Below are 57,671 nucleotides of genomic sequence, written 5' to 3'. Positions count from 1 at the left end.
GTCAAAGGCGGTCGCTGTGAAGCCTGTGAAGGTGACGGCATGATTAAAGTGGCAATGCATTTCTTACCGGATATGTATGTGCCGTGTGATGCTTGTCATGCCAAACGCTATAACCGCGAAACCTTGGAAGTGGGCTACAAAGGCAAAAACATTGCCGATGTCTTAGAAATGACCGTAGAAGATGCAATGCATTTCTTTGATGCGATTCCGGTGATTCATCGTCGTTTAGAAACCTTACATCAAGTCGGTTTGGGTTATATCCGTTTGGGTCAATCGGCAACCACCTTATCAGGTGGTGAAGCACAGCGTGTAAAACTTGCGCGTGAATTAGCTAAGCGTGATACAGGTAAAACTTTGTATGTGTTAGATGAGCCAACCACAGGTTTGCATTTCCATGATATTGCCAAGTTGCTAGATATTTTGCATCAACTGCGTAACAAGGGTAATACCATTGTGGTGATTGAGCATAATTTGGATGTGATTAAAACTGCAGATTGGATTGTAGACTTAGGTCCTGAGGGTGGTTCAGGTGGCGGTATGATTATTGCTAAAGGGACACCTGAAGAGATTGTAAATGTTGAGCTTTCACATACTGGTCGTTTCTTAAAACCGATGTTAAAGTGATTTAGAAAGGGCTCGTAAGAGCCCGTCTTTAATTGTCTAGTCGTGAAATTAAATAATTCATATAGTTTTTATAAAACTCTGATTCTTTTCCTTTTTCCTCATATATCTCTATAACTATTTGCCTAAATGAGTTTTTAAATTCTAAGCTGCTAGAGTCAGTTAAGATTTTTTTTACTACATAACTGCTATTCACATTATAAAACCTTTCGTCTTGAGGTATCTCATTAAAAAGCAACTCTTTCCAGTGAGCTTTACTTGCTGTTTCTAAGGTTAACTCATCCTCTGGACTAAAAGCACCTTGAATATATCTTTTAAAGATTGCATCTATTAAATTGGGTAAACAAACTGAATTCTCTTGAAAATTTTCTATAGAATTTTTAAAAATTTCTCTAATCTCCCCCCAATTTTCTGCACCATAAAATGCTCTCTTATCAGCAATTATTTTTTCTTTAATCCAATCTATAGTCAGTATTTCCAATTCTTTAATTTCTTTGTTTGGTTGGGTTAGCTCTATTAAATTGATTGCAAAACTAATGTTGCTTAAATTTTCTAAGCCAATAACCTTTTGGGTGCTTTTATAAAGGTTTTCCGCAAAATCTTCATCCGCTTGTAACCCCCAAAAACTTTGTATTAAGTTATGAAATTCATCTTTTACAGCATTGTTTTCATTAGAGATTAAATGTGATTTAGCTAGCTTACTTAGTAAATCAAAATCAGTCTGCCCCTCTTGCTGAAATTCTTTTTGAAATTCTAATGCCCATTCATCACTAGCGTTGCCTAAGCTAAAATTAATTTTTTCTAGTCTATTAAATATATTATTTTTATCTTTATCTTCTTTTACTCTGCGAGCAATACTATGAGACAGATTAAAATCTTCCCATTTGATATGTAGAAATGATCCAAAATCTTCAATTAAATATCCCTGTAAAACTCTAATTAAAATAATTTTTTTAGTTGAGAAAGCAACTTCATCAGGCAACTCTTCCCTAAATTTTTTATATAATTTAATGACTTTTTGAAAAAACCGAAAATTATGAATTTCTAACTCATCAGCAAATTTCATCATTAAATCAATCAATTCATCGTCTATATTTACTTCTTTTGCTTTAGCTCGAATTAAAGGCTCAACAGAAGTAATTTTTATGACTTCATCTATTAACTTTTCCTTATATTCAGCATATTTATTCTTACTTTCACCTTCTGTTTTATTTTCATCTAAAATTAAAACAACTTGGCAATTCTTTTCTAACTTCAACTGATTTGCCAAACCCATAACATCTTTAATGTCTAATTTATTCGACATCCTTTCAAAGTCATCAAAGCAAATAATTGCATCTTTGATTTGGGTAAATAACATAGCATCAAAAAATCGCATGGATGCCGAAAAGCCCCACTGTGAAAATTTTTCGTCCTTTAAACCCGAAGCAATAGCTTTCATCCAACGCGGTACTTCAAATTTAGGCTGATCTTTCGTTGAGAAATGATGTCCACTTAACTGCGTATAAATTTGGGTTTTTAAATCACCCAAACTTTCAACACCAAATAGAGAAACATAAGCATATTTCTTATTAAAAATCGCCTTATGGTCACTTAAACTGGCTAATCTATAGTGATAAGAATCCCTTGTATTTTTTTCTTCTTTTACTCTAGATTCTATGAATTTATTCCAAAAGAAAGACTTTCCAATTCCCCAACTTCCTGTAATAGCGATTGCTATCCCTGCATTGTTATTTTTCTTAAAAATTTCTTCTAAGCGTTGTGCTTTTTTATCCATTATCCCTCCACCCCATTTTTCCCACTCGCTTTAACCCTTAATAAACTTTGATCGGCTTTATCTAATAAAGCTTTCCAAGAATCTGCACCTACAGCCACACCAGCACTCACCGACACATATAAACTCGAGTGCCCTTCAACATTTACTGGGGTATGACTAATCGCACAGCGTATCTGATCGGCAATGTATAAAGCCGCACCAGAAGTACAGTTTTCTAAAATGACTAAAAACTCATCACCACCATAACGCACCACTTAAATCACTACTGCGTACATTGGCTTTAAGTTGCTCGGCAATATGCCGAATCACATCATCCCCTAGCAAATGTCCATACTGGTCATTCACCTGCTTAAAATTATCAATATCTAAAACAATTAAGGCAGTCTGAGCAAAAGCCTGCTCTTGGTAAGCTTTTAAATTTAAATATTCTTCTAAAGCGACTCGATTGGATACACCAGTTAAAGCATCGGTATTGGCTAAATTTTTTAATTGAAAGGCTAAGGCATCGCGCTGCTTAAGGGTTTCCTTCATCTTTTCAATGGCCTCAATCAAGGTTGGCGAATGATTTAAATCACGCTTAGATTCATTATCCATGAGCTCTAGCAACATATGACGCGCCAAAATTAACGGTAAAAATACTCGATGCCGTGCGTATAAGACCGTAAATAAAACTGCCAGTAAACAAATACCCACCACCAAACACGTAACCCAAAAGGCGTGTTGGGTCTGTTGCTGTTGTTGCTGAATCATATCTAAACGTTGGTTTAACACATAACGTTGCAAATCGAGCACTACGCTAAAGCTGTCTACTGCTATGGCTGTAATTTGTTTGGGCGTATAACTATAGGGCTGTTTTGCTGCACTTTGCGCCAATAAAGTTTGCAGCATTTTGTCACTTGCATCTAAAAAATCATGCTTAACTCGTTGTTGTAACTCTATAAATTTAGGATTACGTTCATTAAAGGGCTGAATATTACCAATCAAACCCCATAAATAAAGCGCATGATGATAAGTCTGCAGTGTGCTGTGTTTTTGTTGTTCTTGAATGGGCTGACCAAAGCTTACCGGGGCTTTAATGTAAGAAGCAATTCGGCTGGCATGTTCTTGCAAACTCGAGATCAGCAACATGGTATAGTGATGGCTACTTTCCATCCCATAACTTTTAGATTCAGTTAGAGTTTTTTTTAACAGGAGATGAACTTTACCCCATGCCTGAAAAATTTTCTGAATCTCATGGTTTAGCTGTTGTGGTTGGCGCTGTGCATAGGGCTGCTGCATATAATGGTCAATGGATTGTCTGGCCTGTGCCAATTCAGGCACAATCTGCTCACGCAATTGCAATGCAATATCGTAAAGACCTGCTTGTTGTAACATATCTGCAGTTTTTAGCAGTTTATGATTCACCTGCTTACGATGCTGCTGTAGCTGATTCAAATAAAACGCACGCTGATGGGCAGGACTATGATTCAGCAAATTCATAGGCATTCTTTCAGCTAACATCATCTCAGACAAATCCGACATTGCGATTAATGCCTGAATTTCTAATAAGTTATGTTGATCTTTTTGATATTGCTGATAGGTTTTAGAAATTAAGGGCACTGCCAAAATAATTAAACAGACAAAAATAACAATAATTGAAATCTGCAAATGCGTGCGAATACGCTCAGAACGTAGCTTATACATCAATCTATACGCCCTAAAGCCCAGTAAAATTTATAAAACGTTATCTATTCATGGCATGACTTCAAAGCAAAAGCATCCCAATGCCTAAGTACAAATGACCAAGTTATTTTATGATCTTCGCTTGTAACAATCAAAAAAACATAATGAAAAGCCTGAATTAAAAATTATATAAAAATTAAAAACTTAAAATTAGATACCCTTATTAATGCAAAAAAAGTGCTGAAAAATTTAGTCTTTTTTCAATATTTATCTTAAGAAAATATTTACACATGCCACAAACAAGTGCATAATGCACCGCATTAGGGCAGATTAAAATATTCCTCAGCAGATTTTTTAATTTTCCCGCAGATTTTGGCTAAAAAACCCACTTTTCTTTGAAAAGTGGGTTTTTTTTATGCCAATGAAAATCTATCTCATCCTAAAATTGCACCAATTTAGTGCAATAAATATAGAAAATTGATTAGATAAATTACAAATTTTAGCTAAAAAAAAGCCCAGCCTTGGGGAAAGCTGGGCGGATAAAAACGATATCAATATCGTGGAGAATCACAAGGTTTTAGAGCTTACGATTTGAATGATTCATAGAAAATCGAAAACCAACAAAAGCCGACTAAACTAGTCAACTTTGTGTAGAAAATTATGAAATAAAATATAGACGAAGTAAAGCCTGCTCTAACGATATGTATTTTTTTTAAACGTTTTTTCTCTTTAAAATGTGGTATATATCACATAATATCTGAAAAAATTTTAGCTCGAGATTTTCTAGCCATTCACAGCTACTTATATAGAGAATTTTTAAGTTTTAATTTCAATATCACATGAATTGAGTTACACGAATACAACACTATAAAAGTTTTTAACGATAAATTTACCGATTTTTATCGATTTTATCTTGGATATTTTTCACACTATTTTTCATATTTTTTGACTTTTCTTGTCACAAAATTTACTTATTCTTTTGTTCTGAAAAGTTTTTTCCGCGTTGACTGCTATTTTTCTATTTGCTTATTTTTCGCTCTATAGCATATTTTAGAGCAAATAACCAAAATACAATCTTCTTTTACTTCATTGACTTAATAAAATGTTACAATACAATTACTAGTGTAAATTTAATACATTTTTAAATATCGCTGGTATCTCTTATGAAAAAACTCGGTTTAGCCACTGCTCTACTTTTAGCCGTAACCGGTGCTCAAGCTTACCAATTCGAAGTACAAGGCCAAGCTGAATACGTAGACGCTACAGTAAATGACAAAGATTTTGTTGGTGGTGTTCAAGGTACTTACTACTTTAAAAATGTGGATGCGACTAAAGGTCCTTTAGCTGAAGCTGCATTCTTAAACCATGCTTCTAACGTTGCAGTTGCATACAACTATGCTGAATTAGGCAACGACGGTATCGACCTTGTAGCACACAACTTTGGTGCTAAAGGTGAAGCTTACATCCCAACTTCAGTTGTTCCTGTATATGCAAGCGCATCTTACAGCGCAACAATCGCTGATGCGAAAAACCAACTTACTAAAGCTGCTGGTTTAGAAGACAATGGCGACCGTTATGCATTAGAACTTGGTGCTTTAGCATTACCTAACTTCTTAGTTGCGGTAGGTTATACAAGTGCTGCTAACCAAACTGCTTATGACGCATTCAAAGTAGCCAACAACGGTGTTGTTGCAGGTTACGGCGAAGCTGAAACTTTAGGTGAAGACCAAGATGCAATCACTGCACGTACTAAATACGTAGGTGGTATTGACGGTACTAATATGTCAGTTGCATTTGAATCTGGCTTAGTTTATGGCGACGACACTGCATTTAACTTAGGTTCTACGCTTTATGTAACACCTAAATTAGGTTTAGGCGTGTCTTACTACGAGTCTAGCTTTGCTACTTCTCCCGACTCAGCTTTAGGTGCGAACGTAAACTACTTCATCACTCCAGCTGTTGCAGTAGGCGCATCATTTGTGAAAGCAAATGCAGAAGACAACTCTCGTCTTGATACAGAAACTGTTGGCTTAAATGCTAAATTCCGTTTCTAATATTTAGAAACTGAATCTAAAAAAGGACGCTAAGCGTCCTTTTTTTATTCTTGGCGAACCAAGTTTAAAAAATGCAAATGACGTTCATATTGATCAATAATATCTTGTAATAAGTCTTCTTCCGTCCATTCCATCACATCATAGTTTTGTCCACCCTCACGTAGAAAGACTTCCGCTTGGTAGTAACTACTTTGCTGATCTTGTGGCATAAAACTTGGGGGCAGTGTTTCACGAGCCACCACTTGATAGACAAAATTCATCTCATTTTGATGATTCACACGCAATTGTAAACCATGTTCTACATGCACAATTTTGACCTGTAAACCACGACGATGAAACTCTGCCTGTATATGTTTAAAGGCACGTAACACTTGGCGTTGAATATAAGCTTCAACTTCTGGCTGACTATGTGGATAATGCATAATCAAACCTAAACGTTGTTGCCAACTGCGTGGATTTTGAATAGCACGTGGCGTAATTCGTGCTGCTGCTAAGGCCTGCATTTTTATCGCATCTAAACGTAATGCCTTTAATAAGCCCCAACAGATCAACAGCATAATCAAAGTAAAGGGTAATGCACTCATAATGGTCGCTGATTGCAAAGCACTTAAGCCGCCCACTAAAAGTAAGCTAATGGCTAAAGTCGCCATGATCACAATCCAAAATAGGCGTTGCCATGTTGGAGAGTTTTCAGATTTAGCCGTTAAGTAGTCTGTCACTAAGGCACCCGAATCTGCCGAGGTCACAAAAAACAGCATAATCAGTAAGGTCGCTAAGATACTCATGCCTTGGCTAAATGGTAAATGTTGTAAAAATTCAAACAAAGCCATAGACGAATCACGCTGTACAGCTGCCATTAAAGCATTATTGCCGTCATGCAAAATGCTATATAAAGCCGCATTCCCCATAAAGCCCATCCAAATCAGGGTAAATCCAGTAGGAATCAGCATTACCCCTACAATAAATTCACGAATTTGACGTCCTTTCGACACGCGGGCAATAAACATCCCCACGAAAGGTGACCATGAAATCCACCAAGCCCAATACATAATGGTCCAGCCCCCAATCCAATCATCCGATTGATAAGCATATAGATTAAAGGTCATGGCAAATAAATTAGAGCTGTACTGTCCAATGTTTTGAATCGTTGTTTGTAGCAAGTAAATACTTGGTCCACTCAAAAATACAAATAGCAATAAAATAATGGCAAGTAACAAATTCAGTTCAGCTAAACGTTTTACTCCCTTATCTAGACCTAGACAGACTGATGTGGCTGCCATAGCACTGACCACGACAATTAACAGCACTTGCATCGTGTTGGACTGGGGTAAGCCAAATAAATAATTGAGACCTGAATTAATTTGTGTAACACCAAAACCTAAAGTGGTGGCAACCCCAAATACGGTACCAATTGTGGCAAAGGTATCGACACTATCGCCAATCGGTCCGTAAATTTTATTGCCAATTAAGGGATACAAGGCAGAACGGATTTTTAAAGGTAAATTATGTCGATAAGCAAAATAAGCCAATGCCAAAGCGACAATGGCGTAAATTGCCCAAGCATGTAAGCCCCAATGGAAGAACGTCACTCGCATGGCCTGTTGAGCAGCGGCAACTGTTTGCCCTTCGCCAATGGGTGGCGAGATATGATGCATCACAGGCTCTGCGACGCCAAAGAACATTAAGCCAATCCCCATCCCTGCAGTAAATAGCATGGCAAACCAAGAGGCATTGCTATATTCAGGTTGGCTATGGTCAGGACCTAATTTGATTTTGCCCATATTAGAGGCAGCAATATAAATCAGTAAGATCAGAAAAATCGCAACACTTAATACATAAAACCAGCTAAAGGAATGAGTAATCCATTGGTTTAAACGTTGCGTGACTAACTCAAACGCATTTGGGGCAAGAATAACGATTGCTAAAAAACTAACGATGATGGCAACCGTACTGAAAAAAACATTTGGCTTGATATTACTCGACCAAGATGTATTTTTTGAGGGCATAACTCCTCCAAATATTATTGTATAAAGACAGATCAAACGATCAAAAATAGCGTTCTAAAGAACAAGAGCGGAGTTCAAGATTAAAAAATAAACTCTAAATAAGACTAAGATAAACTACATAAAAAAACAGTAAGGTTACTGTAAGCTTTAAGATTTTGGCAGATGACGGATATATTGTAAGGCAATTAAACGCGACACGATGACCGCCAAATACATGACACCACAAAACATTTGTAGCATGGCCAATACCCGTGCCAAAGGACTGATGGGCATAACGTCCGACAAGCCTGTAGCAGACTGCAAGCTAAAACTTAAAAACAGTAAATCTAACCAGTTCTGCAGTTCTGCCGCGCTTGAATGACTAAAACTATTTGGAATCAGCAACTGGCAAGCACTATATAAAAAGGCAAAGCCCCATGCCAATAAGGTAAATACTGCCGCTGCGGCAAATAACTCATCTAAGGTTAAATAACGATCTTCAAACATATAACGTAATAGCCCATAAGCAGCACTAAAATAGGCAAATGCTTCAAATATGTGAGCAATAATTTGTATTAAACCTGAAGATGAACCCAGCAAAATTAAAAATGAAAATAACACTGCCACCCCGACAAAGGTCAGCCCTAAAATGGTAAATACGGGGGTCTGACGGATGACTTTAGCAATCACCAATAACACTAATACCCCAAGTAACCACGTTAAAGCACGATAGGACTGGCTATAATTACTAAACAGGGCCAACAGCAACATCAAGCACTGTAAAGCCAAAAGCCATGCTGAAGGTAAACGGCGAAAGGTGCGCCAGAAATCCACAAATGCTTGCATGTGATGTTCACTGTTGTCTTTTTATGCAATCTTAACTTAGCATGAAGCTCATCTGCCGATGAGCAAAAATTGTATGAAAATCACAGCTAAACTACGCCAAGAAATCACACAGATTGAATTACGGGATGATTTATCAAAAGAGAAGAAAATTTCTAATATTACACATATCGCCTGTGCGACGTGTGCGGGTGTCTCGATTCAGCCCTTACCCTTTGCCGACATTTTAGTGTTGACCCCATTACAGGGTTATTTTGCCAGTCGTATTGCGGCTATTCATGGCGTACCGCTCACTGAAAATGAAGCTTTAGATTGGGTTAAAGAAATGATTGGCTTGGTAGGTTTGGGCATGCTGGCGCAGCAATTGGCACTTGGGGTATGGAAAACGGTGACTTTTGGCTTTGGTGGCTTACTGTCTATTCCGCTGGTCTATGCCTTAACTTATGCCATTATGAAAGTCGCGGATCGATATTTTGCAGCTAAAGCGCGTCATGAAAGTGTCAGTGAAGCGCAAATTAAAGCCATTTGGCAAGAAGCCTTTCAGCAAGGTAAACAACAAGGCCAAGCACAACAACAGCAAAAGGATGACTAAGTGCCAAAACCATATTGTTATTTAGACACACAAATAAATCGCTTAAGCATCACACAATGCTTGGTCAGCGTCTTACAGCAACAGCGCTTAAATGAAAAAATTCATACGGTACTGTTGGCATTGCGCTTAAGTGAGCCGCAATTAAAATCTGCTGATCTGCCTGAAATTCAGGAATTTTTAAGCCATATTGATGCAGCGCAGATTGTCAACGTGGTAGCAAAAATTAAAGCACAGCTTGCTGTCATCCATGTTTTAAAATTACAGCATGAGCAAGATTACATCTTTGTCGCCTATTTAAAACATCAAACTCAACAGCTTGAAGTGTGTATGCAAACCCTGTGGGGCGATGGCCTTCTCTTAACGTTTGAAGTGAGTGTACACGCTGGTCAAAGCCATTGGCAGCTAAAAAACACTGAAGAAAGTTTAATTGCCGGACAGCAAATTTTAGCGTCTCTGCCAGATCAAAATAGCAGTGCGGATAAACTCCTGTTGCAAAGTGTTGAAGATGCAGTAGATCTTTGGGTCACTGCCAAAGATCCTAACGATGAGCATTTTTGGGATTATTTCCCTGCTATTTCTATTGTTAGCGTATCGTTGGCTATTTATGCATTATTTAAACGCTATCAACAACAAGAGATCAGTTGGCAAGAGTTTAAATGGATGGCAGCCAAAGTTTCTGGCTTAAAGGTGAGTAAAATTGCTGCCATTGGCTTAATGCTGGGTTTACCAGTGATTGGACAAGTCACAGGTGCGTATTTGGTGGCACGCTTATTACTGAATGCCAAAGCCACATGGTTTGATCAAGACAGTGCCTTATACCGTGATCTACAACAGAAATTTAAGCGCTAAATCAACTTTAAATCATCCGAATAGTTATGTAATAAATCGCCTGTATTTGTATTTTTCGCTTAAATTTTATTCAATATACGCTAAACAATAATAATTTAAGGACAATAACTATGTCGAAGCTCCTTTGTCTGAGTTTAGCTTTAAGTACTGTGTTTGTGGCAGGTTGCGGCTCAGACAGTAAAAAAAATGCTTCAACCTTACCTAAGGATGGTCCCGAACGAATCAGCGCTGACTTTTTGCGTAATGTGATTAGCAATGAAAGCCTCAATCGGGGCTTTTTAGACCGTGGTTTATATACCTACGATGAACTGGCTGAGCGCTGTCCTGATAGTGTACTTTATTACGCATCGGCCACAGTAGATGGACCAGCGGTTGAGGGTATAGAGGTCGACCCTGAAGCAGCAGTTTGCCGTATTGCTTATGACCACGGCGATGATTTTATTGTCCGTTCAGGCTCTATTGCCAAGACTTCATATTTTGGCATTCATAGCGTGGATAATGTGGTGTATTACCAAGATGGCTATGAACTCGACTTCTACGATCTGGTATTAGATCTTAATGGTCAAAAATTTACTTTAAACGGTCGAATTCATCAGCCGCATGCCTATGAAGCGCAGTACATCACCAGTCAAGATTTTAGTATTGCTGATTCACAAGGGACGCAGTATCTTTTTACAGATTTAAAACGGGCTTTACCTGAGGATGAATTTGCCACCACCCAACGTTATGCTATGAGTGGTGAGCTCAAAGTCACAACAGCCTCTACTCCTTATCATGTGAAATTTAGCACCCCGACTGCATGGCAAATTAAAGCACCTAATACCCTGCCTAACGCAGGTGAGCTGAGAATTCAGGATGTCGCAGATTCAAGAACATATTCTAGTTTAAAGGCTACCAATCAGCCTGAACAGACGCTTTATTCTGCCTATTTACCCAATAAAATTGTGGCACAAAATCTAACTGTCTATTGGCGTAATATTTTGATTGAGCCAAGCCAATATCGTGTACCTGAATAAAAAAAAGACCCAATAGGGTCTTTTTTTTAGGTTTAACATCTCTTAGTGATCAGATGCACCCGAGATACCAATACCTGTTTGTGAACGTACAAACTGCGCATCAAAAGCACGGCGTTCTTCTTGTGCTTGTGGCGAATTATCGGTAACAGAGAATAACCAGCAGCAAAGGAAAGCCAATGGCATTGCAAAGATGGCTGGGCCATTAAATGGATTCACTGCTGTATCCGAAATACCTAAAGTATCTACCCAAACGGCTTTAGATAAGATAATTAACAATACTGCAAGCAGAAGACCCACTAAACCACCCACCACTGCACCGCGTGTGGTTAAGCCTTTCCAGAACATGGATAGCACTAAAACTGGGAAGTTGGCACATGCTGCTACAGAGAAAGCCAAGCCCACCATAAAGGCCACGTTTTGTTTTTCAAACAAAATACCCAAAATCATGGCAAAGATCGCTAAACCTAAAGTTGCGATTTTTGACATACGCAGCTCAGATTCAGGGGTGGTTTGACCTTTCTTAAATACATTGGCATATAAGTCATGCGAGATTGCTGAAGCGCCAGACAGGGTTAAACCTGCAACCACCGCCAAAATCGTGGCAAAGGCAACCGCAGAAATAAAGCCCATAAACAAGTCGCCGCCCACAGCATCAGATAGATGCACCGCAGCCATGTTATTACCACCCACCAACTCTAACTTACCTGTAACAGCCATTTTAGCTACATCAAGGAACTGTGGGTTGTTTGATACGTAAAGGATCGCACCGAAACCAATAATAAAGGTGAGTAGGTAGAAGTAACCAATAAAGCCTGTTGCCACTACCACTGATTTACGTGCTTCTTTGGCATCTTTAACGGTAAAGAAACGCATTAAGATATGTGGTAAACCAGCTGTACCAAACATCAGCGCCAAGCCTAAAGAAATCGCATCAATTGGGTTAGACGCTAAACTGCCCGGCCCCATAATTTTTGCTGCATCATCTAAATTAAGATCATGTACTTTAGAGAACACTTGGATTGATTGTTCAAACATGCCAGTAAAGCTAAAGCCCACGCCCTTCATTACCATAAAGGCCATAAACGTTGCACCAGACAATAGCATGACTGCTTTAATGATCTGTACCCATGTGGTTGCCAGCATGCCGCCAAACATCACATACGCCATCATCAATAGACCGACAATCACTACTGCAATATTGTAGTTTAAGCCAAACAGTAGTTTGATGAGCTGACCTGCGCCGACCATCTGTGCAATGAGGTAAAACGCAACCACCACCAGCGAGCTAAAAGCCGCCAAAGTACGTACTGGCTTTTCTTGTAAACGGAAAGACACCACGTCAGAAAGGTTAAATTTACCTAAGTTACGTAAGCGTTCAGCCACTAAAAACAGGACGATTGGCCAGCCAACCATGAAGCCGAGTGAATACAGCAAGCCATCAAAGCCTGACATAAACACCATCGCTGAAATACCTAAAAACGATGCAGCAGACATGTAGTCACCCGCAATCGCTAAGCCATTTTGGAAACCTGAAATACCACCACCTGCAGTATAGAAATCATTGGTATTGGTGGTTTGTTTTGCGGCCCATTTGGTAATAAATAAGGTTGCGCCAACAAAGATCATAAACATGATAATTGCAGGCCAGTTGGTCGGTTGCTTCTCGGCGGCACCCAAATCAGGGCCCGCAAATGCGAGACCTGACGTCAGCAGCAAGCTTGCTGCAGCAAAAACTTTAGCTTTAATCATACCTGCGGTCCTTTTTCCTGAGCAATGGCTTCAACTTCGCGAATCGCGTCGTCATTTAAACTATCGAGCTTGTTGTTGGCGATATACGAATACACGCCGCATAGCACAAACGACAGCACAATAATGCCAAGACCCAAGGGAATACCTATAGTCGTGACACCGCCATTTAAGGACTGCAATAAGAATTCTTTGTTATAGCCCACAAGGAGCATAAAACCGACATAAACAAAAAGCATGATTGCCGTGAGCGTCCAGCTCAAGCGACTTTTTCGTGCCACCATTTCTTTGAATTTTGGATTTTGTAGAATACGTTCTACTTGTACCTGATCCATGTTGTACTCCCTGCGCGAAAACCATTCAGCGCGATTTTTTAATTCGAATTATCTATGCTGCCAAAGTAGCAATCTGCGCTGGGCTTGTAATTTAGACTTTGGTCGTTAAAAATTAAGCAATTCTGACTGAGCAGTTCAGCAATCGGTTATCATAGCTGCATAATTTGTACCCTGTAGGCAATATGAACAGTTGGCTTATCATGGGGGTGCTGGCCCTCTATATCGCACTTCTCTTTATCTGTGCATTCTTTGGTGAAAAACACGCCAGTCGCTTAAGCACGCGCGGTCGCATGTTATTGTTTAGTTTAACTTTAGGTGTGTACTGTTCATCTTGGACTTTTTATGGCGCAACAGGGGCTGCGGTACGTGAAGGGATTATCTTTTTACCTATTTATTTAGGTCCACTCTTGTTTGTGGCTTTAGGCTACGATATCTGGCGCCGTCTAGGACGCGTCCGTCAGCATCATGCTATTTCGTCAATTGCTGACTTTGTGGCAGCGCGTTATGGCAAAAGTGGCTCTTTAGCTTCACTGGTGACCATTTTGGCAGTAATTGCCATTATTCCCTATTTGGCCTTACAGCTACGTGCCATTGCCTTAAGTGCAACGGTGATTATGGATCAGAACACCAGTTTAGCTGCTACCAGCAATGGCGTGCTGTTACTCACTGCGATTTTAGCCATCTTAGCCATGATTTTTGGGACTCGGCAAATTGCCAATACCGAACAGCATGGTGGTTTAATGCTGGCAGTGGCATTTGAGTCTTTTGTTAAATTATTTGCGCTGCTTGCTGTAGCGATCTTTTTTATTTGCGCTGACCCTGGAAATTTACAACAAATTTCTCGTGATGCTGCACATACTTTTCATCAAGTACAGTTGTTTGGGGTGCCAGATACCTTCTGGATTCAAACCCTCCTTGCTGCACTGGCGATTATTTGTTTACCGCGTCAATTTCATGTTGCTGTGGTGGAATTGCGTGATGAAAAACATATTCGCGGGGCGCGGCGTTGGTTTGCGACTTATTTAATTTTAACCACCATTGCCATTATTCCGATTGCCAGTTGGGCTCTACATGCAGCGCCTGAATATCTGGCGATTCCAGATGTTGCAGTGTTATCTCTACCTTTAAGCTATAACCAAGATTGGCTCAGCATCTTGGCCTTTTTGGGCGGTTTCTCTGCCTCTACAGGGATGTTATTGGTGTCTTCGGTGGCATTATCCATTATGCTCAGTAACGACCTGATTATGCCAGGGCTTTGGCGTTTAGGCTTGTTGTCACGTCATGATAAGCACTTACCTTTAGTGCTTAAATTTACGCGCCGTGTCTGTATTTTGGCAGTCATGCTACTGGGCTTTTTATTCTTCCATTTCTTTAATGATATTGATCAACTTTCGGTATTTGGTTTACTCGCATTTAGTGCTGTGGCGCAGTTTGCTCCTGCATTAATTGGCGGTTTGTATTGGCGTGGTGGCAGTAAGCAAGGGGTGTATGCCGGTCTGATTGTAGGCTTTGCGATGTGGGCCTATACCCTATTTTTACCTACTGTATTACGCAGTCTACCAATTGATTATTTGGTCATGAGCGAAGCCTTTTTAAACCAAGGTCCATTTGGTTTAGCATGGTTGCGTCCTGAAGCTTTATTTGGTTTTCAATCTTTTGCTCCACTGACCCATGGCGTGATTTGGGCCTTAGGTTTAAATGTTTTATTGTATATTTGGGTCTCTAAAATTTTCCGCCCGAGTATTGCTGAACAAATCCAAGCAGAAAGTTTCTTCTATTACGAAACCAAACCTTTACCTGCACAAAGTAGCTCAACTGAAATGAGCTATTTGCAGCATGATGTAGCACGCCTAAAGGTCGGGGATTTAATTGCCTTAGCCAAGCGTATTACCGGTGATGGTCCAACCATTCAAGCCTTCCAGCAATTTTGCGCGCAAAACAACGTTATTCTGAATGAAAATAGCAGTGCCAATGGCATGTGGTGGCGTTTTACCGAACAATACTTAGCTGGCACCATTGGTGCAGCCTCAGCACGAACCTTACTCACCACCGCCATGGTGAATAATGGTCTCGCTTTAGGTCAGGTGGCCAATATTTTAGACCAAGCTTCTCAATGGCAACGCTTTAACCAAAACCTCATTATGACCATGATTGACCATATGACCCAAGGGGTCAGTGTGGTCGATGAGAATATGTGTTTAGTGGCATGGAACAATCAATATTTAAAACTATTTGATTATCCAAAAGATATTGTTTATGTCGGTTGCCCAATTGCCGATTTAATTCGTTATAACGCCGAACGCGGCGAATGTGGTCCAGGCTCAATCGAAGAACATGTGCGTAAACGTATTCATTGGATGAAAGTGGGTAGTGCACATGAATTTGAACGCGTGCGTAAAGATGGCCGCGTGATTCAAATGCGTGGTAATCCGATTGAAGGTGGGGGGTTTGTAACAACTTTTGCCGATATTACCGCTTTCCGTGAAAATGAAGCCCTGCTCGAAGGACGGGTACAAGATCGGACGCAACAGCTTGCTGATGCTTTAGCCGAACAACAATTGGCACGTGAACAAGCTGATAAAGCCAACATGTCCAAGAGTCGTTTTATTGCCGCGGCAAGTCACGATTTATTACAGCCAATGCATGCGGCACGTTTATTTAGTACTGCACTTGAACAAAGCGTACAGTCTGAAGAAGACCGTAAGACACTGCAACAGCTTGACCGTTCTTTACACGGTGCAGAAAGCATGCTCTCTGCCCTACTCGATATCGCGCGTTTAGAGGGCGGAACCATTCAACCGAATCGTCAGCCTTATCCCTTACATGATTTACTTAGCGATTTAGAGCTGCAATTTAAATCGATTGCAGCCCAACGCGGCATTGAGTTTAATGTACACGATGTACAGTTCTGGATTGATACTGATCCACAATGGATTCGTCGTATTATTCAAAACTTTGTCAGTAATGCATTACGTTATACGGCTAAAGGGCGTGTAGTGGTTGGGGTATTACGCTCCGCTGAACGTGCCCATCATATTCGAATTGGGGTATGGGATACAGGACCTGGTATTGCTGAAGCACAGCGCATTAAACTGTTCCAAGAATTTGAACGCTGTGGACATACCTCACCTTGGGGTGAGCAAGGTCTAGGACTGGGCTTGGCCATCGTACAACGCATGACCAGCATGTTGGACTATCCTGTGCATGTTTACTCAGAGCAAGGACGTGGCTCTTGCTTTATGATCGAAGTACCTATTGTGGCAGCACCTAGAGTGGTGGCACAACCGGTGCAAGCTGTTCCACTGAAAACCAAAGCGTACAAAATTTTATGTTTAGATAATGATGAAACCATTTTAGAGGGCATGAGCACGCTACTGACCAAATGGGGTTATCAAGTGTTTAAAGCCACTGAACCTGAACAAGCAGCAGAGATTATTCAGCGCGAAAATATTCAGGTTTGGTTGGTTGACCAGCATTTGAATCATGAAAAAATAGGCTTGGATTTCATTTTAGCGCATCGTCAAGAGCAAGTGCCTGTAGCACTCATCACTGCTGATTCTGATCCGGAGTTACCACAGCGCCTCAAGGACTTAAGTATTATGCTACTGCGTAAACCGCTTAAACCAGCAGGCTTACGTGCTTGGCTGTCAGGTTTGAAAATCTCTAACACCTAAAATAAAAAAGACCGCAGTTGCGGTCTTTTTTTTAAATATTTTTAAACTTTACGTTCTTCAATATTTAAAGCGTTAATGGCAAGCACCGCTTGAGTACGGTTTTGCACGCCTAATTTACGGAAAATTGCCGTCACATGCGCTTTAATCGTAGCTTCTGACACATCGAGCTCATAGGCAATTTGCTTATTAAGCAAGCCTTCTGCCACCATCATTAGTACGCGAAATTGCTGTGGCGTGAGCGATTGAATACGTTCAGCCAGTGCCGTCTCGTCAGCCGCACGCGGATCAAAGTTCATATTGGCAGGTAAATTTGGTGGTAGCCAAATTTCGCCCTCTAAGACTTGACGAATCGCTTCACCAATATGGCTTGGATGGGCTGATTTTGGAATATAGCCCATCGCACCGTGCGCGATTGAACGTTGAATAATAGAAACTTCTTCATGCGCTGAAACGACAATAATCGGCAGTGCCGGATACTGCGCACGTACATGCACCAGCGCCGAAAAGCCTGATGCACCGGGTAGGTTTAAGTCTAATAAAACAAGATCAGGTTCAGGGCCATTTTCTAAGCGTTCGTAAAATTCATTTACAGCAGCAGTCTCATGAATTTGGGCTTGCGGTAAGCTATAACGTACGGCTTGAATCAGCGCATGACGAAATAACGGATGGTCATCAACGATTAAAATATTCATAAGTAGTGACGCGAAAGATCTGGTGCACATTAGGCTCTATTCTAACCACACATCGAGCCGAAGCGATACGCAAGAATTGATTATTTTTTACTAAAGCTGCATTTTTGTTAAAGAAAAGCCGCTTTTTGCAGCGTTTCCGAATAATCTAAGCAGATTTTGATATAAATTTTATTCAGAACAGCGCAAACCTTATACATATGAAATATAAATTTATTATTCAAATACTTATATTTATTTTAATTCATAAAATCTAAAAAAAAAGCTTATATCTTAAAAACAGATAACCTATTTTTTTTTCATTATTTTACACATTAGGGGATGTATTGATTAATAAACAGCAATCCGAGATTGAACCTATTGGGCAGTTTATTATGACAACTTCAACACAAAAACCATTAAACATTGTCGCTGTTTCTGGCGGTCTAAATAATCCATCAAAAACTGAAGCACTGGTACAAGAAATTTTAAATGAACTAGGTGATGCCACACCAATCAACGTGCATTTTATCAAGTTTAGTGAAATTGGACACTTACTTGGTGGAGCGATTTACCGCAACCAATTACCACAACGTGTACAAAATGATTTAGCTGCGGTTGAAGCTGCCGATGCCTTAATTGTGGGTACCCCAGTGTATCGTGCATCATTTACAGGTCTTTTTAAGCATTTCTTTGATTTTGTAGAACAAACTGCCTTAGTTGATGTACCGGTTTTATTAGCAGCTTCTGGCGGTTCTGAGCGTCATGCTTTAGTTCTTGAGCACCAATTACGCCCATTGTTTAGCTTCTTCCAAGCACAAACTTTACCAATTGGCGTCTATGCCACAGATAAAGACTTCACGCCTGAATATACCGTTAAAAGCGAATTACTGCGTGCCCGTATTACCTTAGCTGTTGCACGTGCTTTACCAATTTTAGAGTGGGCTCCTGCTAAAGGCCAACGTGCTGCAGTGGTGAAAGAGAAAACTGTTCAAGCCAGCCAAAACCTAGGCATTAACAAACAGATTGAACAAGAAGAAGTGCTCCCTTCTGCCGCGGTCCCTAGCCTAGATGCAGCCGAAGCACGCCTACATGGCAAAAAAGCGACATCTGAAGTGGCTTAATCTTCATATTTTTATCAGAGGGTCAGCATATGTCTCAGCCAATTACTTTTGCATATTGGGTACCTAACGTCAGTGGCGGTTTAGTGGTCAGCACCATTGAGCAACGCACCGATTGGAGCTATGACTACAATGTGCGTTTAGCACAAACTGCGGAAAAAGCAGGCTTTGACTATGCCCTCACCCAAATTCGTTTTACTGCCGGTTATAATGCAGAAAATCAGCATGAATCAGTGAGCTTTAGTCACGGTTTATTAGCCAAAACTGAACGCTTAAAAGTGATTGCAGCAATTTTACCGGGACCTTGGAAACCTGCCCTTGCAGCCAAACAATTGGCTACCATTGACCATCTGAGCAACGGACGCATTGCCATTAATGTGGTGAGTGGTTGGTTCCGCGGTGAATTTGATGCGATTGGTGAACAATGGCCTGAGCATGACGTGCGTTATCAGCGCTCAGAAGAATTTATTCGCACATTAAAAGGCGTTTGGACACAAGATAATTACAGCTTTGACGGTAAATTCTATCAGTTTAAAAACTACACCTTAAGTCCAAAACCTGTGCAAAAGCCGCATATTGAAATTTTCCAAGGCGGCAGTTCGCGTGCTGCGCGTGATATGGCATCCCGTGTATCCGATTGGTATTTTACCAATGGCAATACAGTCACTGAACTCAAAAAACAAATTGATGATCTTCGTGAAAAAGCTGCAGCCAATCAGCATCAGATTAAGATTGGCGTGAATGCTTTTATTATCGCCCGTGATACCGAAGCAGAAGCGCAAGCTGTATTGCAAGAGATTATCGATAAAGCACATGTAGACGCAGTGAAGTCTTTTGGCGATGCTACGCGTGAAGCCGGTGCTGCAACCCTTGAAGGCGAAGGTAACTGGGCCAAATCAACTTTTGAAGACCTGGTGCAGTATAACGATGGTTTTAAAACCAATTTAATTGGCACGCCACAGCAAATTGCTGAGCGAATTGTTGAACTGAAAAGTATTGGTGTTGATCTGATTTTATCTGGCTTCTTACATTTTATTGAAGAAGTGGAATATTTTGGTGCCAAGGTCTTGCCTTTAGTGCGCGAGCTTGAGCAACAACAGCAACAAAAATCTGCTTAAAAATTCTAATAATAATAAATGCACCAAGATTTATCCCTTAAGGCTCGGCTTAAGGGATTTTTTTATGCCATATTTTTTATATTTATTAATTACATCTTTCATACTACCTAAATGAGCTGACAACTTATCTACAACTTTGAGCTAAATTGCTTATTTTTCTGGCATAAATTGTGCATTTTTTTAGCATTCGATTACAATACCCTCGCAACAGCATAATTAAGAGAATAACAGCGTGAAAAATCAAAAGACAGGATTTGTCAGTGGTACTGTGGTGCATACACCATGCGGTTTACAACCTATTCAAGCCTTACAAGTTGGCGATTTAGTTTTGACACGTTCACCTCAAGGTACAACCAGTTATCAACCTATTCTGAAAATTGATAAAACTGTGCAGGCAATTTATCGCTGCACTTTGTTAGAACATCAACAAGACCAACCTTGCACTGTACATTATCTATTTACCACTGCCGAACAGCAAATTTTCACTGACAGTGAGTGGATTAAAGTGCTAGAAAGTGAAGAACATCGTTGTAGTACTTATAATTTAAGCCAGCAGCCTTTGAGTCTATGGCAGCCCAAACCGGTGTTTGCTGCCAGCAATCGTAAACAACAAACCTTTGGTTTAAATGCCTCAACCTTTAGTCAAGAGCTGCAACCCAATGGTCAAGATGATGAATTTATTTATATTTCACCAGAAGGCTTAGTGCATCATCAACCTTTAAGTGACCACTATTCCTTTGCTAAGGTCACAGCGCCCTTTTCACGCAATAGCGTGAACTGGAATCACATTAATAAAAAAACTTTGGTACTTCCGGTCTATCAACTGCATCTATCTAACAGTGACAATTATTTTGTGGGGCAAGTAGGCATTCTGGCTCGTGCAGCCTAATAAAAAAGCCCGCAGATGCGGGCTTTTTGTTTAAGAATAGAAACTTGGATCAGGGACTTTATCAGTGAGCACCCATTCGCCAATTTCTTGATATTTATAATCGACTGGGTCATGTAAAGTTTGTGTGCGTACATTGCGCCAAAAACGATCTAAATTGAGTTTTGCTGTAGTGGCCCGCGCGCCCATGACTTGGAAAATATTTTGGGTAATGTTGAGTGAGGTATTCGTGGCGGCTATCTTAGCTGTAGCAATGGCAATTGAGACCTCACCACGTTGTTCTGCGGTTAAGTTCTCACCGATCTCCCACGCCTGCTGTAAGGTTGCTACGGCTTTGGCTGCCAATAAACGTACGCTTTCAAGTTGTACATAAAAGTCAGCAAAATGACGCTGGGTATAAGGATCATTGACTGCATTTTCAGCTAAAGATTTAGACCATGCTTTTTGGTTGTGCACTGTCTCTTTGGCAATATTAAATGCACCTTCTGCTACGCCTAAGAACATATGCACAAAAATCAATTGAGCAATTAAAGGACGTAAACTCGAATAAGGAGTACTTAACGGGCCAGGATTGAGCAGTAATTCATGTTGATGAATTTTAACCTGTTCAAAATGACTGGTGCCGCTGTCTGTTTGGCGTTGCCCCATATTGTTCCAATCGCCTAAAAAGCTCACCCCTTCGCGCTGGGTTGGAATGACACCAATCACTAATTGACCTTCAGGGGTATAACCCGAACACAACAACATATCCGAATCGATTGAGCCTGAGCAAAAGCTTTTATCCCCATGGAAAATGTACTCATGTTCAGAAATTTTGGTTGCGCTAGTCCGACGATCTAGGGGATTTAAACTATTGCCCCAAAATAAATTTTCTTTAACGGTTCGCTCAAACCAAGCTGCATATTGTTGTTTTTGAGAAAATAATTCTACGGTAGCAATCAGTAAATGATGGAAACCATATACATGGGCTAATGAGCTATCCGCACGGGCAATTATTTGAATAGTCTTAAAAATAGTGGCCCAATCTGCCTCCTGCCCAGCAAATTCCTTTGGAATCGACAAACTCAGTAAGCCACTTGCACGGATTAAATCACGTTCGTATTTAGGATTACCGCCTTGCTTATCACGCTCGGCTGCAGTTTGGGCAAATTGTTGGGCTAAATCTTCGGCAATTTTGAATGGATCAGTGATTTTGTTGTGTGCAATATTCATAATAATACTGGATTCTTCGAGTGATTTTAGCTTAGCAGAACTGTTGTAAAGCCTTTAGCTAAATGCCTGCTGTGCTTATTGAAAAAAATACAATGCCGCTGTAAGCAAGCGGCATGTTGTTCTTAATCGGGCTTTGGATAAACTGTTTGAATTAAATTGTCTACCACTTGAGGCTCGGCTAAGGTTGAGGTATCGCCTAGGCTGTCGAGTTCATTGGCAGCAATTTTTCTTAAAATACGTCGCATGATTTTACCAGAGCGGGTTTTGGGTAAAGCAGGCGCAAAGTACAATGCATCAGGTGTGGCTACAGGGCCTAAAATTTTCCGTACCCATTGAATCAATTCATCATGCAATTGATCGGTGGCTTCTACGTCGGCTTGCAAAGTCACAAAGGTACAAATACCTTGACCTTTAATCTCATGTGGCATACCGACGACCGCAGCTTCTGCCACAGCATCATGTGCCACCAAAGCACTTTCAACTTCTGCTGTACCTAAACGATGACCGGAAATATTCAGCACATCGTCGACCCGCCCAGTAATCCAATAATAGCCATCTTTATCACGGCGCGCGCCATCACCAGTAAAGTAACTGTTGGCATAGGTACTAAAATAGGCGTCAAAAAAACGCGCTGGGTCACCCCAAATGCCACGCATTTGCCCTGGCCAAGAGTCTTTAATAATTAAGTTACCCTCTGCTTCACCCTCAAGCTCACGTCCTTCTGCATCAACAATCGCAGGTTGCACACCAAAAAATGGGCGCGTAGCTGAGCCCGGTTTAAGTGCTGTAGCACCAGGGATTGGGCTAATCATAAAACCACCAGTTTCGGTCTGCCACCACGTATCAACAATCGGACAACGCCCTTCTCCAACAACGTTGTAATACCAATTCCACGCTTCAGGGTTAATCGGTTCGCCTACAGAACCTAACAGACGTAATGAGCTACGATCACTTTCTCGTACAAAAGCATCACCCTCACGCATCATGGAGCGAATCGCAGTAGGTGCAGTATATAAAATGGTAATATCATGCTTATCTACAATATGACCTGTACGCGCCCATGATGGGTATTGCGGCACACCTTCGTACATCACGGTTGAAGTACCATTGGATAAAGGGCCATATAAAACATAAGAATGACCTGTAATCCAACCCACATCTGCGGTACACCAAAACACATCATCTTGTTTAATATCAAACACTTCACGGAAGGTACAATTGACATAGGTCAAATAGCCCCCTGTGCTATGCAATACACCTTTAGGCTTACCCGTTGAACCTGAGGTATATAAAATAAATAAAGGATCTTCCGCGTTCATCGGTTCAGGCGGGCAATCATCTGTGACTTGCATGATTTCAATGTGGTACCACACATCACGCCCCATTTGCATATGAATGGCGTTGCCCGTACGATGCACCACAATCACCTGTTCAATGGAGTGGGTATTGGGCTGCTCAAGGGCTAAATCAACATTGGCTTTTAAATAAATGGGCTTGCCACCGCGCATGGCTGAATCTGCGGTAATTACCATTTTAGCTTGGCAGTCTTCAATACGACTGGCTAAAGCCTCTGGTGAAAAGCCGCCAAACACTACGCAATGCACTGCACCAATACGCGTACAAGCTAACATGGCAATGGCCGCCTCTGGCACCATCGGCATATATAGCATGACCCGATCACCTTTTTGAATACCATTTTTTTTCAATACATTGGCAAAGCGACAGACTTCATCATGCAGTGACACAAAAGAAATCACTTTATGCCGCGAAGGATGATCACCTTCCCAAATAATGGCAGGTTTATGCGGATGTTCTTTTAAATGTCGATCTAAACAGTTATAAGACACATTGAGCTCACCATCACTAAACCACTCAATCTTAAAATCATCTTTATTAAAACTGCTGTTTTTGACTTGAGTAAAAGGCTTAGTCCAATCGAGTTTTAGGGCTTGTTCACGCCAAAAATCCTCTGGGTTGGTGATGGAATGTTGATAGCGCGCAAAATATTGTTCTTCATTGGTGCGCGCCGTTTTTTTAAGATGTTCAGGAACAGGATAAATTTCTTGCATAGCGAACTTCCTTGATCGAATGGCAACATCGCGTCGCCCTGAATTTTTACTTGTTTAACATTTACTCTTATAATTTTGCTGTGTTATGCCGCTAGATGCTGCAGCATCTTTGATTCCTTTACGATAAAAATGGTCTGTTATGAGTCCTCTTGATACACCTCCCTTACCATCTACGCCACGTTTAAAAAGCTATCAAGGTCGTTTTGGGCGTTTAAGCTTTATTGCATGGCATGCTGTGCTGTGGTGGGCGAGTTGTTGTATTGGTTTTGGCTTATTGCTTAGTTTAGGTTTATTTAACTTTGCCACATTTAGTTTAGATTCGGCCGCCTACCTTTTACCTACTATTAATCATATTTTTAGCTTACTCTTTTTTGGGCTATATACCTATTTTGCTTTTGTAATCACTATTCGGCGTTTACATGATATTAATGCCAGTGGCTGGTGGTCACTGTTAAGCTTTGTGCCCATGATTAATTTGTTTTTCTCTGTTTATTTATTAGTCAAAAAAGGCCATCCGACCAGTAACATGTACGCCCCAGCGCGAATCACCCCATTTTGGGAAAAATTCGTTGCATGGTCATGTATTGTGCTGATGCTAGTGTTGATTATTAGTATGCTGCTGTTATTAAGTAGTTATGAACAAAGCATTGACTTTTTACCTGCCGAACGGATCGTAGAAAAAGGCAGCGAGTTCTTCTAACAACTTCACGAAGCTGCGGCATAATTACACAGTTAAGCTCGAACTATTCTTAAGTTCTCAGCGTTTTTCAGGCAAAATACTAACAAAATAACTTTGACTGGAATACGTGTGGCTGAACAAGAAAGTACCTTAAAAGAGGTGACTCAGGGCACCTCTGAGCTGTTACAAGAAGCAAGCGCAAAAACCGCTCAAACTGTGGCTGAGTATACCGATAAATCACTCGAAGCTTACTCGACCATTGACCATTTCATTAATCTATTTTGGGAACGCTTACCGTATATCTGTATCGCCATTTTTGTGTTTACAGTGTTCTACATGCTCTCAAAACTGTTTAAGTTATTTATTCGTAAAGCTTTATCTGACCGTAGCTATACCAAGCAAAACTTAGTTTTGGTCTTAAACCGTGTCGGTAGTTCAGCCATTATCTTCTTTGGCTTTTTAATTGCCATGGTGATTGCTATTCCCGGCTTTACACCAGGGCAATTAATGAGTGCGCTAGGGATTGGTTCGGTCGCGATTGGTTTTGCGTTTAAAGATATTTTCCAAAACTTATTATCTGGTATTTTAATTCTACTTGGCGAACCGTTTAAAATTGGTGATGACATTATTGTTTCAGGCATGGAAGGTACGGTTGAAGATATTCAGATTCGTGCGACTTTCTTACGCTCACCAGATGGTCGTCGTATTGTGATTCCAAATGCCACCGTTTATACCAGCCCTGTCACAGTAAACACCGCGTATTCACGTCGTCGTTGTCAGTTTGTGGTGGGTATTGGTTATGAAGATGATGTCCAAAAAGCCAAGGATGTGATCACAACCATCTTAGATCAAGATCAAGCAATTTTAAGTCAGCCAGGCTTTAGCGTAAACGTCAATGCGTTGGCAGATTTCTCAGTCAACTTAACGGTGACGTGGTGGGTCAATACTACCGAAACCACCATGTCAGCTTCCATTAGTGATGTACAACAACGTGTCATTCATGCCTTTGCTGAACACGGGATTTCGATTCCTTATCCTGTACAGGAAGTTAAAGTTTATCGCGGTGAACAGACAGCAGCATCAACTGCTAAATAAGCGTCCAATTAAATACGGAATCACAGTTTCAGTCCGGATAATACGGTTGCCTAAGCTTGCGGCTTGGCAGCCGTTTTTTACAAGTAATTCAATTTCATAAGGAATAAAACCACCCTCTGGCCCAATTACAATAGTACAGGTTTGGTTGATTGCATGTGGCATGACCTGCTCTACATAAGGATGCGCTAAAAAAGCAGGTTGCTGTTGGCTGATCAGGGTTGGTAATACATCTTCAACAAAAGGTTTAAAGCGTTTATACATGGCTACTTTTGGGGCAATGGTATCACCGGCTTGCTCAAGCCCAAGGGTGACATAATGCTCAACCTGCTGTAAGAGAGGCGTTTGCCAATAACTTTTATCTACTCGATAACTATGAATCAGGATAATTTGTTCAACCCCTAAGGTCACTGCATCCATAATTAAACGGCGTAAAACCTTGGGGCGCGGTAACGCTACAATTAAGGTTACCGGCAGCTTTTGTGGCACACTTTCTTCATGTAAGGGTTTGATGCGAATTTGCTGTTCATTTACTGCAACCACTTCAGTTAAGTAACGCTTTCCCTCAGCAATACCTACTTTTAAGGTATCACCCACTTGCACATCAACATGGGTTTTTAAATGCTCTAATTGACGTTTGGCTGTAATTGACCAAGTATCGCTACTGGTTTGACGAGGATCAAGTAGGACAATATTCATTGGCTTTCCTTATACATATTGATCAATGATCTGAATATGTTTATGTAAAGCCCCTTGATTATTGTGCATCACCTGCTGCGCAGCCACATTAAGTGCTTGGGCTTGCCTAGGATCCTGTACTAAAGCCAATAATGCCTGACTTGCCGCACTAAAATCATTCACCACTTTAACGCCATCTACAGCAACAAACTCATCCACAATAGTTTGAAAATTAAAATAATTCTTTCCTAAAACCGTTGGCACATTTAAAGCAATTGGCTCTAGAATATTATGCCCACCACCGGGTTGATTCAGTGAACCCCCTACATAGCAGGCTTGACTTAAGGCATACCAGAGCCACATTTCACCCATAGAGTCAGCCAAATAGACTTGAGTATCGTGTTGAATTTTTTCGCCCAAACTACGCCGTTGCGTAGTTAAATTTAAAGCGCGACTGGCAGCAAAAACCTCATCAAAACGCTCAGGATGACGCGGTACGACAATACAGGTTAACTGAGGGTCTGCCATTAAAGCCGGTTTAAGCTGTGCCAACAACTCTGCTTCTTCAGGCGCATGCGTGCTGGCAAGGGTCAGCATTTTTCGACCTTGTAATTGCCAGTCCTGCTTTAGTTTTTGAGCCTGCTGTATAAAGTGTGTGGGTGGGCTGATATCAAATTTTACATTACCTAAAACTTGGCTGTTCTGCGCTGCTATACCCAATTCAATATAGCGTTTTTGGGTGGCTTGATCTTGTGCTAATAACGCATTTAAGCCATTGAGCATCCCTTGAGTTAAACGCTTAACTTTGGCATAACCTTGCGCTGATTTTGCCGATAAACGTGCATTGAGCAAGATGCACGGCACTTTAAACTCTTGCGCAATATCAATCAAATTGGGCCATAGCTCAGTTTCCATGAGTGCCAACATTTTAGGTTGATATTTTTGGTAAAAATCACGTACTAAGTCACGTTGATCTGCGGGTAAGTACACCGCTTGAAATAAGTGTTCAAATTCTGGTTTTACAAATAAAGCTTTGGCACGCGCCTGACCAGTTTTGGTGGTATTCGTCACCAAAACTGCATGACCTTGCTTTAAATAATGTTCGATCATTGGCTGCGCGGCATTGGTCTCACCGACCGAAACCACATGAAACCATAGCGCCTGTTGATTCTTAGGCTTTTGAAAAGGGCCAAAGCGTTCTGTGAGTTCTTGGGCAAGTTGTTCTGGGCTAGTGGCACGTTTTTTAATACGGGCACGATAGATCGGCTTAATCAAAGTGAGCGCTGCGTTATACCAAAACGGAGTAGCCAAGAATTCGCCTCAAATAACAAGAAAGGAAAGCGCAGAATATAGCAGAGAAGCAGCCAGAAGAATAGAAAGCCTAATCTCTCCTAAGCATAAAAGCGCCAAGCGATTGCTTGACGCTTGAGTATCAATTTAAGCTTCAGCGTGTTGTAAGGTTGGATAGTCGATATAACCTTCTGCTACATCTGTACCAATCATTTTATCGAGCTGCACCTCATTTAACTGTGCATCTGCAACCAAACGCTCATACAAATCAGGATTGGCAATGTAAGCTTTACCAAATGCCACTGCATCGGCTTTATTGGAAGCCAGTAAATCAATCGCATCTTGACGGGTTAAGCGCATATTGGCGATATACGGCACACCGTTGGCACGCGATTTCATATAACCCGAGATGCTATCATCTGCCAAATATTCACGGGTAAAGAAAAAGGCAATCTTACGTTGCGCAAGCGCTTCTACTGCATAGCCAAAAGTTTCTTTGGGATCAGCATCGCCCATGTCATTTTCATCACAACGTGGTGCTAAATGTACACCTACACGACCCGCACCCCAAACCTCAATTAAAGCATCGATGACTTCGAGTAAAAAACGCACACGATTTTCAACAGAGCCACCATATTCATCGTCGCGCAAGTTAGTGCTACTTTGTAAGAACTGATCAACCAAATAACCATTGGCCGCATGTAACTCTACCCCATCAAAACCCGCTGCTTTGGCATGGATTGCAGCTTGTTTAAAGTCAGCAATGGTGGTTTTAATTTCAGCAAGCGTGAGTGGACGCGGTGCGACATAATCTTGTTTAGGTCGTAACAGACTTAACTGACCTGCAGGTTTTACATCACTTGCCGACACAGGCAGATTACCATTTTGAAAATGCGGATGTGAAATACGACCAACATGCCAGAGCTGCGCCATAATTAAGCCGCCTTTATCATGTACAGCCTTGGTTACACGCTGCCAGCCCGCAATCTGCTCAGGGGTAAACAAGGCAGGAGTGTTGGCATAACCAATCGCCTGCTGCGAGACAATAATCGCCTCAGAGATAATCAAGCCAGCACTGGCACGCTGCGCATAGTACTCTGCCATCATTGGCGTTGGGATTAAATCATCCGCCACTCGAGTACGTGTTAATGGTGCCATAACCACGCGGTTTTTAAGATGCAATTCACCAAAAGTGATTGCAGAAGAAAGCTCAGCCATGCTGCCCCCATAAAAGATTTTAAAGTTAAAAGTCATCAAGTGTTTAAACAAAGAAATCTGTCTAAATATTAAGATTTAACGCAAATTAATGCTGGATGATATCTGCTCGATGAACAACCGATATCAACTCAAATGGATTAAAATCATCTGCGGGTGTTCGGACATAGCATCTAGCAACAGGCCAACAGTTTAGAGGATAAATCTATGCAACATCATGAAAATTAGGCATAAAAAAAGCGCCAAGCGATTGCTTGACGCTGAAATAAGCAATTTAGGCTTAAATCTGTTCGAGTGTTGGATAGTCGATATAACCTTCTGCTACATCTGTTCCAATCATATTTTCAAGCTTTAATTCATTTAAAGGCGCATCTACTAATAAACGCTCGTATAAATCTGGATTAGCAATATACGCCTTACCAAAAGACACTGCATCGGCTTGACCTGAAGCTAATAGCTCAACGGCATCCTCACGGCTTAAACGCATATTGGCAATATACGGTACGCCATTAGAACGTGCTTTCATGTCTTGTGAAATGCTGTCGTCAGCCAAATATTCTCGAGTAAAGAAGAAGGCAATCTGACGTTTGCCCAATTCTTGCATCACATAGCCAAATGTTTCACGTGGAGTCGCATCACCCATATCATGCTCATCACCACGCGGGGCCAAATGGACACCAACACGTCCCGCACCCCAGACTTCAATTAAGGCATCAACCACTTCGAGTAGGAAACGGGCACGGTTTTCAATCGAACCACCATATTCATCTTCACGTTGGTTGGTACTACTTTGTAAAAACTGGTCAATTAAATAACCATTGGCCGCATGCAATTCAACGCCATCAAAACCTGCATCTTTGGCATAAATTGCCGCTTGTTTATATTGCTCGGTAATCGCATGAATTTCTGCAATTTCCAAAGGACGTGGCAACACATAAGGACGTTTTGGACGCAATAAGCTGACATGCCCTGCTTGTTGTACAGAACTTGCCGAAACTGGGGTTTCACCGCCGAGTAAATCAGGATGTGAAACACGGCCTACATGCCATAACTGCGATACGATTAAACCACCTTTAGCATGCACTGCATCAGTGACTAACTTCCAACCTTCAACCTGTGCTTGGTTAAATAGGCCTGGGGTATTTAAATAGCCGTTGGCTTGTTCTGAAATGACAGTTGCTTCTGCAATAATTAAACCCGCGCTGGCACGCTGTGCATAGTATTCTGCCATCATCGCTGTAGGCACACGCTCAGCTGTCGCACGGCTACGCGTTAAAGGTGCCATTACCACACGGTTTTTAAGTTTTAATTCGCCCAAGCTTAAGGGAGTATTGAGTTCAGCCATAATTACCTCATCACTCGAATTACAGCGAGTGTTGTAAATGATCAATATATTGCTGAATTAAGGCTTCGTTGCGTGAGAAGTAAGACCATTGACCGTGTTTTTGCGCTTGGATGAGTCCTGCTTGCTGTAACACAGACAAATGATTAGACATGGTAGATTGCGACACATTACCTAAACGTTCAATTTGTCCAGCACATACGCCACGTTCAAAGTTGCCGCACTCTTCAGCAGCTAAATACGCTGCAGGATCTTTGAGCCACATCAAAATCTGCCGACGCGTAGGATTCGCTAAGGCTTTAAAGATTAAATCAATATCCATAGACATAGACACTCTTCAAATTGCACAAAGGCCTGATTCAGCATTTAGCTTAATATATCGTATTTTTTAGATATTAATATCTATTTTTTACGATAAACAACCAAAACCCGAATCAAGGCCCTTATTAAAACTTATAAACCTTGCTTTAAGCTGGCTTCAATAAATTTATCTAGATCACCATCAAGTACCGCACCTGTGTTTGAGCTTTCAACACTAGTACGTAGGTCTTTAATACGTGAGTCATCCAACACATAAGAACGGATTTGGCTACCCCAACCAATATCAGATTTAGTATCTTCTAAGGCTTGTGCGGCTTCATTACGTTTCTTCATCTCTAATTCATAGAGTTTGGCACGTAATTGTTTCCATGCATGGTCACGGTTGGCGTGTTGTGAACGTTGGTTCTGACATGCCACTACAATCCCGGTTGGTGCGTGGGTTAAACGTACCGCAGAGTCAGTTTTGTTAATGTGCTGACCACCCGCGCCTGAGGCACGGTAAGTATCGGTACGCACATCTGCTGGGTTAATATCAATTTCGATATTGTCATCCACTTCAGGTGACACAAACACCGCAGAGAATGAGGTATGACGACGGTTACCTGAGTCAAATGGAGATTTACGGACTAAACGATGCACACCAGATTCGGTACGTAACCAACCGTAGGCATACTCACCTTCGACACGAATGGTTGCAGATTTAATCCCTGCAACATCACCGTCTGATTCTTCCATCACTTCAGCTTTAAAGCCATGACGTTCGATCCAACGTAAGTACATACGCAGTAACATCGATGCCCAGTCTTGCGCCTCTGTACCACCAGAACCCGCTTGAATTTCCACATAGCATGGATTTGGATCCATTGGATTGCTGAACATACGACGAAATTCAAGTTTAGCCAATTCTGCTTCTGCTGAATCAAGCTCAGCTTGCACATCCGCTAACATTTCTTCTTCTTCAGCTTCAACTGCTAAATCAAGCATCGCTTGGGCATCTTCAAGCTGCGTGGCAAGACCATCTAATACGTTTAATACGTTTTCAAGTTCGCCTTTTTCTTTGGCCATCGCTTGGGCACGGCTTTGATCATTCCAAATCGCAGGATCTTCTAACTCGCGTAGAACCTCTTCTAAACGCTCTTTCTTTAGATCGTAGTCAAAGATACCCCCGTAGTGTTTGACCACGGTCGTTTAAGTCTTTTAGCTGTAATAGATAAGGATTAATTTCCACGTTCGTCTCTCAAACAAATGTAAGCTTTAAATAGCCCAATATTATATCACAGTGCTTATTTAGATTCTGAATGCCAATTTTAAGCCTTTAAAATCACTCACTCTATGCAGTTGAAATTCCAACCCAATAGATGACTATGCATACAAAATAGACTTCATTTTGACTTTTATATGCTAAATTTACATATCTAAATAAAAAGCCTCACAAAAAAACTGTCATTTATAATCAATCACTTATAAAAATTACTTTACATAACATTACCAAAGTCACAAAACGGTAACTTTGCAGTGATTGACCAAAGTTGAAATTACTCTAGACTGAAAGTTGTAACAAGAAATGTATTATTTTAAGACAGTTTATAGGGGGAGGAATTCCATGAAAAAATTAGCAATTGCATCTGCGCTTCTAACGACCGTGGCACTAACAGGTACCGCAGCACATGCATACCAAGCTGAAGTTGGCGGTTCATTCGCCTATACAGATCCAGATCGTGGCAGTTCAGGCGAAGCTTACGGTTTAAATGGTACGTACTACTTTAATCCAGTACAAACTCGTAATGCCCCACTGGCTGAAGCTGCTTATTTAGACCGTGCGAGTAATGTCAATGCAAACGTCGGTTTTGAAGATACTGGCGCAACTGAATATACCAGCTATGGTATTGGTGGTGAGTACTTTGTACCTAACTCTGACTTCTATGTAAGTGCGAATGTCGGTCGTACCGAAGCTGAACTTAAGACCCCAATTGGTACATTTGACAATGAAACCACAACTTATGGTGCAGAAGTCGGTTATTTCTTTGCCCCAGGCTTATTGGTTGCCGCAGGTCTTAAAGGCTACGACAATGACAATAACGATGGTACAGACCCAACTTTACGCGCTAAATATGTAACGACTTTAAGTAATGGTAAAGACATTAACGTAGAAGCAGGTGCTGCATTTGGTGATCTAGATGAATACAACATTGCTGGTGATTACTACATCGATAAAACCTTAAGTATTGGTGCAGATTACTACGACAATGATCTAGAAGAGAAAAGCGAGTTTGGTATCAATGCACGTAAATTCTTCAATCCACAACTAAGTGTTGAAGGTCGTATTGGCTTTGGTGAACATTTCACCAATGATTACAACAAATTTGGTATTGCAGCGAAATATCGTTTCTAAGCACTAAGCCAAATACTGAAAATAAAAACCGCGCGACTGCGCGGTTTTTTTTATTGGCTTAAATAATTAACTTTAAGTTGTAGACTGACATTACCATTAAATTCATTGCGGTCTAGTTCATAAACTAAATCAACATAATCTAGCATTGGATTAAAATCATATTTACTGGCTGCATTAAAAGCGATAGCCTCCACGACTTGAGCATTATCTAAGGCTAAACGCAATTTCAGGTGCACATCTTTAAGCCAGCGAAAATCCACAATTTTAAAACGTCCCTCAAATACAGGACTTGGGAATTTTTGGCCCCAAGGACTTAAATCTTTAAGCAGTGCAACCGTATTTAGATTTAATTCATCGGCAGCCAATTCACCATCCGTCCATAAAACTGCCTGGAATAAATCTGGATCCATTGTGGCAATCAATTGCTCAAATTTAGTTTTAAACTCAGCAAAATGTTGTTTTTTAATGGTTAGACCTGCGGCGGCGGCATGTCCGCCAAAATGACTCACTAAATGTGGATATTGCTCGGCCAGCATTTCAATCGCATCACGAATATGAATGCCATCAATAGAACGTGCTGAACCTTTAATATGAATGCCATCTTCATCACGCGCGAAAACAATACTTGGGCGATGGAATTGTTCTTTTAAGCGCCCTGCCACAATTCCAATAACGCCTTGATGCCAATGTGGTTCAAATAATACTAATGCATGTGGTAAGTTATTCTGATCAAGTTGAATTTTCTCTAACTCATTTAAAGCATCTTGTTTAATTTGGCCTTCGACTTGGCGACGTTCGGCATTGAGTTGGGTCAATTGTTCAGCAATTGGGTAAGCGTGTTCTAAACTTTCAGCCAATAGACATTCAATGCCAATATCCATGGTTTCCATGCGTCCTGCAGCGTTGATGCGTGGCCCAAGCACAAAACCTAAATCAGAGGCTGTAAGGCTTGCTGTATCGCGCTTTGCAATATCGAGTAAGGCAAGTATACCGGGGCGACATTGCTGCTGACGAATGCGCTGCAAACCTGCATCAATTAAAATTCGGTTGTTGTAATCAAGACTGGCCACATCGGCATAGGTACCTAGAGCCACTAAATCTAGATATTGCACCATATTGACATGGCTTTTACCGTGTTTTTTGCGTTGACTCGATACATTGGCCAGCACATAAAATGCCACCCCAACGCCAGCCAAGGCTTTACTTGGAAACGGACAACCGAGTTGATTGGGATTGACCACCGCTTCAGCTTTGGGTGTAGGCTTGGTGGTCAAGTGATGATCAGTGATAATCACTTGCATACCATGGTCTTGCGCTTGTTGAACCCCTTCATGGCTCGAAATACCGTTATCTACCGTAATCAGTAAATCAGGGGTAAATTGTGCAAAAGCTAAATCTGCAATCGCTGGAGTTAGACCGTAACCATATTTAAAACGATCTGGTACCAGATAATCGACATCTGCACCCATAGCGCGTAGAGCGAGCAGCATTAAGCTGGTACTGGTTGCGCCATCAGCATCATAATCACCAACAATCACGATTTTTTTGTCCTGATCAATGGCTTGATCAATGAGTTCAATCGCTTGAGGCAAGCCCAGCATATTAGGTGCGAGTAGATGCTTAAGTTTGAGTTCTAATTCTTGTATCGATTGCACGCCACGACGCGCGAGGATGTTGGCGAGCAAAGGTGACACGCCCTGAAAATTTTCAGGGCGTGTGATAAAGGGACGTTGTTGAACAATGATCTTGGTCATTTAAGGCATCAGACGTTGTAGCTTCCAGTGAGCTTCAATTCTTTCATAAATGAGCCGATCATGTAAGCGATTTGGTCGGCCTTGCCAAAACTCGTAATGCTCTGGCACAAGGCGGTAGCCGCCCCAAAACTCTGGCTTAGCTAAGTCATCTTGACTGGCTACTTGATCCTGTAAAGCTTGGAAACGACTTTGCAATTCTTCACGACTAGCAATCACACCACTTTGCGGGGTACTAATATGCGCTGCAATTTGGCTCTCACGTGGGCGCTTATGATAGTAGTCGGTCGACTCTTGCTCAGAAATTTTATCGACACGGCCAAAGATCCGCACTTGGCGTTCAAGCTCTGGCCAATAAAATAAAATTTCTGCATACGGATTAGCGGCTAAATCTAGGCCTTTTTGACTGTCATAATTGGTATAAAAATCATAACCCGTTGCTTGAGCACCACGTAACAAGACCGTACGCACATGTGGACGACCTTTGCCATCTGCAGTAGCAATCGACATGGCATAGGGTTCATGTAAACGCGCCTCTAAGGCGTGGTTAAACCAATTTAAAAACTGTTCATGCGGATCAGCATTGACTTGATCTTCATGTAACTCACCTTTTTGATACGTTAAACGCAGTTCGCTTAAATCTTTAACAACATCTGTCATGCTTGCTCCTTAAACGGCGTTGGCACGTACCGCATCAGCCAAGTGATGAGCTAACGCAGTCACTTCTGCTAAGTCATTACCTTCGACCATCACGCGAATCACAGGCTCAGTGCCTGATTTACGAATGAGTAAACGACCACGACCTTTGAGCTGTGCTTCAGCTTTTTCAAATTCAGTCACCAATGCAGGTACTGCGTATGGATCAAACATAGCCTCTAAACGCACATTGACCAAGACATTTGGTAGTAATTTAAAATCTGCAACCAATTCAGCTAAGCTTTGATTACGCTCAACCATCACGGTTAACACTTGCAATGCCGCAATAATGGCATCACCTGTGGTGCTCTTATCTAAAGTTAAGATATGACCCGATGGCTCACCACCGGTTACCCAACCGTTTTGCTCTAAACCTTGTAGAACATAACGATCACCCACTTTGGCACGGAAAAACGGCACATCCGCTTGTTGTAGCGCTAATTCAAGCGCCATATTGCTCATCAATGTCCCCACAATCCCTGCAGGTTTTTGTGCAGCTTTCGTAGCTAAAATATACAGAATATGATCGCCTGTGATTTCTTGACCATGTTGATCAATCATAATCACTCGGTCTGCATCACCATCAAAAGCAATCCCTAAATCGGCTTGATGCTCAAGCACAGCTTGTTTCAGGTTTTCCGGGTGGGTTGAGCCACAACCTTCATTAATATTTAAACCATCTGGCTCATTAAAGATGGCAATGACTTTGGCACCCAATTCACGGAAAACTGCAGGACCAACGCTGTAGGCTGAACCATTAGCACAATCCACCACAATTTTTAAATCATTAAGATCTAAATGGTATGGGAAGGTTGATTTACAGAATTCGATATAACGACCATTGGCATCATTTACACGAACGCTTTTACCCAAGTTCGCTGTGTCTTCAATGACTAAGTCATTTTCAAGTTCTTGGTTGATTTCATCTTGTAAGCTATCCGGAAGTTTTTTACCTTCAGCAGAGAAGAATTTAATGCCGTTATCAAAGTATGGGTTATGGGATGCTGAAATCACAATCCCAAGGCTAGCATGCAAAGCACGGGTTAAATGGGCAATTGCAGGGGTTGGTAGTGGCCCTAATAAATGCACATACACCCCTGCTGCATTTAAACCTGCTTGTAAAGCAGATTCTAAAATGTAGCCAGATAAACGTGTATCTTTCCCCATCACCACAATTGGCTTTTTCTTTTTGCTATTGCGTTTTAATACCTTACCCGCGGCGAACCCTAATTTTAATGCGAACTCTGGTGTGATTGGCAACACACCAAACTTGCCACGAATACCGTCGGTACCAAAATAACTCATACTTTGCTCACTGTATTTTTATTGCTGCCTTGTAAACAGCGCATTGTTTTAAACCGCAAATACTTTATCACCAAACCACAAAAAAGCCGTCATTTTATGACGGCTTTTTTGAGTAACTCTTAAGAATTAACCAACGCGATAGTTTGGTGCTTCTTTGGTAATCGTTACATCATGTACGTGTGATTCAGACATACCTGCTGCAGTAATTTTCACGAATTTCGCGTTTTGACGAAGATCGTTAATTGTTGCAGAACCGGTATAACCCATAGATGAACGTAAACCACCCATCATTTGATGCACGATGTTACCCATTGGGCCTTTGTATGGTACGCGACCTTCAATCCCTTCTGGTACTAGTTTTTCCGCGCCCGCTTTTGCGTCTTGGAAATAACGGTCCGCAGAACCTGTAGAACCAGCCATCGCACCTAATGAACCCATACCGCGGTATGCTTTGTAGTAACGACCTTGGAAGAATTCAACTTCGCCTGGTGCTTCTTCAGTACCTGCCATAAGTGAACCCACCATAATGGTGCTTGCACCTGCGCCAATGGCTTTAGCCATGTCACCAGAGAAACGAATACCACCATCTGCGATTAATGGAATTTGCTCTTTTAGTGCATTGGCAACAGCATCAATGGCCGAGATTTGTGGCATACCAATACCCGCAACAATACGCGTAGTACAAATAGAACCAGGACCAATACCTACTTTCACCGCATCTGCACCAGCATCAAGGAGTGCAAGCGCTGCATCACCAGTGGCAATGTTACCGCCAATCACTTGAACTTGTGGATAGTTGGCTTTAACCCAACGTACACGTTCAATGACACCTGCTGAGTGACCATGTGCTGTATCTACAACAATCGCATCTACACCAGCTTCAACCAGTGCTTCTACACGGCTTGGAGTTTCTGCACCTGTACCAACCGCTGCACCCACACGCAGACGACCTAAGTCATCTTTACAGCTATTTGGATACAATTCCGCTTTGCGGAAGTCAGTCACGGTAATTAAACCTTTCAGTTCGTTGTTTTCACCAACAACGATGACTTTTTCAATACGGTGCTGTTGCAATAACGCTTGGATGTTTTCTTTTGATTCACCCTCACGTACTGTCACAAGACGATCTTGACCAGTCATGATGTTACTCACTGGTTGCTCAAGATTGGTCTCAAAACGTGTATCACGACCGGTTACAATACCCACCACTTTGCCATCTTTGACAACAGGTACACCACTGATATTGTTGGCTTGAGTCAATGCCATCAATTCACGTACAGTTGTTTCAGGGCTGACCGTAATAGGGTCTTTCACCATACCCGCTTCAAATTTTTTCACACGGCGTACTTCTGCAGCTTGTGCAGCAATATCCATGTTTTTATGCAAAATACCGATACCGCCATTTTGCGCCATTGCAATCGCCATACGAGATTCAGTAACAGTATCCATCGCTGCTGAAACAAGTGGGATATTTAATTCAATGCCGCGAGTTAAACGTGTCTTTAAAGAGACATCTTTTGGGAGGACAGTAGAGTAGGCAGGGAGTAATAGGACATCATCGAAGGTTAACGCGTCTTGAACGATGGTCAACATAACAGTCTCACTGGTAATTTCCGTGCGCCATTATAAACAAAATTTTAAGTTTTATTCATTTAAATTTAAGCAAACACCACAAAAATAAAGCTATCTTGCTGAATATTTTATAAGTTTAGTTAAAACCAAGATCTTATTTATAATAAATTTTTTTTAATTTTTATAAAAAATTCATCTTTTTCTTATAGATTTGGGCAAAGCGAACTTTGCCCAAGATTTAACTGACGCGATCAAAGTCCTCGTCATTGTCGGCAGTGACAGGTTCAATTTGCACCAAAGGAATCATGTTGTAGCGAGCACGGGCTTTATTGCATTGAGTGTCACCGGCTTGCACTTCTTTACAACTCGTACTCCGTGCTGCGTAGACTGAACAACTGACATTTACCCCCACTTCACCTTCTAAGGCAATGCAACGTGGATTGGCCTGATTGGTACCTGTCATACAACTATAAACCGCAGTGACAGGCTCAGTATAATGTTCCGGCAGATGTAAACCCTCTGCCCAGTAAAAGGATACCCGAAAGTGGGCACAGCACGCGCCACAGGTTAAACACGAATCTTGAGTCACCAACTGCGATAACATTTTTTAGCTCTTTTCATCAGCATTTTTTGGAGCGAAAATTCTAAAAAAACTGTTTTTTTCACGCAAGATTCTTGTGACTAATGGCGAATATTAATGTGGGTAACTAAAAATGCTTTCATCCATTAAATCAGTACCGCACTGCAAGGTTTCAATCCAATCTAAGAATTGTTTAATTTTGGCTTTGCCCACAAATGGTAAGCCATGTTGCGGCACAATCATGTCTACATCCATGGTGCGTACCATATTAACCCACAGCCGAATCACTTTATTATTACACATATAACGCTGATGAAAGCCTTTCATCTTACGCGTATGTAACTCAAAGTCATCGACGATTTGATTGGCATCTTCCACAATAGAAGCGCCCATATCACCTGAAAATAAGATTTTGGCAATCGGGTCATAAAATTGAAAATTACCTACCGAATGTAAGAAGTGTGCTGGCACGGCCACAATTGAAGATTGACCTAAAGGAATCACTTGACCTGGGTCTGGCAACTCAATCAGACGATCAAGCCAACTGCCCTTCATACGTTCACTGGTAAATGATGAATTCAGATGCGGTAGAAAACGCGCCCATAGTTTGGACGCGACAATTTTGGCATCGGTATATACTAACCAGCGTGGCATAGAAGTAATAATATCTGGGTCTTGGTGTGAAGCCATGACATAATCTAAATGACTCAGCTTGGTATATTTACTCAGTTCCATGGTGAGTGGTACATAAGTGAGATCACCACCCGGATCAAGTACTGCAGCACGTCCATGGTCGATAATTAAAAATTGATTGGCTTGAATCCCCTCGCCCTTTACCAAACTGGTAAAGCTGATGCATTTATGTGTACCGTTATCAAATAACACTTGTGATGTGGTGCGGTCTAACGCCATACCATGCCCCTTAGCCAATATTTTTTTCAATAAAGTGTTCAATTCCTTACAAAATATATGGTTTTATTGCAACTTACAACAATTACACCTATAAAGTGACTTATCACACAATTTAATGGACATAAAAAAACCCAATCACGGATTGGGCCTTTTTAACTTAAATTTTAAAAAAAGTAATGCTGCGCTAAGGTCCATACCCCAATGCTTAAGAAAATAATTGCGCTAATTTTATGAATGAGTGCGATGGGCAACTTATCCGCCAGTTTATTACCAACAAATACCGCTGGGGCATTGGCAATCATCATTCCTAGGGTGGTTCCGGCAGTGACCCAAATTAAGCTATCAAAACGTGCTGCTAAAGCCACTGTTGCAATTTGGGTTTTATCACCAATTTCAGCCAAGAAAAATAAGATGAATGTTGCACCAAAAACACCATAGCGTTGCCACTTGTTAATGCTTTCACTTTCATCGTCTAATTCATCTGGCACTAGCATCCATAATGCCATAGCAATAAAACCAATCGACACAATCCAAAGTAGAATTTCAGGTCCAATAACAGTTGTCACCCATTGCCCTAAAGCTGCGGATAGACCGTGATTAATGATGGTAGCCAGTAAGATGGCAATTAAAATAGGTACAGGTTTTTGATAACGCGCGGCCAGTAATAAAGCTAAGAGTTGGGTCTTATCGCCCATTTCAGCCAAGGCAACAATGGCAGTTGAGAGTAGGAACTCATGCATGATGTGTTTCTCTGGCTAGCATATATATACCAATGACTTATCCCTCCTGCTAGCCAAAATCTGCAGAGTGATAAATCAAAGGTCTTGCCAACAAAACAAAGCTCATTTGAGCTCATTTGGTTCTTTGCTATGATGACCATGCTCAATTTAGAGCAAATATGTTGACCATCACCTTTTTACCTTGCGTAAAAAGCGGCTACTCCCCAATGAAGTAAGCTCATTATAGTCAACTCAAAATTTATTTACAAACCAAAATAAAAACCCTGCCGTAGCAGGGTCTTTAATCACCTTAATTCATCTGATTAGATGAGCAAGGTACGAATGTCTTTTAGCAGTTTAGTCAGCTTATTGGTAAAGCGCGCTGCGTCTGCACCATTAATCACACGGTGATCGTATGACAATGAAAGCGGAAGCATTAGGCGTGGATCAAAGCCTTCACCATTCCAAACAGGCTGCATGGTGGCAGGTGAGATCCCTAAGATTGCTACTTGTGGCCAGTTGACCAGTGGCGTAAACGCTGTACCACCAATCGCACCAAGGCTAGAAATGGTGAAGTTCGCACCTTGTAGGTCTTTAGGTGACAATTTCTTATCACGTGCTTTTTGACCTAACTCACCGAGTTCAACTGCAATTTGCTTAATTGATTTTTGGTCTGGGTTACGCAGTACAGGTACGGTTAAGCCATCTGGAGTTGCGACCGCGATCCCCATATGGATTTCGTTACGTAACAATACCGATTTACCATCATCCGCCAAGTGACCAGCAAACTCACGCTCTTCTTTAAGAAGGTGTGCCACTGCTTTGATAATGAATGCCATAATGGTCAGGCTGATACCTTCTTTCTTAAAGTTGCCTTTAAGATCATTACGCCATGCTTCAAGCTCAGTGATGTCAGCTAAATCAAACTGTGTGACTTGTGGAATATAGTTGTTTAAAGACAACTGCGGAATTGACACTTGCTGTAAACGTGTTAATGCTTTTTCTTCCACACCACCAAAGGCATCAAAACTTGGAAGTTTTGGTAAACCTGCAGCAACCGCAGCCGCTACTGGAGCAGCAACAGGTGCTGGCGCAGTTAAGCGTGTTTTCACGTAAGCAAATAAGTCTTCTTTCATTAAACGTGCATGAGGACCAGATGCTTTGACTTCTGCCAAGACCACACCTAATTCACGTGCAAGCTTACGAACCGCAGGACCTGCATAGACTTTCGCGTTTGCCGCATTTTGCTCTTTGGTCAGTTTATCTGCCGAAGGTGCTGCCGCTTGTACAGGTGCAGCTGCTGCTTTCGGCACTTCAGCTTTTGCTGGTGCTTGTACAGGCGCAGCAGCAACTGGTGCCGCTTGACCTTCAGCTTCGATTGTAACTAAAGCCACGCCCTCAGAGACGTTTTGACCCAGTTCAACATGAATCGCGGTAATTACACCCGCTGTGGTGCTTGGCACTTCAACTGTTGCTTTGTCAGATTCAACCACAATGATGCTTTGGTCTTTTTCAACTTTGTCGCCTACAGCCACTAAAATTTCAGCTACAGCCGCCTTATCTACACCTAAATCAGGTACAGCAATTTCAATTTTGCCAGCTGGTGCAGCGGTAACAGGTGCTGCTTCGGCTTTTGCTGTCTCTACAGCAGGTTTAGTTGCCACAGGTGCTTGTTCTGCTGCCGCAGGTGCTGCTGCGCCTGCAGTTTTTACTTTCAGAATCACAACGCCTTCTTTGACATTGTCACCCACTGCAATTTCAATTGCTTCAACTGTACCCGATACCGTACTTGGCACTTCTACAGTGGCTTTATCTGATTCAACCACAACAATGCTTTGATCGACATCAATTTCATCGCCTACGGCAACCAAAATTTCACCCACAAGGGCTTTTTCTACGCCAATGTCAGGTACTTGCACATCAACCACTTGTGATGCTGCTGCAGCTACAGGCGCAGCTTGTTCTGCAACAGGAGCTGCCGCTTGAGCTTCTGCCTTTGGCGCTTCAGCTTTTGGTGCTTCAGCAGCAGGTGCAGGCGCTGCCTGACCTTCTGCTTCAAGTTCAACCAAAACCGCACCTTCAGCAACTTCATCACCAAGGCTGACTAAAATGCTTTTTACCATACCCGCCGAAGTGCTTGGCACTTCGACAGAGGCTTTATCAGATTCAAGCAATACAATGCTGTCATCTACAGCAATGGTATCGCCCACTTTCACTAAAATTTCAGCGACTGTTGCTTTGTCTACACCAATATCGGGAGTCGTAATTTGCATGCTTATTTCTCCTCTTTGTAGTCTGCAACAGCGTGTACTGATGGTGTTGCTTGTGGTGCCCAAGCCACTGGACGGTCTGTATCTAATTCAAAGCTAGAGATGGCATCTTTGACTAAACGTGCATCTACTTCGCCTTCATCAGCAAGTTTTTTAAGCGTTGCTACAACGATGTGTGCTGCATCTACACCAAAGTAGCTACGTAATTTGGCACGTGTATCTGAACGACCATAACCATCAGTACCAAGCGCTACAAATGGACGGTTGTCTGGAAGATAGGCACGAATTTGTTCGCTGTATGCACGCATATGGTCGGTTGCTGAAACCACGATCCCTTTAGTGCCACGTAATTGCTGAGATACCCAAGCTTCTTTCACTTCTTCTGCAAGTGGGTGTAGGCGGTTGTATTCTTCACACGCCATACCATCACGCGCAAGTTCGTTGAAGCTGGTTACGCTAAATACGTTGGAATGGATTTGGTATTCATCACGTAGGATTTGCGCCGCTTTAATCACTTCACGCAGAATCACCCCTGAACCCATCAGCTGAACAGTGGCTTTTTCATCTTCTTCAAGTAAATACATACCACGTTTGATGCCTTCTTCAACACCTTGTGGCATTGCAGGATGCTCGTAGTTTTCGTTCATGACTGTTAAGTAGTAGAACACGCGCTCTTGGTTCACATACATACGTTTTAAACCGTCATGCACAATTACAGCAAGCTCATAGCCGAAACATGGATCATAAGAGATACAGTTTGGAATGGTGTTGGCTAAGATGTGTGAGTGACCGTCTTGATGCTGTAAACCTTCACCGTTGAGGGTTGTACGACCTGCAGTTGCACCCAATAAGAAGCCTTGTGCTTGTGCGTCGCCTGCTGCCCATGCAATGTCACCAATACGTTGGAAACCAAACATCGAGTAGTACATGTACATTGGAATCATTGGCAAGTTATTGGTTGAATAACTGGTCGCCAACGCAGCCCACGCGCTCATCGCACCTGCTTCGTTAATTCCTTCTTGTAGCATGTGACCGTCTTTGGCTTCACGGTAATGCATCAATTGTTCTTGGTCTTCTGGGGTGTACTTTTGACCGTGCGCGGCATAAATACCCAACTGACGGAACATCCCCTCTAAACCAAATGTACGTGCTTCATCTGGAACAATTGGCACAACACGGTCTTTGATGGCTTTTTCTTTCAATAAAGAAGAAATTAAACGCACCATCACCATCGTTGTAGATTGTTGCTTACCGTTAGAACCTGCAAGTACCGCATCAAATACAGATAATTCTGGAATCGCAAGTAATTCGCTTTCTTTACGACGTGCAGGTAAGTAACCACCTAACGCTTCACGACGTGCCTTCATATATTTAATTTCAGGCGAGTTTTCGCTTGGACGGTAGAACGGAACTTCTTCTAATTGCTCATCGGTAAATGGCAAGTTAAAACGGTTACGTACATATTTAAGCGATTCAAGCTGCATTTTCTTGATTTGATGCGTTTTGTTCACCGCTTCGATTTCTTCAGATAAACCATAACCTTTCACAGTTTTTGCTAAGATGACTGTTGGTTGACCTGTCGATTTCATCGCTTCTGCATAGGCAGCATAAACCTTGTACGGGTCATGACCACCACGGTTTAAGTTATCGATGTCTTCGTCGCTTAAGTTTTTAACTAACTCTTCAGCTTCTGGATATTTACCAAAGAAGTGCGCACGAGTATAAGCACCACCTTTTACTTGGTAACGTTGGTAGTCGCCATCTACAGCTTCTTCCATAATCGCTTTTAAAGCGCCAGATTTATCTTTATCAAGTAGCGGATCCCAATGACGACCCCATACCACTTTAATCACACGCCAGCCTGCACCACGGAATAGAGATTCTAATTCTTGAATAATTTTGCCGTTACCACGTACCGGACCATCGAGACGCTGTAAGTTACAGTTGACCACCCACACAAGGTTATCTAGCTTTTCACGACCAGCAAGGGCAATCGCACCTGTACTTTCTGGTTCGTCCATCTCGCCATCACCAAGATAAGCCCAAACTTTACGGTCTTCTTCTTTGATTAAGCCACGGTTCATTAAGTATTTTTGAATGTGTGCTTGGTAAATCGACATGATTGGACCAAGACCCATCGATACTGTTGGGAACTGCCAGTAATCTGGCATTAAGTATGGGTGTGGATATGACGGTAAGCCAACACCGTCTACTTCACGACGGAAGTTGTTTAAGTGATCTTCAGTTAAACGACCTTCTAAGAACGAACGTGCATAAATACCTGGGGCACAGTGACCTTGGTAGTAAATCATGTCGCCGCCAAAGTTATCGCTATTGGCACGGAAGAAGTGGTTAAAACCAACATCATATAAAGTTGCAGAAGACGCGAAGCTGGCTAAGTGACCACCTAGGTCATCACCTGTTTTATTGGCACGCAGTACCATCGCCAAAGCATTCCAACGGATTAAAGCACGAATACGGCGCTCCATGTCTGGATCACCCGGCAACGCTGGCTGTTCTGCTACAGAAATCGTATTTAAGTAAGGTGTATTTAAGCGCTGAATGGGAACATGCTTTGCAATCGCGCGTTGATACAATTTTTCTAATAAAAAGGCTGCACGTTCTGTGCCCATGTGTTCAACCACAGAGTCGAACGCTTCTTGCCATTCTTGGGTTTCTTGCGCGTCAGTATCACCATAAAACGCCATAATCTACCATTCCATATACCTATATTAGGATGTATATGTATCATACTTTAGACGTATTAAGTTATCGTTGCAGCTGAATATAGTTACAGAGGTGTATTTCATAGCTAAATACTGGCCGCTTTATAGCACCTTAAAACAACAAAAAACCGCCCAAATAGGCGGTTTATCATACAACAAAGCTACTTTTTTAAATAATAGCCCTGTTTAAAATAAAGTCAGTCGTTTAAAGCATCTCTGATCGTACTAAATCGTTTGCTGACAATTCATACATTAAATGTATAAATCTACCCCAAATTAGCGCAACATGGCCAAATAAGGTGATGGGTTCTTACGCTGACCGTTTTTAACCACTTCATAGTGTAAATGTGGTCCAGTACAACGACCTGTACAGCCTACATTAGCAATATGCTGACCTGCTTTCACACGCTCACCGACACGGGCAATTAAACGTGAAGCATGTGCATAACGGGTGACATAGCCATTACCGTGGTTAATTTCAACGTATTGACCATAACCTGTACCCCAACCTGATTTAGTGACTACACCAGGACCTGTAGCATAAATTGGTGTACCTGTAGGTGCAGCGAGATCTAAACCTGAATGGTTTTCAGCACGCCCTCCCATAGTACGACCACCGTAATTTGAGCTTACGCGTCCATTGGGTAAGGGATGGGCTAATAACCAAGAATATGGGCTACTTGATACAGAAGATGCTGAATAATCAGTTGACTTAGTGCTTGGATATTTTTTCTCAAGCGACTCGTTATTTAATACAGTGGTTTTTTCTGCACCACGAATTGTAACGTTGATTTCAGTCGGTTTAAGTGCTGCAACTTCTGTTGCTGTTTTAAACTCTGAATAAGACCCTTGTGCTAAAGTTTTGGTGAGTTGTTCAAGACGGTCTGGATTAGAATCCGCTTTTAAATCTAAAACTTGTGCCTGATTGGCTTTTAGATCAACTAACTCAGCTAAAGCTACGGTTGAAGCTGAAGCTGCTAAAGTACACGCTACAAAAATACGTCGCAAATGCATAAAAAAACCTCTTTAAACTGTTTTTAGCAAAGTTCCCTTGTCTGAATCTCGTCCTTGATATCTACCAAAAGAAGCGCATAAGATTAGGACATAAACATGAAGGAATGATGTATGTCTGAACCTGTAAACGTTTTTGGGCAAACAAGTAAACATCTAAAAACAGGAAACTTAACGTTTCTCTCAACGCAAGTTGCTGCATGGCAGAAACTTAGCAAACTTATCCAACCGCTCCTGCCCCAACCGGAGCAATGGCAAGTTGTGTGTTATCAAAATGGCGTTTTGACAATTACCGGTGAAAATCAGGCCATGATTAGCCAACTCGGTTATCTTCAAAAGCAATACATACAACAATTGTCACAAATTAGTGGTCTAGAAAATTTACAGAAAATCCAAGTGCGCCTGAGAATCAAAGCTCAAACACCTGTAAAAAATGAAAATTGTTCTAGGCAATTACAAGCTGAAACACAAGATTTGTTACGTGATGCCGCTTGCTTTGTGAACGACCCTAAGCTTAGCCAAGCGATGCTACGTTTGGCAAGCAAAAAAAAGTAATTCTCATTTCTCTGTATTAGAAATGATGAATTAAATTCGTGACTTAAATCACAAATGCAGGTGTTACATTATAACATTTACACGAAAAGACAATAACTTATGCAATTGTTACATAACTAATCGGACATTTTGCAACGTCATCAAATGTTACAATTTCATAGCTACTTGGATCACTTTGCACATTGCGTAGCAGTTGATTGTTGAGCGCATGACCTGATTTGTAACCATCGAATTTTGCAATAATTTGATGACCCATGAGGTATAAGTCACCCACTGCATCTAAGATTTTATGTCTTACAAATTCGTCTGAAAAACGTAAACCTTCTTCATTGACCACGCCAGTGTCATCCACGCCAATGGCGTTTTCAAGACTCGCACCGAGCGCTAAATTATTGGCTTTAAGATAGTCCAAATCTTTCATAAAGCCAAAAGTTCGCGCTTCACTCACTTCATAGACAAATGTTTCTGTGGAAAAGTCGATGGTGGCTGACTGATATTCTTTTTGAAAGGCTGGATGATCAAAGTCGATAGTGAAATTGAGTTGAAAACCATCATGCGGGGTAAAAATGGCTTTTTTGTCTTGAATCAGCGCTTCGACAGGTTTTAAAATTTTAATAAATTTTTTCGGCGCGTCTTGCTCAAGCAAACCACCTTGCATTAATAGGTAAATAAATGGACCCGCACTGCCATCCATAATCGGTAACTCTGAAGCAGAGACTTCGACAATAAGATTATCAATACCTAATCCCGCAATAGCACTCATCACATGTTCAATGGTGCCGACTTTGGCATTTTCTTGGACCAAGTTGGAGCACATAAACGCTTCTTGAATCAACATTGCATCGGCTGGAATGTCGACCACTGGATCAAGATCAATACGACGAAACACAATCCCTCCATCCGCATGGTGGGGTACAAAGTTCATAAATACTTTTTGACCACTGTGCAGACCAATCCCGCTCGCTTTCACGACACGTTTTAGGGTTCGTTGTTTCAACATATCAGTTCAATCATTTCGCTTAAACCGCTATACGTTAGCATATTTCGCCATTGTACCAAAACAAAAAGGTAGCCCTTGAGCTACCTTTTACGTTGTAACAATGTAAACATATTTTGTTACATATTACTTACGCTGTTGATTTTTAAGATAATCTTGAATACTCATTGGCGTTGGACGACCACTTGCTGTAGGCGCAACTGGTGTACTCGCTGCATCCGTATTCTGACGTTGAATAGCAGGAACATCATCATCATCAACTGCCGTTTGCTGTGCAGCAGATGCATTAGGTACCTGTGCATTAGCAGCTGGACGTTTGACTACATCAGCAGAATCCGCAGAGTTACGTGTTAAACCTGTTGCAATAACGGTGACGCTAATTTCATCACGCGCATCTGGATCAAATACTGTACCGTAGAATACTTGACCTTCGTCTAGATCAACAATTTGGTTAACAACATCGGTAATTTCTTCGATTTCACCGAAAGTCACATCGTCACCACCGGTCACGTTAATTAAGATACCTTTGGCATTCATAATGGTCACGTTATCAAGCAGTGGACTACGAATCGCTTGCTCTGCTGCTTGACGCGCACGATTTTCACCACGACCAAGACCCGCACCCATCATCGCGTAACCGCGTGTACTCATAGCAGTTTTTAGATCGGCGAAGTCAAGGTTGATATGACCTGGACGTACCACAAGATCAAAGATACTGCGTACCGCATTTAACAATACATCATCGGCTTTCTTGTAAGCATCTTTCATTGAGATGTCACGGAAAACTTTAAGTAAGCGTTGGTTTGGAATAATGATTAACGAATCAACATGTTGCTCTAAAGCTTCAATGCCTTTTTCTGCAGACAGTAGACGACGTTTACCTTCAAAGTTAAACGGTGTCGTTACAACGCCAACGGTTAAGATGCCCATTTCTTTAGCAATTTCAGCAACCACTGGTGCAGCACCTGTACCTGTACCACCACCCATACCAGCAGTAACAAACACCATATCGGTGCCTTCTAAATGCTGACGAATGATTTCACGGCTTTCTTCAGCCGCTGCTTGACCCACTTGTGGATTAGCACCAGCGCCAAGTCCACGTGTACTTTGCTCGCCCAATTGGATTTTAAACTGCGCATTCATACGGTCTAAAGCTTGACGGTCTGTATTTGCACAGACAAATTTTACGCCTTGAATGTCAGATTCCAACATGTGTTGCACAGCGTTACCACCAGCACCACCTACACCAAACACAGTAAAACGGGCTTGACCGTTGCTATCGGTTTGATCATCTTCAAAAAATTCAAATGAGGCCATGACCTTGAGATTTCCTAATTCATAATTGGCAGCCACTTAAGCCCGTACACTGCCTTATATTTAATAAACAAAAATTGCTTTAAAGCATGCTGTTCAAGTTCGGGCTTGTCAAGTCTAAGCTTGACTTCTACCCTTATTGTTAACGCTTTTACCGCAGATTCACCATTAAAAGAATGATTTCAACTTATCGTTCAAACCAGACCAAGCGCGGCCAGCACGCTTCCAAATAGAAACCTCGTGGGTTTCTTCTTCCTCAGCAATCGCCTCTGGCAATTCACTTTGGCTAAACATCAGTAGACCAGCTGCTGTTGCGTACTGTGAACGATGTAAGGCTGCTTGATGTTCTTCATCGCTATATACTGCAGTTGGCGGATTGGCTAAATGTGCAGACACCCCCAACATGCGACGTACAAAGGTCACCATACCTTCAATTTGGCAAGCATCACCTGCTAACACCACACCATGATACAAACCTTGTAAAGCACCTGTCTCTTCAAGTTGTTGGCGAATTTGCCCAAAAATCTCTTCATAACGTGCAATAATGATATCAGTCAATTCAATACGACTAATGGTTTGTGGACCATCAATCCCTTGAATTTGAATCATATGATCGGGTTTGACCACTTTTTGGTCCACACAGCCATAACGCAATTTAATACGCTCAGCTTCTTCAGTGGTGGTCTGTAACACGGCTGCGATATCACGCGTTACATGTTCACCACCACGTTGTAGGGTATGGGTCAGTGCTAAACGACCTTCAATATACATAGCAATATTGGTGGTCCCTGCGCCAATATCAATTAAGCATACCCCATACTCTTTTTCATCTTTTAACAGGCAAGCTTCTGATGTGGCAAGGGTCGAAATCACCATTTTTTCGACGCCAATATTGGCGCCTTTCATGGCTCGATCCAAATTTTGCATGGTGCTGATTGGCAACTGCATGAGCTGATAATGCCCAGTCATATTGGTAGCCGACATACGAATTGGATTGTGTACCCACTCACCTGACTCATCCAGGTCAAATCCTAAAGGTACGGCACTGACCAAGTAATGATCAGGCGTCACTTGACTGGCTTTGGCAAGTTCGAGTGCCCGTACCACTTCGCTAGTGGTAATGGTTTTATCAGCACTGGTAATTGCAGTTGAACCAAAGGCGTAGCAACTTTTTAGCTCTGCACTTGGAATAGATACCCAAGCCGAATGCACACGACATTCAGCCATATCTTCTGCTTCTTGCACAGCATTTTTGATTGCAGTGATAACTTTATCGAGACTAACAATTTTCCCTTTATTCATGCCTCGGTTACGAGCTGTTGCCATACCAATGACTTGGATTTTATCTGGCGCGTGTACCTTACCAATCAAAACCGAAACTTTGTGCGTCCCAATGTCAATCGCAACAACCGAGGGAACAGCTTCACTCATTATTCACTACTACCATTATGTTGGTTTAATTTCTGGCCTTAAGCCTCTATTTATAAAGCCAAATTATGGCTTTGCCTGTATTTCTGTTGCAATGCTTGTGTCATTTTTGCTTACAACAAAGTGACCATTAGCAATTGCAGGTGCAGCTGAATGTATCCATTGAATGGCTAACCCATTGCGGTAGCGTAAATCAATTGATGACATTTTATTCCACACCGGTTTAAAGTCAGTTTGTGCTAAGTGACTTAAGCGTTGCAGCTTACTCATGGTTTGATCTTGATCTACGATAACACGCAGACCCGAATCAAACTGCATAAACCAGGTCATTCGGTCAGTTAAATATAATTCTTTGAGACGCAAATTCACTGGTAAAAATAGTTGGTTGATTTCATTGTAACGGCGCATCATCATTTCAGATTGATGTACAGGGCCATGCAATAGTGGTAAATGCTGATAATTTTTGGCATCCACTTCGCTAAACACCACGCCATTGTCACTTAACAGACGTCCTGTACCCCAACGTGCAATTGGATGACGCGGCATAACACGTACACGAATCGCATTGGGCCATGCACGTGAAACCACCACGCGATCCACCCAAGAAAGTTCAAGTGTACGATCGCGTATAACTTCTAAATCTGAAGTGAAGTAATTTTCTTTAATCACAGGTGCTACATGCTGCACGACTTTAGCGCTTTCGGTACTAGAACGTGTCCCGACTACGTCAAGTTCAGCAACATGTGCATCTGTCATGAGTTTATACAGTGCATAAATTCCTACTGCCAATACAGCACAGGCAATTACCAAAAGCAGCCATCCACCCGCATTAGCCAGTTTTTCTTGCTTGGTCGGTGGTTTTTCATGAATCGAGGTAATCGCTTTGCGTTTACGCCGCATTGTAGCAGGAAGTTGTACCATGACTTAGTAAGCCGCATCCGTTAAGGTTTGCTCTAAGATGGCAACACATAACTGCTCAAAGCTATAGCCAACTGCTGCTGCAGCTTTGGGCACTAAAGAATGACTGGTCATTCCCGGCACAGTATTGACTTCTAGTAACCAAAAATTACCTTGCTCATCCTGCATGGCATCAATACGTCCCCACCCACTCGCACCTACTGCTTGAAAAGCACGTAAGCAAAGCGCTTGTAAGCGTTTTTCTTCATCTTCAGTTAAACCGCATGGAATACCGTATTGCACATCATTACGATTATACTTGGCTTCAAAGTCATAGAATGCGACGTCAGCCGGCGGCTGTAAACGAATCACAGGCAGTGCCTGACCATTTAAAATCACAATGGTAAATTCACGACCGCTAATCCATTTTTCTGCCATAACCACTGCATCATGTTCGGTTGCTTTGGCAATAGCTTCAGCAAAGTCTTCAATCTTTTCGACTTTACTCATGCCAATGCTTGAGCCTTCATGCACAGGTTTGATAATAAACGGCAGACCAATGGATGCAACAATTTCTTCTAAATCAGAATCTTTTGTTACGATTCGATAGGGTGCAGTTGGCAACTCAGAACCTTGCCATACTTGCTTGGTTTTGACCTTATCCATACCAATCGCTGAACCCTGTACACCGGTACCGGTATACGGGATATTTAACCATTCTAATGTGCCTTGAATTTGACCATCTTCACCACCACGACCATGCAACACAATAAAGGCACGGTCGTAGCCAACTAGCTCAGTGACACTACGTTCTTGCGGATCAAAAGCTTCGGCATTTACCCCTGAACGTACTAATGCTTCAAGTACTGCTGTCCCGCTATCGAGAGACACCTGACGCTCTGCTGACTTACCACCTAATAACACGGCAACTTTGCCGAATTTTGAAACATCTGACACGCTAATATCCTTAAAAGTTGTTATGATTTTCAATCAAATTCACAATCACATGCTTATTTTAAATATAAATGATTTTGTGCTAATTCAACTGAGATTCCACCCACATTACCTGCGCCTTGCGTTAATAACAAGTCATTCGCTTGTAACACTTTTTGCATAGCATTTTGCAGATTGCCTTCTACTGGATCGATCAAAATCGGTTCGACGTCACCACGTAAACGGATACTGCGTGCAAGCGCACGACTATCTGCACCGACAATTGGTTTTTCACCTGCAGGATACACTTCTAATAACAATAATTGATCGACTTGTGACAATACATCTACGAAGTCATCAAAGCAGTCACGGGTACGGCTAAAACGGTGTGGTTGGAACATCATCACTAAACGACGATCAGGATGGCTCTGACGCGCAGCCTTAATGGTGGCTTCCACTTCTTTTGGATGGTGGCCGTAGTCATCCACTAATTTTACGTCACCACCTTCCACTTCAAATTGACCTTGAATTTGGAAACGACGACCAACACCACTAAAGCTCTCTAAAGCACGGCAAATTGCACCGTCGGATACACCTTCATCGGTTGCAATACCAATTGCAGCCAATGCATTTAAAATGTTGTGCGCGCCCGGCATATTAATGGTCACGCGTAGTGGCTCACGGTCTTTACGCAACACGGTAAAGTGTGATTGCATACCATCTTGTGCCACATCTACTGCACGAATGTCGTTATCTTCATTAAAACCATAGGTTAACAATGGACGACCAATACGCGGCATAATTTCGCGGATATTGGCATCGTCACCACACACCACAGCTAAACCATAGAATGGAAGTTTTTGTAAGAACTGAACAAAAGTATCTTTGAGCACATCAAAGCTACCGCCATAGGTATCCATATGGTCAGCATCAATGTTGGTCACAATGGTTGCCATCGGCTGTAAATGCAAGAAGGATGCATCTGATTCGTCTGCTTCAGCCACGATATAACGGCTTGCACCTAGTGCTGCATTGACACCGGTGCGATTGAGCAAACCACCAATGACATAAGTTGGATCAAGATTTTCTTCTGCCAACATACAAGTTACAAGACTTGTGGTTGTCGTTTTACCATGCGTACCTGCAACCGCAATACCGTGACGGTAACGCATCAATTCGCCTAACATTTCGGCACGGCGCACCACAGGAATACGGTTTTCTAAAGCTGCTTTTACTTCTGGGTTTTCAGGGTCAATCGCGGTAGACACCACCAACACATCAGCATTGACAATATTTTCAGCCGCGTGACCTAAATACACCTGAATGCCATTTTCTTCAAGCTGAGCCGTGGTTTTAGAGGCTTTAATATCTGAGCCTGAAACTTGATAACCTTGGTTTTTAAGTACTTCGGCAATACCACACATTCCGGCCCCACCAATACCCACAAAGTGAATGTGTTTGATACGGCGCATTTCTGGCACTTTAATTAACTTTTTCGCTTGTTCAGCAGGTGTAGATGGAGACATAAATTACTCGGATTACAATTCTTGAATTAAACGAACCACATGTTGGGTTGCATCAGGTTGGGCATGTTGACGGGCTTTCACTGCCATTTTCGACAGGGTTTGGCGATTCATCAACGGTGCTAAGAGTTCTGTTAAACTTTCAGAGGTCATCGTGCCTTGTGGACAAATTTTAGCTGCACCGGCATTGGCCAAAAATTTAGCATTTGCAGTTTGGTGATCATCCACCGCACTTGGGAGTGGCACAAAAATCGCAGCCACACCTGCTGTGGCAATTTCGGTAACTGTTAAAGCACCCGCGCGGCAAATAATTAAATCGGCATCGCTATAGGCTTTGGCCATATCTTCAATAAAGGCTTGTACCTCTACTTTGACATGACTTGGTGCATTGGCATAACGTGCAGCAGTGCTGTCTTGGTTTTTTTGACCACATTGATGATAAATATCTAAAGGCACACCCAGTTGCATTAATGCCGCTGGCACACGTTCATTTAAGGCTTGCGCACCGAGCGAACCACCTACAATTAACACACGTAGTGCTAAACCTGCTTTTTCACGCTGCTCATAACGCCAAGCTGGACTTAAAATCTCGGTAATTTCTTTACGTACCGGATTACCTGTTGCTACAACTTTAGTGCTTTTAGCAAAGGTATTTGGAAATGCTTCGCAGACGGTTTTTGCTACACGCGATAATTGGGTATTGGTAAAGCCTGCTACCGCATTTTGCTCATGAATAATCACAGGAATACCTAAAGCACGTGCAGCTAAGCCACCGGGGCCTGCCACATAACCACCAAAGCCTGCTACAGCGTCTACATTCAGCTGCTTCATATATTTCATGGCGCTTAACGTGGCTTTTAAAATTTTAAATGGTGCCAGTAGCTTACGCACTACCCCATTACCACGTACACCTTGGATATCAATTTGATAAATTGGAATATTTTGGTTTTGTAATAAGCGATTTTCCATACCTGATGGCGTTGCCAACCAAGATACTTCAACCCCTTGTTGTTTTAATTCTTTAGCCACGGCTAAGGCGGGGAACACATGTCCACCTGTACCTGCGGCCATCATCATGACATGTTTAGGTTGTTGTTTCTGCACTTGGCTCACGGTCTATTTCTTCAATTCAGATATGGCTAATGAAAGATCTTAATAAGCGGACAATTGTAATCACAAAAATGCAGGCTTGAAAGTTTATTTACTTTTTTTCACTCGGCATTTTATTGGTTTTTTTCCTTAGATTGATAACTTTAAACTAGTTTTATTATTAACAGCAAATAAGTTCATAAATTATATACATATTATACCAACTTGCTTTGCTGTAACTTAGATTTTTATTTTATCGTGTTTTTTAAATTTGTGAAACACATCACAATAATAAGCAAAAAAAAGAGCCAGCAAATGGCTCTTTTTTGAATTTATGGTCAATTCTTTAAGCTTTTAGACCTTGCTCTAATACATCAAAAAGATCGTCAGCAATTGAAGTTGCAAATTGCGCGTCAATCTCACGAATACAGGTTGGGCTGGTGACATTAATTTCTGTCACATAGTTTCCAATCACATCTAAACCGACAAAGACTAAACCTTTTTCTTTTAAGAAAGGTCCAACTTTTGCAGCAATCGCTTTGTCATTTTCAGTCAATGGGCGCGCTTCACCACGACCACCCGCAGCTAAATTACCGCGTGTTTCACCATTTTGTGGAATACGTGCTAAGCAATAAGGTACAGCTTCACCATTAATCATCAGGATACGCTTATCACCATCGACAATTTCTGGAATATAACGCTGTGCCATAATAGGCTGCTGCCCCATTTGAGTGAGCATTTCTAGTGTAGAACCAATATTGGCACCATCGGCAGTTAAACGGAAAATGCCCATACCCCCCATACCATCAAGTGGTTTTACAATCACGTCTTGATGTTGAACAATAAATTCACGAATCAGAGCATCTTGTGAAGTCACTAAAGTCGGAACTTGTAATTCTGGAAACTGTGTGGCAAATAATTTTTCGTTACAGTCACGTAGGCTTTGTGGTTTGTTAATAATCCATGCGCCTTCGCGTTCTGCTTGTTCTAAAATATAAGTGCTATAAACAAAGTTCATATCAAACGGTGGATCTTTACGCATAAGTACAACGTCGTACGCTGCGATAGATTCTTTTTGTTTTTCGCCCAGTTCATAGTAATGATTGTAGTCTTCAAACACTTTTAAAGGTGCAATTAAACCAAAAGCTTTACCTTGATCAATATATAAATCTTGTTGTAATGCATAACCTAATTCGTGTCCACGACGCGATGCAGCCCAAAGCATTGCCATAGTTGAATCTTTTTTTAGGTTTACATTTTCGATGGGATCCATCACCACAAGTACGCGCATATTATTGTGCTCAATTACGATTTAAATTGGCAAAAGTATAGCGGAGATTACAGCATGTGCATGGCTATTTTATGCTGTGGTTAGGCTTTTTGCTGCAAAGGATTTTTAGACTAATGTTACAAGCGATTGTAGATTTTTATTTAGATGCTGAGGGTCATTGGGTGGCAAAGCTTGCCTGTGGGCATTCTCAACATGTAAGGCATAATCCACCGTGGCAAAATCGTCCTTGGGTGATGACTGAACAAGGACGGAAAGAAAAGTTGGGGGTGATATTGGAATGCAAGTTGTGTGATGAAACAGCTCTTTAAATTAATTCAATCTTCTACAGATGCCTTAATATTTTTTGTTTGATGAAGCTTTTTCTGTCTATCGAGCTCCCGTACTTTTGCTCTAAGTTCGTCCTCATTCCAATCACGATGTGCTTTCTCATATTCATTTTTAAACTGGCGCTGCTCCACATTGAGATCTCTTAAATTCTTATTTATTTTTTTAAATTCTTCTAATTGGTTTTCATGTACACTTTTCATACTTATACGTTCAATATCTTTATATTCTGAAAAGTCTAAAATAACCCGAATCATGGATAAGCCTAGTTTCACATCGTTGTAAATTGAGGCTTATTCTGATGGCAGATTTGATAAGCACAGAGTGATGCATAAATCCCAGCGAAATAACCTGAAATAGAACGATGGCGACTGCTTACTAGGTTGTATTGTTGCTTCAATAAGCTAAAGATCGTCTCTATTTTATTGCGTTGTCTCAGCATAAGCTCATCCTCTAATGAGAGTTCTAATGGTCGCATGTTCTTGCGATGATACGTAATCAATTCAACACCTTGCGCTCCTAGCTTATCTTTTAAAATCTC

General features: G+C 41.7%; 50 protein-coding genes and 1 riboswitch (1 of these 51 running past the window's edge). Of the genes, 14 read left to right on the top strand and 36 right to left on the bottom strand.

Translation table 11 applies throughout. The features are described 5' to 3' along the window. On the top strand, window positions 1–624 hold the 3' portion of the coding sequence (gene uvrA, locus AC5YCD_RS12120) for an excinuclease ABC subunit UvrA (RefSeq protein WP_496130276.1). The gene continues 2,208 nt to the left of window position 1, outside the view; 624 of the gene's 2,832 nt are visible here — the last part of the coding sequence; its start codon lies off the left edge, out of view; the stop codon is at window positions 622–624. Window positions 625–652: 28 nt separating this feature from the next. Here uvrA and AC5YCD_RS12115 read toward each other — a convergent pair whose 3' ends face one another. The 3 genes from AC5YCD_RS12115 to AC5YCD_RS12105 are packed head-to-tail and all read right to left on the bottom strand — an operon-like array spanning window position 653 to window position 4,081. Next, window positions 653–2,398, bottom strand: a complete 1,746-nt coding sequence (locus tag AC5YCD_RS12115) for a P-loop NTPase fold protein (protein WP_496130275.1) — start codon at window positions 2,396–2,398, stop codon at window positions 653–655. After that, window positions 2,398–2,652 carry a GGDEF domain-containing protein gene (locus tag AC5YCD_RS12110; RefSeq protein ID WP_496130274.1) on the bottom strand — a complete coding sequence of 85 codons (255 nt, stop codon included), beginning with the start codon at window positions 2,650–2,652 and terminating at the stop codon, window positions 2,398–2,400. Before AC5YCD_RS12110 ends, AC5YCD_RS12115 begins: the two co-directional genes overlap by 1 nt. Next, window positions 2,633–4,081, bottom strand: coding sequence for a GGDEF domain-containing protein (locus AC5YCD_RS12105; protein ID WP_496130273.1), 1,449 nt, complete (start codon window positions 4,079–4,081; stop codon window positions 2,633–2,635). The genes AC5YCD_RS12110 and AC5YCD_RS12105 overlap by 20 nt, the downstream gene beginning before the upstream one ends. A gap of 1,142 nt (window positions 4,082–5,223) precedes the next feature. On the opposite strand from AC5YCD_RS12105, the gene omp33-36 reads away from it, so the two are divergent. Further along, a complete protein-coding gene (gene omp33-36 / locus AC5YCD_RS12100; protein ID WP_496130272.1) occupies window positions 5,224–6,114 on the top strand; it encodes a porin Omp33-36 in 891 nt (296 codons plus the stop codon). Between the two features lie 44 nt (window positions 6,115–6,158). Here omp33-36 and AC5YCD_RS12095 read toward each other — a convergent pair whose 3' ends face one another. After that, window positions 6,159–8,120 carry a glycine betaine transporter gene (locus AC5YCD_RS12095; protein ID WP_496130271.1) on the bottom strand — a complete coding sequence of 654 codons (1,962 nt, stop codon included), beginning with the start codon at window positions 8,118–8,120 and terminating at the stop codon, window positions 6,159–6,161. Between the two features lie 147 nt (window positions 8,121–8,267). Further along, on the bottom strand, window positions 8,268–8,945 hold the full coding sequence (locus AC5YCD_RS12090; RefSeq protein ID WP_496130270.1) for an ion channel: 678 nt from the start codon (window positions 8,943–8,945) through the stop codon (window positions 8,268–8,270). Between the two features lie 73 nt (window positions 8,946–9,018). Here AC5YCD_RS12090 and AC5YCD_RS12085 point away from each other — a divergent pair, with 73 nt between their 5' ends. The 3 genes from AC5YCD_RS12085 (at window position 9,019) to AC5YCD_RS12075 (ending at window position 11,399) form a co-directional block, all read left to right on the top strand. After that, on the top strand, window positions 9,019–9,534 hold the full coding sequence (locus tag AC5YCD_RS12085; protein ID WP_496130269.1) for a hypothetical protein: 516 nt from the start codon (window positions 9,019–9,021) through the stop codon (window positions 9,532–9,534). Continuing rightward, window positions 9,535–10,383: a hypothetical protein gene (locus tag AC5YCD_RS12080; RefSeq protein WP_496130268.1), complete on the top strand. Its 849-nt coding sequence runs from the start codon at window positions 9,535–9,537 to the stop codon at window positions 10,381–10,383. Between the two features lie 110 nt (window positions 10,384–10,493). Then, window positions 10,494–11,399, top strand: a complete 906-nt coding sequence (locus tag AC5YCD_RS12075; protein ID WP_496130267.1) for a protein-tyrosine phosphatase family protein — start codon at window positions 10,494–10,496, stop codon at window positions 11,397–11,399. Window positions 11,400–11,441: 42 nt separating this feature from the next. Here AC5YCD_RS12075 and AC5YCD_RS12070 read toward each other — a convergent pair whose 3' ends face one another. Continuing rightward, the gene (locus AC5YCD_RS12070) at window positions 11,442–13,148 is read right to left on the bottom strand and encodes a cation acetate symporter (RefSeq protein ID WP_496130266.1); all 1,707 of its coding nucleotides are present in this window, start codon (window positions 13,146–13,148) and stop codon (window positions 11,442–11,444) included. Next, complete coding sequence (locus AC5YCD_RS12065) at window positions 13,145–13,480, bottom strand: DUF485 domain-containing protein (protein ID WP_496130265.1); 336 nt, start codon at window positions 13,478–13,480, stop codon at window positions 13,145–13,147. The genes AC5YCD_RS12070 and AC5YCD_RS12065 overlap by 4 nt, the downstream gene beginning before the upstream one ends. A gap of 182 nt (window positions 13,481–13,662) precedes the next feature. On the opposite strand from AC5YCD_RS12065, the gene AC5YCD_RS12060 reads away from it, so the two are divergent. After that, window positions 13,663–17,154, top strand: coding sequence for a PAS domain-containing hybrid sensor histidine kinase/response regulator (locus AC5YCD_RS12060; protein WP_496130264.1), 3,492 nt, complete (start codon window positions 13,663–13,665; stop codon window positions 17,152–17,154). Window positions 17,155–17,195: 41 nt separating this feature from the next. On the opposite strand, the gene AC5YCD_RS12055 is transcribed toward AC5YCD_RS12060, so the two are convergent. Beyond that, a complete protein-coding gene (locus tag AC5YCD_RS12055; RefSeq protein ID WP_122900595.1) occupies window positions 17,196–17,846 on the bottom strand; it encodes a response regulator in 651 nt (216 codons plus the stop codon). A gap of 371 nt (window positions 17,847–18,217) precedes the next feature. Here AC5YCD_RS12055 and msuE point away from each other — a divergent pair, with 371 nt between their 5' ends. From msuE to AC5YCD_RS12040, 3 genes are all read left to right on the top strand, one after another. Next, complete coding sequence (gene msuE / locus AC5YCD_RS12050) at window positions 18,218–18,946, top strand: FMN reductase (protein ID WP_496130263.1); 729 nt, start codon at window positions 18,218–18,220, stop codon at window positions 18,944–18,946. Window positions 18,947–18,975: 29 nt separating this feature from the next. Then, window positions 18,976–20,061, top strand: coding sequence for a dimethylsulfone monooxygenase SfnG (gene sfnG, locus AC5YCD_RS12045; RefSeq protein WP_496130262.1), 1,086 nt, complete (start codon window positions 18,976–18,978; stop codon window positions 20,059–20,061). 232 nt (window positions 20,062–20,293) lie between these two features. Next, window positions 20,294–20,950, top strand: coding sequence for a hypothetical protein (locus tag AC5YCD_RS12040; RefSeq protein ID WP_496130261.1), 657 nt, complete (start codon window positions 20,294–20,296; stop codon window positions 20,948–20,950). 30 nt (window positions 20,951–20,980) lie between these two features. On the opposite strand, the gene AC5YCD_RS12035 is transcribed toward AC5YCD_RS12040, so the two are convergent. Beyond that, complete coding sequence (locus tag AC5YCD_RS12035; protein WP_496130260.1) at window positions 20,981–22,159, bottom strand: acyl-CoA dehydrogenase family protein; 1,179 nt, start codon at window positions 22,157–22,159, stop codon at window positions 20,981–20,983. 122 nt (window positions 22,160–22,281) lie between these two features. Further along, entirely contained in the window at window positions 22,282–24,228 is a 1,947-nt protein-coding gene (gene acs / locus AC5YCD_RS12030; RefSeq protein ID WP_496130259.1) for an acetate--CoA ligase, read from the bottom strand. A 139-nt stretch (window positions 24,229–24,367) separates the two neighbouring features. Between acs and AC5YCD_RS12025 the strand changes: the two genes are divergently transcribed. Both AC5YCD_RS12025 and AC5YCD_RS12020 read left to right on the top strand, forming a co-directional pair. Further along, the gene (locus AC5YCD_RS12025) at window positions 24,368–24,928 is read left to right on the top strand and encodes a DUF805 domain-containing protein (protein ID WP_496130258.1); all 561 of its coding nucleotides are present in this window, start codon (window positions 24,368–24,370) and stop codon (window positions 24,926–24,928) included. Between the two features lie 108 nt (window positions 24,929–25,036). Next, window positions 25,037–26,002, top strand: a complete 966-nt coding sequence (locus tag AC5YCD_RS12020; RefSeq protein ID WP_496130257.1) for a mechanosensitive ion channel family protein — start codon at window positions 25,037–25,039, stop codon at window positions 26,000–26,002. Here the strand turns inward: AC5YCD_RS12020 and AC5YCD_RS12015 are convergent. From AC5YCD_RS12015 to prfB, 6 genes are all read right to left on the bottom strand, one after another. Further along, a complete protein-coding gene (locus AC5YCD_RS12015) occupies window positions 25,988–26,698 on the bottom strand; it encodes a 16S rRNA (uracil(1498)-N(3))-methyltransferase (RefSeq protein WP_496130256.1) in 711 nt (236 codons plus the stop codon). The genes AC5YCD_RS12020 and AC5YCD_RS12015 overlap by 15 nt on opposite strands. A gap of 9 nt (window positions 26,699–26,707) precedes the next feature. Then, a complete protein-coding gene (locus tag AC5YCD_RS12010) occupies window positions 26,708–27,988 on the bottom strand; it encodes a 3-deoxy-D-manno-octulosonic acid transferase (RefSeq protein ID WP_496130255.1) in 1,281 nt (426 codons plus the stop codon). A gap of 126 nt (window positions 27,989–28,114) precedes the next feature. Beyond that, window positions 28,115–29,185, bottom strand: coding sequence for an alkene reductase (locus tag AC5YCD_RS12005; RefSeq protein WP_496130254.1), 1,071 nt, complete (start codon window positions 29,183–29,185; stop codon window positions 28,115–28,117). Window positions 29,186–29,462: 277 nt separating this feature from the next. Further along, on the bottom strand, window positions 29,463–30,527 hold the full coding sequence (locus AC5YCD_RS12000; protein WP_496130253.1) for an alkene reductase: 1,065 nt from the start codon (window positions 30,525–30,527) through the stop codon (window positions 29,463–29,465). Window positions 30,528–30,546: 19 nt separating this feature from the next. After that, the gene (locus AC5YCD_RS11995) at window positions 30,547–30,846 is read right to left on the bottom strand and encodes an ArsR/SmtB family transcription factor (protein WP_496130286.1); all 300 of its coding nucleotides are present in this window, start codon (window positions 30,844–30,846) and stop codon (window positions 30,547–30,549) included. Window positions 30,847–30,977: 131 nt separating this feature from the next. Further along, window positions 30,978–32,073, bottom strand: a protein-coding gene (prfB, locus tag AC5YCD_RS11990) for a peptide chain release factor 2 (protein ID WP_496130252.1) whose coding sequence is annotated in 2 segments (ribosomal slippage) — window positions 30,978–32,000 and window positions 32,002–32,073 — 1,095 coding nt in all. Because the reading frame shifts where the segments join, the coding sequence is not laid out codon by codon here. 375 nt (window positions 32,074–32,448) lie between these two features. Between prfB and AC5YCD_RS11985 the strand changes: the two genes are divergently transcribed. Then, window positions 32,449–33,237, top strand: coding sequence for a putative porin (locus AC5YCD_RS11985; protein ID WP_496130251.1), 789 nt, complete (start codon window positions 32,449–32,451; stop codon window positions 33,235–33,237). Window positions 33,238–33,287: 50 nt separating this feature from the next. Here the strand turns inward: AC5YCD_RS11985 and recJ are convergent, their stop codons facing one another. From recJ to AC5YCD_RS11935, 10 genes are all read right to left on the bottom strand, one after another. Next, window positions 33,288–34,991, bottom strand: coding sequence for a single-stranded-DNA-specific exonuclease RecJ (gene recJ / locus AC5YCD_RS11980; RefSeq protein WP_496130250.1), 1,704 nt, complete (start codon window positions 34,989–34,991; stop codon window positions 33,288–33,290). Further along, window positions 34,992–35,648: a pyridoxamine 5'-phosphate oxidase gene (pdxH, locus tag AC5YCD_RS11975; protein ID WP_496130249.1), complete on the bottom strand. Its 657-nt coding sequence runs from the start codon at window positions 35,646–35,648 to the stop codon at window positions 34,992–34,994. 9 nt (window positions 35,649–35,657) lie between these two features. Beyond that, window positions 35,658–36,989 (bottom strand): phosphoglucosamine mutase, encoded by a 1,332-nt coding sequence (gene glmM / locus AC5YCD_RS11970; protein ID WP_496130248.1) that lies wholly within the window; start codon window positions 36,987–36,989, stop codon window positions 35,658–35,660. Window positions 36,990–37,115: 126 nt separating this feature from the next. Next, window positions 37,116–38,582, bottom strand: coding sequence for an IMP dehydrogenase (guaB, locus tag AC5YCD_RS11965; protein ID WP_496130247.1), 1,467 nt, complete (start codon window positions 38,580–38,582; stop codon window positions 37,116–37,118). A 217-nt stretch (window positions 38,583–38,799) separates the two neighbouring features. Next, window positions 38,800–39,165: a YkgJ family cysteine cluster protein gene (locus tag AC5YCD_RS11960; RefSeq protein ID WP_496130246.1), complete on the bottom strand. Its 366-nt coding sequence runs from the start codon at window positions 39,163–39,165 to the stop codon at window positions 38,800–38,802. A 90-nt stretch (window positions 39,166–39,255) separates the two neighbouring features. Continuing rightward, window positions 39,256–40,053: an oxygen-binding di-iron domain-containing protein gene (locus AC5YCD_RS11955; RefSeq protein ID WP_496130245.1), complete on the bottom strand. Its 798-nt coding sequence runs from the start codon at window positions 40,051–40,053 to the stop codon at window positions 39,256–39,258. A gap of 164 nt (window positions 40,054–40,217) precedes the next feature. After that, window positions 40,218–40,793 carry a TMEM165/GDT1 family protein gene (locus tag AC5YCD_RS11950; RefSeq protein ID WP_496130244.1) on the bottom strand — a complete coding sequence of 192 codons (576 nt, stop codon included), beginning with the start codon at window positions 40,791–40,793 and terminating at the stop codon, window positions 40,218–40,220. Between the two features lie 73 nt (window positions 40,794–40,866). Continuing rightward, a riboswitch (yybP-ykoY riboswitch) is annotated at window positions 40,867–41,010 on the bottom strand. An 85-nt stretch (window positions 41,011–41,095) separates the two neighbouring features. Continuing rightward, the gene (locus AC5YCD_RS11945) at window positions 41,096–43,045 is read right to left on the bottom strand and encodes a 2-oxo acid dehydrogenase subunit E2 (protein ID WP_496130243.1); all 1,950 of its coding nucleotides are present in this window, start codon (window positions 43,043–43,045) and stop codon (window positions 41,096–41,098) included. Window positions 43,046–43,047: 2 nt separating this feature from the next. Next, window positions 43,048–45,750, bottom strand: a complete 2,703-nt coding sequence (aceE, locus tag AC5YCD_RS11940) for a pyruvate dehydrogenase (acetyl-transferring), homodimeric type (RefSeq protein ID WP_496130242.1) — start codon at window positions 45,748–45,750, stop codon at window positions 43,048–43,050. Window positions 45,751–46,044: 294 nt separating this feature from the next. Beyond that, window positions 46,045–46,782 carry a M23 family metallopeptidase gene (locus AC5YCD_RS11935; protein WP_496130241.1) on the bottom strand — a complete coding sequence of 246 codons (738 nt, stop codon included), beginning with the start codon at window positions 46,780–46,782 and terminating at the stop codon, window positions 46,045–46,047. 111 nt (window positions 46,783–46,893) lie between these two features. Here AC5YCD_RS11935 and AC5YCD_RS11930 point away from each other — a divergent pair, with 111 nt between their 5' ends. Continuing rightward, a complete protein-coding gene (locus tag AC5YCD_RS11930; RefSeq protein WP_496130240.1) occupies window positions 46,894–47,334 on the top strand; it encodes a DciA family protein in 441 nt (146 codons plus the stop codon). 97 nt (window positions 47,335–47,431) lie between these two features. Here the strand turns inward: AC5YCD_RS11930 and lpxC are convergent, their stop codons facing one another. The 8 genes from lpxC to gshB all read right to left on the bottom strand — a co-directional run bounded on the left by lpxC (window position 47,432) and on the right by gshB (window position 56,806). Beyond that, complete coding sequence (gene lpxC / locus AC5YCD_RS11925) at window positions 47,432–48,334, bottom strand: UDP-3-O-acyl-N-acetylglucosamine deacetylase (RefSeq protein ID WP_496130239.1); 903 nt, start codon at window positions 48,332–48,334, stop codon at window positions 47,432–47,434. A gap of 123 nt (window positions 48,335–48,457) precedes the next feature. Then, entirely contained in the window at window positions 48,458–49,648 is a 1,191-nt protein-coding gene (ftsZ, locus tag AC5YCD_RS11920; RefSeq protein WP_496130238.1) for a cell division protein FtsZ, read from the bottom strand. Window positions 49,649–49,813: 165 nt separating this feature from the next. Continuing rightward, window positions 49,814–51,076, bottom strand: a complete 1,263-nt coding sequence (gene ftsA, locus AC5YCD_RS11915; RefSeq protein WP_496130237.1) for a cell division protein FtsA — start codon at window positions 51,074–51,076, stop codon at window positions 49,814–49,816. A 63-nt stretch (window positions 51,077–51,139) separates the two neighbouring features. After that, a complete protein-coding gene (locus AC5YCD_RS11910; RefSeq protein WP_496130236.1) occupies window positions 51,140–51,994 on the bottom strand; it encodes a cell division protein FtsQ/DivIB in 855 nt (284 codons plus the stop codon). A gap of 3 nt (window positions 51,995–51,997) precedes the next feature. After that, window positions 51,998–52,927: a D-alanine--D-alanine ligase gene (locus AC5YCD_RS11905; RefSeq protein WP_496130235.1), complete on the bottom strand. Its 930-nt coding sequence runs from the start codon at window positions 52,925–52,927 to the stop codon at window positions 51,998–52,000. 53 nt (window positions 52,928–52,980) lie between these two features. Continuing rightward, window positions 52,981–54,429, bottom strand: a complete 1,449-nt coding sequence (murC, locus tag AC5YCD_RS11900) for a UDP-N-acetylmuramate--L-alanine ligase (RefSeq protein WP_496130234.1) — start codon at window positions 54,427–54,429, stop codon at window positions 52,981–52,983. Window positions 54,430–54,441: 12 nt separating this feature from the next. Next, window positions 54,442–55,539, bottom strand: coding sequence for an undecaprenyldiphospho-muramoylpentapeptide beta-N-acetylglucosaminyltransferase (gene murG, locus AC5YCD_RS11895; RefSeq protein WP_496130233.1), 1,098 nt, complete (start codon window positions 55,537–55,539; stop codon window positions 54,442–54,444). A 322-nt stretch (window positions 55,540–55,861) separates the two neighbouring features. Next, window positions 55,862–56,806: a glutathione synthase gene (gene gshB, locus AC5YCD_RS11890; RefSeq protein ID WP_496130232.1), complete on the bottom strand. Its 945-nt coding sequence runs from the start codon at window positions 56,804–56,806 to the stop codon at window positions 55,862–55,864. 113 nt (window positions 56,807–56,919) lie between these two features. Between gshB and AC5YCD_RS11885 the strand changes: the two genes are divergently transcribed. Further along, the gene (locus AC5YCD_RS11885; protein WP_496130231.1) at window positions 56,920–57,114 is read left to right on the top strand and encodes a DUF3565 domain-containing protein; all 195 of its coding nucleotides are present in this window, start codon (window positions 56,920–56,922) and stop codon (window positions 57,112–57,114) included. A 6-nt stretch (window positions 57,115–57,120) separates the two neighbouring features. Here AC5YCD_RS11885 and AC5YCD_RS11880 read toward each other — a convergent pair whose 3' ends face one another. Both AC5YCD_RS11880 and AC5YCD_RS11875 read right to left on the bottom strand, forming a co-directional pair. Beyond that, the gene (locus AC5YCD_RS11880) at window positions 57,121–57,387 is read right to left on the bottom strand and encodes a hypothetical protein (RefSeq protein WP_496130230.1); all 267 of its coding nucleotides are present in this window, start codon (window positions 57,385–57,387) and stop codon (window positions 57,121–57,123) included. A gap of 14 nt (window positions 57,388–57,401) precedes the next feature. Next, on the bottom strand, window positions 57,402–57,671 hold a 270-nt coding region (locus AC5YCD_RS11875; RefSeq protein ID WP_496130229.1), incomplete at its 5' end, for a transposase.

It is taken from the genome of Acinetobacter sp. CY05, assembly GCF_059515805.1.
Note: the sequence above shows the minus strand (reverse complement) of the source record. Positions and strands in the feature narration are given on the sequence as shown.

Bases quoted from the DNA above. Each gene is read 5' to 3' on its own strand.
- AC5YCD_RS12115 (WP_496130275.1), bottom strand. From the start codon at position 2,398: ATGGATAAAAAAGCACAACGCTTAGAAGAAATTTTTAAGAAAAATAAC.
- AC5YCD_RS12105 (WP_496130273.1), bottom strand. From the start codon at position 4,081: ATGTATAAGCTACGTTCTGAGCGTATTCGCACGCATTTGCAGATTTCA.
- omp33-36 (WP_496130272.1), top strand. From the start codon at position 5,224: ATGAAAAAACTCGGTTTAGCCACTGCTCTACTTTTAGCCGTAACCGGT.
- AC5YCD_RS12095 (WP_496130271.1), bottom strand. From the start codon at position 8,120: ATGCCCTCAAAAAATACATCTTGGTCGAGTAATATCAAGCCAAATGTT.
- AC5YCD_RS12090 (WP_496130270.1), bottom strand. From the start codon at position 8,945: ATGCAAGCATTTGTGGATTTCTGGCGCACCTTTCGCCGTTTACCTTCA.
- AC5YCD_RS12085 (WP_496130269.1), top strand. From the start codon at position 9,019: ATGAAAATCACAGCTAAACTACGCCAAGAAATCACACAGATTGAATTA.
- AC5YCD_RS12075 (WP_496130267.1), top strand. From the start codon at position 10,494: ATGTCGAAGCTCCTTTGTCTGAGTTTAGCTTTAAGTACTGTGTTTGTG.
- AC5YCD_RS12070 (WP_496130266.1), bottom strand. From the start codon at position 13,148: ATGATTAAAGCTAAAGTTTTTGCTGCAGCAAGCTTGCTGCTGACGTCA.
- AC5YCD_RS12065 (WP_496130265.1), bottom strand. From the start codon at position 13,480: ATGGATCAGGTACAAGTAGAACGTATTCTACAAAATCCAAAATTCAAA.
- AC5YCD_RS12060 (WP_496130264.1), top strand. From the start codon at position 13,663: ATGAACAGTTGGCTTATCATGGGGGTGCTGGCCCTCTATATCGCACTT.
- AC5YCD_RS12055 (WP_122900595.1), bottom strand. From the start codon at position 17,846: ATGAATATTTTAATCGTTGATGACCATCCGTTATTTCGTCATGCGCTG.
- msuE (WP_496130263.1), top strand. From the start codon at position 18,218: ATGACAACTTCAACACAAAAACCATTAAACATTGTCGCTGTTTCTGGC.
- sfnG (WP_496130262.1), top strand. From the start codon at position 18,976: ATGTCTCAGCCAATTACTTTTGCATATTGGGTACCTAACGTCAGTGGC.
- AC5YCD_RS12035 (WP_496130260.1), bottom strand. From the start codon at position 22,159: ATGAATATTGCACACAACAAAATCACTGATCCATTCAAAATTGCCGAA.
- acs (WP_496130259.1), bottom strand. From the start codon at position 24,228: ATGCAAGAAATTTATCCTGTTCCTGAACATCTTAAAAAAACGGCGCGC.
- AC5YCD_RS12025 (WP_496130258.1), top strand. From the start codon at position 24,368: ATGAGTCCTCTTGATACACCTCCCTTACCATCTACGCCACGTTTAAAA.
- AC5YCD_RS12015 (WP_496130256.1), bottom strand. From the start codon at position 26,698: ATGAATATTGTCCTACTTGATCCTCGTCAAACCAGTAGCGATACTTGG.
- AC5YCD_RS12005 (WP_496130254.1), bottom strand. From the start codon at position 29,185: ATGGCTGAGCTTTCTTCTGCAATCACTTTTGGTGAATTGCATCTTAAA.
- AC5YCD_RS12000 (WP_496130253.1), bottom strand. From the start codon at position 30,527: ATGGCTGAACTCAATACTCCCTTAAGCTTGGGCGAATTAAAACTTAAA.
- AC5YCD_RS11995 (WP_496130286.1), bottom strand. From the start codon at position 30,846: ATGGATATTGATTTAATCTTTAAAGCCTTAGCGAATCCTACGCGTCGG.
- AC5YCD_RS11985 (WP_496130251.1), top strand. From the start codon at position 32,449: ATGAAAAAATTAGCAATTGCATCTGCGCTTCTAACGACCGTGGCACTA.
- recJ (WP_496130250.1), bottom strand. From the start codon at position 34,991: ATGACCAAGATCATTGTTCAACAACGTCCCTTTATCACACGCCCTGAA.
- pdxH (WP_496130249.1), bottom strand. From the start codon at position 35,648: ATGACAGATGTTGTTAAAGATTTAAGCGAACTGCGTTTAACGTATCAA.
- glmM (WP_496130248.1), bottom strand. From the start codon at position 36,989: ATGAGTTATTTTGGTACCGACGGTATTCGTGGCAAGTTTGGTGTGTTG.
- guaB (WP_496130247.1), bottom strand. From the start codon at position 38,582: ATGTTGACCATCGTTCAAGACGCGTTAACCTTCGATGATGTCCTATTA.
- AC5YCD_RS11960 (WP_496130246.1), bottom strand. From the start codon at position 39,165: ATGTTATCGCAGTTGGTGACTCAAGATTCGTGTTTAACCTGTGGCGCG.
- AC5YCD_RS11955 (WP_496130245.1), bottom strand. From the start codon at position 40,053: ATGGCGTTAGACCGCACCACATCACAAGTGTTATTTGATAACGGTACA.
- AC5YCD_RS11950 (WP_496130244.1), bottom strand. From the start codon at position 40,793: ATGCATGAGTTCCTACTCTCAACTGCCATTGTTGCCTTGGCTGAAATG.
- AC5YCD_RS11945 (WP_496130243.1), bottom strand. From the start codon at position 43,045: ATGCAAATTACGACTCCCGATATTGGTGTAGACAAAGCAACAGTCGCT.
- aceE (WP_496130242.1), bottom strand. From the start codon at position 45,750: ATGGCGTTTTATGGTGATACTGACGCGCAAGAAACCCAAGAATGGCAA.
- AC5YCD_RS11935 (WP_496130241.1), bottom strand. From the start codon at position 46,782: ATGCATTTGCGACGTATTTTTGTAGCGTGTACTTTAGCAGCTTCAGCT.
- AC5YCD_RS11930 (WP_496130240.1), top strand. From the start codon at position 46,894: ATGTCTGAACCTGTAAACGTTTTTGGGCAAACAAGTAAACATCTAAAA.
- lpxC (WP_496130239.1), bottom strand. From the start codon at position 48,334: ATGTTGAAACAACGAACCCTAAAACGTGTCGTGAAAGCGAGCGGGATT.
- ftsZ (WP_496130238.1), bottom strand. From the start codon at position 49,648: ATGGCCTCATTTGAATTTTTTGAAGATGATCAAACCGATAGCAACGGT.
- ftsA (WP_496130237.1), bottom strand. From the start codon at position 51,076: ATGAGTGAAGCTGTTCCCTCGGTTGTTGCGATTGACATTGGGACGCAC.
- AC5YCD_RS11910 (WP_496130236.1), bottom strand. From the start codon at position 51,994: ATGGTACAACTTCCTGCTACAATGCGGCGTAAACGCAAAGCGATTACC.
- murC (WP_496130234.1), bottom strand. From the start codon at position 54,429: ATGTCTCCATCTACACCTGCTGAACAAGCGAAAAAGTTAATTAAAGTG.
- gshB (WP_496130232.1), bottom strand. From the start codon at position 56,806: ATGCGCGTACTTGTGGTGATGGATCCCATCGAAAATGTAAACCTAAAA.
- AC5YCD_RS11885 (WP_496130231.1), top strand. From the start codon at position 56,920: ATGTTACAAGCGATTGTAGATTTTTATTTAGATGCTGAGGGTCATTGG.
- AC5YCD_RS11880 (WP_496130230.1), bottom strand. From the start codon at position 57,387: ATGATTCGGGTTATTTTAGACTTTTCAGAATATAAAGATATTGAACGT.